Source organism: Faecalibacterium hominis (ex Afrizal et al. 2022) (assembly GCF_049545105.1).
GTDB classification, from domain to species: domain Bacteria; phylum Bacillota; class Clostridia; order Oscillospirales; family Ruminococcaceae; genus Faecalibacterium; species Faecalibacterium duncaniae.
Map to the genome: position 1 here is coordinate 1,942,254 of NZ_CP186860.1, position 56,371 is coordinate 1,998,624.

Genomic DNA, 56,371 nt, shown 5'->3' on the forward strand with positions numbered 1-56,371 from the left:
CGATATCTACGCATTCCACCGCTACACCGGGAATTCCGCCTACCTCTGCACTACTCAAGAAAAACAGTTTTGAAAGCAGTTTATGGGTTGAGCCCATAGATTTCACTTCCAACTTATCTTCCCGCCTGCGCTCCCTTTACACCCAGTAATTCCGGACAACGCTTGTGACCTACGTTTTACCGCGGCTGCTGGCACGTAGTTAGCCGTCACTTCCTTGTTGAGTACCGTCATTATCTTCCTCAACAACAGGAGTTTACAATCCGAAGACCTTCTTCCTCCACGCGGCGTCGCTGCATCAGGGTTTCCCCCATTGTGCAATATTCCCCACTGCTGCCTCCCGTAGGAGTCTGGGCCGTGTCTCAGTCCCAATGTGGCCGTTCAACCTCTCAGTCCGGCTACCGATCGTCGCCTTGGTGGGCCATTACCTCACCAACTAGCTAATCGGACGCGAGGCCATCTCAAAGCGGATTGCTCCTTTTCCCTCTGGTCGATGCCGACCTGTGGGCTTATGCGGTATTAGCAGTCGTTTCCAACTGTTGTCCCCCTCTTTGAGGCAGGTTCCTCACGCGTTACTCACCCGTTCGCCACTCGCTCGAGAAAGCAAGCTCTCTCTCGCTCGTTCGACTTGCATGTGTTAGGCGCGCCGCCAGCGTTCGTCCTGAGCCAGGATCAAACTCTTTATAAATGATATTTATCACTTAAAAAGTGTTAAATCTTCTTCGCTCAGCACGCAATCGCTTGCGTCCTGTGTGAATTACTTTGTTTGGAATTGTTTAACGTGTTTTTCCAACACGAAAATAGGTTCCGTTACAAGTTTTTCGATATTGTTCAATTTTCAAGGTCCTGTGCGCCTCAGCCTTTGCGGCTGACGACTTGATTATTTTACCACAGAAGTGATTTTTTGTCAAGCACTTTTTTCAGAAGCTTTTCGATCTTTTCGAACTTGTGGCTCGTTTTTCAACGTATCCATATTGGTTCTTTCGCTTTGCTTCTGCCGCTTTCAGAAGTCATTCTTTCCGGCGACCCTTGGCGCTCAAGTATAATACCACATCCCCAGCCTTCTGTCAACACTTTTTTGCATCTTTTTTGAGTTTTTTCTATATTTCGCAAAAGGAGTGCTTCCGGGCAGGTTTTGAACCCCTCCGAAATGGCCACGGCCATTTCGTCTCCCCTTTGCCAAGGGGAGAGCTCTTGCAGTTTCCGGGGTGGTGTTATATTATATAATTACATTATAGAGCGGAGGAGACCCCAACCATGATCCTTACGGTCAACATCGGCAACACACACATCACGATTGCCGGCTACGAACACGACACCCTGCAGTTCAGCGGGCGGCTGCATTCCAGCCCGGCCGCAACGGTGGACGAATACGCCATGAACCTGCTGAATCTGCTCTCCTTATATCGGGTTGCCCCCGAGCGGATCGAGGGCGGCATTCTGGGCAGTGTGGTGCCCGCACTGACAGGCCGGGTATTGGCTGCGCTGCGGATATTCTGCTCTGCCCGCTTCCTGACCGTTGGCCCCGGCCTGAAAAGCGGCATCAAGCTGCGGCTGGACAATCCGGCCCAGCTGGGCGCAGAACTGCTGTGCGGTGCTGTGGCCGCACTGGAAGAGGGACCCGGACCGCTGGCGGTCATCTCGGCAGATACCGCCATCTCCATCATGGCAGTCAACGGCAAACAGGAGCTGGTGGGCGGTGTCATCCTGCCCGGGCCGCAGCTCTCCCTTTCTGCGCTGGTGCAAAAAACCGCCCAGCTGCCCCAGATCGACCTCTCCGCTCCAGCTTCCTCCTCGATCTTGGGCAAGAACACCTCTGCCTGCTTACAGAACGGTTTCGTGCTGGGCACCGCCGGGCTGCTGGACGGGCTGGCCGAGCGCTTTCAGGCAGAGCTTGGCCCGGATATCCGCTTTTATGCCACCGGCAACCTGCCCCGCACCATCCGGGAGGCCTGCCGCACACCCATTCAGTACCGGGAGTATCTGATCACGGACGGACTTTACCGCATCTGGCAGCGAAACCGGAAGGGCGGCTGAGGAGCTGCGGCACTCCCATTTCCAAAGATAACAAAAAATCCGAACCTTTCCTCCCATCGAGAAAAGATTCGGATTTTCTTTGTTTGGTGCGACCGGGAGGATTCGAACCTCTGGCCTTCCGGGTCGGAGCCGAACGCTCTATCCAGCTGAGCTACGATCGCACATTACTGGCAAACCAGTGTAATGTAGTATAGCACAGCCGGAGGCAAAAATCAAGCCGTCTGGCGGCTCTGTATCCGGATTCCGTGCCCGATCCCGCGCCAGCAAGACGCTGATGCATTCTGTTCTTCCTTTTTGAAAGATTCATCTTGCAAAAGTGTGCGCATCTCTTATAATAGGTGTTGTGCCCCGGTATGCGCGGGCACGGTTTAGGACTGGAAAAGGAAAAAGAGAACATGAAATCTAGCACAAGATCCCTGACAGAAGGCCCGCTGGCAAAGCAGATCCTTCTGGTCAGCCTGCCGCTGGCACTATCCAACCTGCTGCAGGTCTTATTCAACATGTCGGACGTGGCCGTGGTGGGGCGGTTTGCGGGCTCCACAGCGCTGGGCGCGGTGGGCTCCACCAGCATCTTTGTCACGCTGTTCACCGGCTTTCTCATCGGCCTGGGCAACGGCATCAACGTGCTGGTGGCCCGCTTCTACGGAGCCAGACACCCGAACGATGTCCACGACACCGTCCACTCGGCCCTGATCGTCAGCCTGATCGCAGGCGTGATCCTGCTGGTTGTGGGCCTACTGGGCTCCCCTGCCATGCTGCGGCTGCTGAACACCAAGGAGGACCTGCTGCCGGGTGCGATCCTCTACCTGCGGGTGTATTTTCTGGGTATGCCGGCACTGGCTCTGTACAATTTCGGCAACGCCGTGTTCAGCGCCATCGGTGAGACCAAAAAGCCGCTGTACATCCTGAGCTTTGCCGGTGTGCTGAATATCCTTCTGAACCTATTCTTTGTCATCGTCTGCAACCTGGACGTGGCAGGCGTGGCGCTGGCCAGTGCCATTTCCCAGTGTGTTTCTGCCGGGCTCATCCTCCACGCCCTGACCAGGGTGCAGGACTGCTACGCCCTCCATTTCAAGGAGGCAAAGCTCGACCCCGCCATGACCAAAAGCATTCTGGCGCTGGGCCTGCCTGCCGGGTTCCAGAACGCCATTTTCGCCATCGCCAACCTGTTCATCCAGGCCGGTGTCAACTCCTTTGATTCCCTCATGGTCAAGGGCAACAGCGCCGCCGCAAACGCCGACCCGCTCATCTACGACTGCATGGCCGCCTTCTACATGGCCTGTGCCAGCTTTATGAGCCAGAACTACGGCGCAGGCAAGCCCGACCGTGTCAAGAAAAGCTACTTCATCTCGCTGGCCTACTCCTTTGGCGTGGGTCTGGCGCTAGGCGGCGGCCTGTTCCTGTTCGGGCGGCAGTTCCTCGCCCTTTTCACCACCGAAAGCGCCGTCATCGATGCCGGTATGAAGCGTGTGGGTGTCATGGCGCTGGCCTACTGCACTTCGGCCTTTATGGACTGCACCATCGCCGCTTCCCGCGGTCTGGGCAAGACCGTGGTGCCCACTGTCATCGTCATCATGGGCTCCTGTGTGTTCCGGGTGATCTGGGTATACACCATCTTCGCCCACTTCCACACCATCCCCTCGCTCTACCTGCTCTACCCCTGCTCTTGGGCTCTGACCGCCATTGCGGAGATCCTCTATTTCGTCCACTGCTACAGGCAGGCCATGAAGATCTTCCGGGAGCCGATCCCCTCTTCGCTGTAAAACAAAAAGATGGATGTCGTTGCGGCATCCATCTTTTTTGTTTTCTCTGTTATACCTTGACTTCCCCGGCCAGGACCCGCTTGTAGTCCTCATAGTTGCGGGCCAGCAGGGCGGGCGTATCCAGCCCGTAGGGGCACTTGGCCTTGCACTGGTTGCAGTGCAGGCAGCCCTCGATCTTCTTCATTTTGGCCTGACCGGCAGGACTCAGATGCTCTGCCGAAGGCGAGCGCCGGAGCAGCAGGCTCATGCGGGCGCAGTTGTTGATCTCGATGCCAGCCGGGCAGGGCATACAGTAACCGCAGCCACGGCAGAACTCACCGCACAGCTCCTCCCGGTCGTGGGCGATGACCGCAGACAACTCTGCGTCCATCCGGGGCGGGTTATCAATGTAGGAAAGGAACTCGTCCAGCTCCTTTTCCCGCTGAACGCCCCAGATGGGCAGAACGCCCTCGAACTGCGCTTCAAAGGCATAGGCGGCGGCGCTGTTGGTAATGAGACCGCCGGACAGACCCTTCATGGCGATAAAGCCCATCTCGTGCTCCTTGCACAGCTGCACCAGTTCCAACTCCTGCTCACCGGAAATATAGCTGAACGGAAACTGCAGGGTCTCGTACAGGCCGCTCTCAATGGCTTCCTTGGCCACGGACAGGCGGTGGTTGGTGATACCGATGTGTCGGATCATCCCCTTTTCTCTGGCCTCCAGCGCTGCTTCGTACAGGCCGGAGCCGTCACCGGGCCTGGGGCAGAAGGACGGGTTATGGAACTGGTAGATGTCCACATAGTCGGTGCGCAGATTGTTCAGGGAGGTGTGCAGGTCCTTCCAGAACTCCTCCGCGTTCTGGGCGGCGGTCTTGGTGGCGATGTAGACCTCGGAGCGGATGCCGTCAAAGGCTTCGCCCAGCTTCACCTCGCTGTCGGTGTAGGCGCGGGCAGTATCAAAGAAGCGGATGCCCGCCTTGTAAGCCTTGCGGGCCAGAAAGACCGCGTCCTCCTGGGAAATGCGCTGGATGGGCAGGGCACCAAAGCCGTTTTTGTTCACGGTGATGCCGGTACGCCCCAATGTGACCATATCCATAGGGAACCTCCTGCTTTTTCAAAAATACTCTCTGTGCTCATTATAAGACGAAGCGCCCCACAACGCAAGAAAAACCCTCTCCATCAAAGCGTGGCAGTGCACAGCGATGACAGAGAGGGTCAGTTTTATTGATAGTTGTGGTTCAGGAACAGCGCTTTGATGGCGACGATCTCGTCGTACTCCTCCTGCTCCACCTGCACATCCGCATTGACGGCCTGCAGGCGGGCCTTGACGGCATCCAGTGCCTCGGCGGTGGTCACGGCCCGACCTTCCTCCACGGCATCGATCATCCGCTTGAGGACGATCGGGTGGGCGTAACAGCTGGGCACCGGGAAGCTGCCGTTGGGGTAGTGCTTCACATACTCCGCCATGGCGGTATCGGCCTGATCGGCCCGCTTCATAATGGCGCTGTTGTTATTGTGCGCCGTGGGCAGCATGTTGTAGCTGGAAAAGAGGAAGATGGCTGCAAAACCGAACAGTGCAAAGTACACGCCGTAGCTGCCGGTGTGGGTGAACACCGCGTACAGGCCGTAGGCCGCGGCGGCCGTGCCGAACAGGAAGATGGCAAGGGCCACATGGCGGTAGACCGGCTTGCTCTTGAGCTGGGCGCGCTTGCGGCGCTGGGCAGCACTGAGCTCATTGGAAAGCTCGGGCTTTGCGTCCAGATACTCCTTTGCCCTGCGCAGGACCGTCACGGTGTGTTTGGCATCGTCAGACAGCTCCGGCAGCTTGCGGGCGGCCTTTTCCTCAGCCTTTTTCTGCAGCGCCTGCTCCCCGGCGGCACTCAGCAGCCGGATCTGGGGCTGCTGCTTTGCCAGCAGCTCCAGCAGGGCATCCACGTCCCGCTCGTCCTTGAAGTTGCACTGCTTCTGTTTGCCGCCGTCGTACTCCACCACAAGGTAGGCCATGGAGGCAAACATTCCCTTGCCGGTAAAGCCGCCCGCACTCATGGCCACCCGCTTGAACACGCGGGTGATGCTGGTGTAGGGCAGGTAGTAGCGGCGGTCGATGTAAAAGCTGTTCAGATACAGGGCTTTTTTGCCCACGCCGCAGGGGCCGATCTTTTTGCAGGCCTTCCGGTCGGCCTCCAGCTCGGCAGAGTCGAGCCTGGCAAGGCCCAATTGTGCAGGTTTGAAGAGCATAACGTTCATCCCTCTTTTGCGTTTTTGTTTGTACCCATTTTCCCACTCCGGCAATGAAAATGCAAGGCCCAGCCCGCACTCTTAGCCAAAAAACAGGAAACCGGCCGCTGAGCTGACAGCGGCCGGTTTGTTTTACTGAGAAATTGCCGCTATGAATGGGTTATGCGGCTTTCTTCTCGGTGTTCTTCTTGGTTGCATAGATGAACAGTGCCAGCATGGCAATTGCGAAGACGATACCGATGGGATATGCAACTGCGGTGTTGTAAGCCACCAGCTTGCCGTCTGCATAGGTGTTGATCATCTTGCCCAGGCACTCAGGAGCCAGCACGAAGTAGGTGCAGGACACAGCGCTCATAAAGGTAGCGGGCACTGCGGTGATCCAGAAGTTCTTCTTCTCCTTGAACAGGTACATGGAAGCAGCCCACAGAACGATCATAGCCAGCGTCTGGTTGGTCCAGCTGAAGTAGCGCCAGATGACGGTGTAGTTGATGAAGCCCAGTGCGTTGCCGATGCCCAGGAATGCGCCCACGCCCAGAACGGGAACGCAGAGCTTCAGGCGGTTTGCGTAGCTGTCCTGATCGATCTTGAGCCAGTCGGACAAGGTCAGACGAGCGGAACGGAACGCGGTATCACCAGAGGTGATGGGGCAGATAACGACACCGATCATAGCCAGTGCCACGCCAACCTTACCCATGGTCTTGAGGCAGACGTCGTAGATAGCGGCAGACTGACCGGCAGCCAGAGCCTCGGCCAGACCGACCATCTTGCCGTCGGTGATGGTGTACAGTGCGCAGCCGGCAGCGGCCCAGATCAGAGCGATAACGCCCTCGCTGACCATTGCACCGTAGAATACGAAGTGGCCCTGCTTCTCACTCTTCATGCAGCGAGCCATCAGAGGCGACTGGGTGGAGTGGAAGCCGGAGATAGCACCACAGGCAACGGTGATGAACATGAAGCTCCAGATGGGGGTGTTGGAGGGGTGCATATTGCTGAAGTTTGCCCAGATCTCGGGGATGGTGTAGGCGGGGTTGGTGAAGATACCAAAGATAACGCCCACTGCCATGATGATCAGGCAGATGCCGAACAGGGGGTAGATCTTACCGATGATGGCATCGATGGAAATAAAGGTTGCGATGAAGTAGTAGGCCAGAATGATGATCAGCCAGAACAGGGTGGTGGTCAGCAGACCGGACATACCGCCGTTCTTGCACAGGGTCACGATCAGGCCTGCGGGACCCACTGCGAACACGGTACCGACCATGATCAGCAGCACCACAGAGAACACACGCATGATGTTCTGCATCACGGGGCCCAGATAGCGGCCGGTGACCTCAGCGATGGAAGCGCCGTCGTTGCGCTCGCTCATCATGCCGGAGAAGTAGTCATGCACGCCGCCGGCAAAGATGGTGCCGAAGGTGATCCACAGGAACACCACGGGGCCCCACAGAGCACCCTGCAGTGCACCAAAGATGGGTCCCAGACCTGCAATGTTCAGCAGCTGAACGAGGAACAGCTTCCACTGGGGCATCACAACGTAGTCAACGCCATCGTTGATGCGCACAGCAGGAGTTTCGCGGTCGTCCGGTCCGAACGTATTGTCAACGATCTTGCCATAGACAAAGTAGCCGATGATCAGGAGCGCCAGACAGAGTAAGAAACTAATCATACCAGAAACCTCCTTTTATTGTCCGTGCCCGGAGCCCCATTCTGCCCCGTCACGGCCATTCCTTGGCCCTATGTTAACACAATCTTCATAAATCTGGTAATATCCTTCCAGAATGGCCCTTATATCAAAAACTATATAAGTCAGCCGTTCCCGGGAATCCCGGCAAAGATTTTTTAACGTATCCTCGGCAAAACTTCTTTACCGAAATCGTTTCAGCGGGTGGTTTTTCGTTTTCAGTGCACCCTGCCAAACTTTTTGGCATATTTTTGTGCACCTTGTCTGCATTCCTGTTCTTTTTGCCGCAATTCGTCGTTTCTCTGCACAAGCAAAAACCGCCTGCCGGACGGCCCGGCAGGCGGCTTTTGCGGTTGTGAATGGGTATTGAGAAGGTTGAAGAGGGGGAAATGTCAATTATGCAGTCTTTTTCACTGTCTGCTTTTTGGTTGCATAGATGAACAGCGCCAGCATAGCGATCGCAAAGAGGATGCCCACCGGGTAAGCAACTGCGGTGTTATAGACGGCAGCGCCCTCAGCAGTCTTATGGTTCAGCAGACCGCCCAGGCACTCGGGAGCCAGCACGAAGTAAGTAGCGGACACGGCGCTCATAAAGGTAGCGGGCACTGCAGTGATCCAGTAGTTCTTCTTCTCCTTGAACAGGTACATGGAAGCGGCCCACAGAACGATCATGGCCAGCGTCTGGTTGGTCCAGCTGAAGTAGCGCCAGATCACAGTATAGTTGATGAAGCCCAGTGCGTTGCCGATGCCCAGGAAAGCGCCCACGCCCAGCACAGGGATGCAGAGCTTCAGGCGGTTGCCGTAGCTGTCCTGATCGATCTTGAACCAGTCGGCCAGGGTCAGGCGGGCAGAACGGAAGGCGGTATCGCCGGAGGTGATGGGGCAGACGACCACGCCGATCATGGCCAGCGCAATGCCCACGCCGCCCATGGTCTTGGAGCAGACATCATAGATGGCCTTGGACTGACCCATTGCCAGTGCCTGTGCCAGACCGGTGTTCAGGCCATCAGTGACCTCGTACAGAGAGCAGCCTGCAGCGGCCCAGATCAGGGCAATGACACCCTCGCAGACCATAGCACCGTAGAACACAAAGTGGCCCTGCTTCTCACTCTTCATGCAGCGGGCCATCAGAGGCGACTGGGTGGAGTGGAAGCCGGAGATCGCGCCGCAGGCAACCGTGATGAACATGAAGCTCCAGATGGGTGTACCCGACGGGTGCATGCTGCCAAAGTGATCCCAGATCTCGGGGATGGTATAAGCCGGGTTGGTGAAGATGCCAAAGATGACACCGATGGCCATGATGATGAGGCAGATGCCGAACACGGGGTAGATCTTGCCGATGACCGCATCAATAGAGATAAAGGTCGCGATGAAGTAGTAGGTCAGAATGATGACCAGCCAGAACAGCAGCGAAGTCATCACGCCGGATGCGCCGCTCTGGCTGCACAGCTCAACGATCAGACCGGCGGGGCCGACGGCGAACACGGTGCCCACCATGATCAGCAGCACAACAGAGAACACACGCATCACGTTCTGCATCACGGGGCCTAAGTATTTGCCGGTGATCTCCGCGATGGAAGCGCCGTCGTTGCGCTCACTCATCATGCCGGAGAAGTAGTCATGCACACCACCGGCAAAGATGGTGCCGAAGGTGATCCACAGGAACACCACGGGGCCCCACAGAGCGCCCTGCATGGCACCAAAGATGGGGCCAAGGCCCGCAATGTTCAGCAGCTGGACGAGGAACAGCTTCCACTGGGGCATCACGACATAGTCCACGCCGTCATTGATGCGCACAGCAGGCGTTTCACGGTCGTCCGGGCCGAAGGTATTGTCCACGATCTTGCCATAGACGAAGTATCCGCCCACCAGGATCGCAAGACAGAGCAGGAAACTAATCATACCAGAAACCTCCTTTTTGCCCCTGCCGGCCGCGGCCCCATTCTGCCGCATACCCGGGGCTCTTTTCTGGCCTCATGGTAGCACACTTTTTTCCAGCGGAGAAATATCTTTCCGGCATGGGGCCATATGGTTTCCGATATAGCTGCAAAGAATTTTTGCCGCTTTTCCGTTTATTTTTTGACCATTTATCAGCAAAAATAAAACCGGGCGCTTATTTTCGCCCGGTTTTGAATCCATTTATTGGTTTTTCTGTCAATTCCGAAGGGAGCAACCTTTGCCGTGCCTTAGCCGGAAAGCCCCTTTATTTCACGGTGGAAGCCGCTTCCTTGTGGAGCAGATCCACAAAGGCCTGCTCTTCAGGGCGCAGGCGGCCCTTGTCCGGGTAGACCAGCACATCCCGCATCTGCTGGCGCTGGGCCGGGCACCTTTTCAGCACCAGATGGTACTGCTCCAGTGCCCTGCGGGGCATGGGCGATGCCCACATGTAGGCCGTGGGCAGCCGCTGCAGGATCGAGAACTGGCTGCACCGCTCATACACATGGATACGGCGCTCCGGGTTGACATGCCAGCGCACACCGTCGCCGCCCTCCTCGCCGGGCAGCTGGAAATCATCGTGGAGGATCTCCATATACTTGTCCAGCTCAGACAGGTCGCGGATCTCCTTCCGGGCCAGCGGGCCGTCCCGGTTGGTCAGCAGACTGTATTCAAAATCCATAATGGGTTCCATTTTCAGGCCCCGCCGGGCGCAGTAATGGGTATAGTGCTCGTCATCCTCCACGGCGTACCGCAGCAGAGCCAGATGATACCCCTGCCGCAGGACATGATCCAGTGCCTCCATGGAGCCGCCCTCCCGGATGTGGATGTGGAGCCGCTCAATGGAGGCCGCCTGCTCCAGATAATCCACCGCCGCATAGGAGGCATAGGTGGCGTGGGGGATCATTACCCGCAGTTCGGCGCAGCGCTCCTGCGCCTCCTGCACGCTCTGGTCCAGCCGATCCACCTCCCGCAGCACCCGTTCGGCCTGCTCGATGAAATGCCGTCCCTGCTCCGTGGGGATCATGCCGGTGGATGACCGCTCAAAAATGCGGAGATGATATTCTTCTTCCAGATTTTTCAGCGCCTTGCTCACATTGGGCTGAGCGGCATACAGCCGCTTTGCCGCCGCACTCACAGATCCGCATTCCATGATGGCGACAAGATACCGCAGTTCTGTAATGTTCAACTTTTTCTCTCCTTTTGGCGTTTTTTCCCTTGCGCCTAGTTTATCAGGCGGCACACGGGGCTGTCAAGCGTTGACGGGGCCCCGCTGCCGTTTTATAATGTAAGAAACAATCTGCCCGAAAGAGGTCGAAGAGGATGGAAGAAAAAAACTACCGCGTTCTGCGCATTGAGGAGCAGCTTTATGGCTGCGAGGAGCTGCCCGAGGGCCAGCCCGTGCTCTGTGATGTCCTGCTGGAGGCTGCCGACGGCACGCAGCGGGTTCTCCCCTACCCGGATGCCGAGCTGACCCGGCTGGACATCAACGAGGGCAGCACCGTCACCCTGCGGGATCACAGGCTGGCCAAAGCGGCGCACAAGGTCTATTTCACCCGCCACGGCGAGACCGTGTGGAACGTGGAAAACAAGATCTGCGGCATGACCGACAGCCCCCTGACCGAAAAAGGCCGTGCCCAGGCCCGGGAGCTGGGCGAAAAACTCCGGGCCAGCGGTCTCCGCATCGATGAGATCCTGTACTCTCCCCTGTCCCGCGCCACCGACACCGCCCGGGCCATTGCAGAAGCAACCGGCATTCCTGCCCGGTGTGAGCCCCGGCTCCGGGAGCAGTGCTTTGGCCGCTACGAGGGCACGCCCCGGGACGGCGAAGAGTTCCGTATCTCCAAGACCCACTTTGCCGACCGCTACTCCGGCGGCGAGAGCATGATGCAGCTGGCCCAGCGCATCTACAACCTGCTGGACGAGCTCCGGGCCGACACCGACAAGACCTACCTGCTGGTGGCCCACAACGGCATTGCCCGGGTGGTGCAGTCCTATTTTTACGATATGACCAACGAGGAGTACGCGGCGGCAGGCATCAAAAACTGCGAATTCGTGGAGTTTACATTCTGAACAAAGAAAGGACCCGCCGAGGGTCCTTTCTTTGTTTGCGGTTATTCCGCCTTGCGGTAATGGAACTGCTGGTCTCTGGTGATGAACAGGCCGATGCTGACCAGCAAAGCGGCCAGCTCGGCGGCTGTCACGGCCAGCCAGATGCCGTCAATGCCCAGCAGGAGCGGCAGCAGCAGAACCGCCGCCACCTGGAACAGCAGGGTGCGCAGGAACGAGATGAGCGCACTGGTCACACCGTCGCCCAGCGCCGTGAAGAAGGAGGACGCATAGACGTTGAACCCCATAATAAGGAAGCTCAGGCCATAGAGCCGGAAGGCCCGGGTGGTCAGAATGAGCAGGTTTTCATCATAGCCTACAAAGAAGCGGGCCACATGGGGGATGATGAACATGGAGCCGATGGTCATTCCCACTGCAACCACACCGATGAGCTTCAGGCTCTTGCGGTAGAGGTTGTTGACCTCTTTGCGGTTATTGGCACCGTAGTGGTAGCTGACGATGGGCGCACTGCCCACGGCATAGCCCACAAACACCGCCACGAACAGGAAGGACGCGTACATGATCACACCATAAGCGGCCACGCCATCCTCGCCCGCAAAGCGGAGCAGCTGGTAGTTGTACAGGATGTTCACCAGCGACATGGAAAGGTTGGTCATCAGCTCAGAGGAGCCGTTCACACAGGCTTTCAGCAGCACACCGCCCTCAAACTGCGGGCGGCAGAGGTGGAGCAGGCTGGTGTTTTTCCGGTTGAGGAAGTAGAACACCGGCAGCAGGCCGCCCACCACCTGGCTGAGCATGGTGGCAATGGCGGCACCCTCCACGCTCCAGTGCAGGATACCCACCAGCAGCACGTCCAGCACCATGTTGGTGCAGCCCGCGCCCACCGTGAAGTAAAAGCCCAGATGCGGCTTTTCGGCGGTGACAAAAAAGCTCTGGAACATATTCTGCAGGATAAAGGTGGGCAGGCTGAGCATCAGCACCCGGCCATAGCGCAGGGCGTAGTCCAGCATCTCGCCTTCGGCACCCAGCATCAGGGCCACCGGCCGGAGCAGCAGCATCCCCAGCACGGACAGCACGATGCCGGCGATCAGCGCCGTTGACATGAACAGGCTGAAGTAGCGGTCGGCACGGGCTTTATCGCCCTCGCCCAGCGTGATGCCCACAATGGCGCTGCCGCCGGTGCCCAGCATAAAGCCCACGGTACCCACCAGCATGGGCACGGGCATGATGAGGTTGACTGCCGCAAAGGCCGTTTTGCCCACAAAGTTTGAGACGCACAGGCCGTCCACGATGCCGTAAATGGAGGTAAACAGCATGGTGCCGATGCAGGGCAGCACAAAACGGATCAGCCGGGAATAATCAAAGTGATCCGAAAGTTGGATTTTCTTTTTTGACATGGATTCTCCTTTTTGCAGGGGTGGCTCACATCATTCCGCCGGGCCGCCAGCCGGTGCAGTAGCGGGCGTAATCGCGGTCGGCCTGTTTGACGTAAAGGAGGAACTGTTCCCTGCCTTCCTTGTCCGTGACCTGACGGACTTTGGTGGGCAGGCTCTGGCGCTGAAGCAGCTCCAGCTCATCGTTGAGCTCTTCCTCGGTATCAAAGGCATCCAGCTTGGTCCAGTGGGTGGCAAAGAGCCAGATGTTTGCAAGGGTGTTATTCATATTCAGTCTCCTTTTCCGGGGCATCGGCAAGGGTGCCGGCCCGGTAGAACGGCGCAATGGCGTTGGCATCGCCGTGGCGCACGATGGAATAGGTAATGTCGCAGTAGGGCTGGATGGCCGTGCTCTTTTCCACGGTGGAGATGAGCAGCACCTGCAGCTGCAGGCGGCGGAACAGCTCCATCATGGGGCGGATGCGGTCACTGGTCATCTTGCTGAAGGCCTCGTCCAGCAGGACAAGGCGGATGCTGTTCTCGCTCTTCTGGTAGATCTGCAGCAGGCTGGCGCAGATGGCCACATAGAAGGGAGCCTGATTCTCGCCGCCGGAGGAATCGCGGCTGACGCGGGAAAGATAGGCCTGCTGGCCCGAGACAGTGTTGGTCACCTTGATGTCATAGTCCAGATAGGTGCGGTAGTCCACATAATCCGAGAGGGTGGCACCGGAGGTGGTGCGGCCCTCCTGCCGGGCCCGGGTGTTCTCGTCCACATCAGCCATGATCTTTTCCATCAGCGCGTCCACCTGCCGCTCGTAGACGGGGTCGGCGGTGGCGGCAAGGTTGTCCAGCGAGTCGCCGTCGGTCATCTGCTGGTTGCCCTTGTCCACAATGACCTGATAGAAGGCGGCCAGCTGGGGGTCACGGCTGGGTTCCAGCTCAAAGCGGTAGACTTCCTCGCCGTAGGTCAGCTGCTCCATCACCTTGTTCAGCTCCCGGAACTGGCGGCGGGCGTTGAAGATATCATCCTTCATCCGGAAGAGGATATCCTTGCGGAAGCGGTCCTTGCAGTCCCGCTGTGCCTGTTCCAAACGGGCGGCGTAGCGTTCCAAGTCGATGCGCACAAGACTGTCGTGCTGGGCGCGGTACTGCTCCACCCCGGCCAGACCCAGCGGATAATCGCAGACATAGTGCTCGTTGTAATCCCTCTGGGCGGGTTCCAGCGTGGAAGTGAGATAAGATCGCAGGGTATCGTCCAGCCTGGTCTGTGCCTTTTCGGCAGTCTGTGCGGCGGCACGGGCCGTGCGCCCGCCCGTCATCAGGCCCTTTTTGCGTTCCTGTGCCAGAGGCTCCAGCAGCGGGTGCTGTGCAAAGAATGCCTCTGCCGCCTCCCTGCTCTGTGCAGCAGTCTCCACCGCCTTGCCCTGCTCCGCCTCACAGGATGCGATCTGCTTTTCGCAGACGCGGATATCGCCGCCCACCTGCTCCACGGCCTTGCGGGCGGTCTCCCACGCAGCTTCCCGGGCTTCTTCCTCGCGGTAGAGCTGCTGCAGCATGGGGTTCTCGCGGCAGTCCGCCAGCTTCTGCTCCTGCGCGGCGTAGTCGGCACGGGCAGCATCCAGCGCGGCCCGGCTGGCCCAGAGTTCAGCCAGCTGTTCCAGCGCATGGCCCCGCAGGACGTTCTGGTACTGGTCGTAAGCAGATTTCAGGGTCTTTTCGGTCTGGGCGGCTTCGCGGCAGCGGTCGGCCTGGGCGGCAAGCTGTGCTTCCAGCGCGTCAGCACGCTCCCTGCGGGCATCCAGGCCGATATAGCGCTGGGGCCTGCGCAGGCGTTCCAGCCGGAAGGGATGGTGGCGCAGCAGGTCCCGGGTGGCGCTGTCGGGGAAATGCTCCAGCGTGTCGGGGGTGTCGCAGCAGACGATGCGGCGCAGGATGGTATCCGCATACTGTGCGGCCAGCGGGTTTTCGCTGGTGACCTGGGCGGCAAGGCTGTCGGCGGGGGCTGTCTCTGCATGGCGGTCCGCCTTGCGGATGCCCGGGGTATCCAGCAGGCTGATGGGCCCCACCCGGTCGCCCAGCGCCACAAAGGCGCTCTTGGCGGCGGCATAATGGGCAGGCGGCACAAGGATATCGAACCGGCGGTCACCCAGGCAGGCTTCCACACAGTCCTGCCAGCTCTCATCGGCCACGGTCAGCAGCTCACAGAAGATCTTTGCATCCGCTGTCATGCCGCGGCTTTTCAGCTCGGCATTCACGGCATCCCGCACTTTGGTGGCGGCATCGCCGTGGGGGTAGACCCACTTGCCGCCGGACACGGCGTTCAGCTCGGCCCGCAGGCCTTCCTGCTCTTTTGCCAGATCCGCCGAAGCCTGCCGGGCAGCGAAATACTGCTCTTCCAGCGGCTTTTCGATGCGGGCCAGCGCCTCGGTCAGGGCGGGGAGATGTTCCGCCGTCAGGCGCTGGGGCCAGAGCTCCTTCTCCACCGCAAAGCCGCTGCGGTTCAGCTGAGTCAGCAGGCCGGTGATGGTATCTGCAGTCGCTTCCAGACCGTTCCTTGTCCGGGCCGCTGCATCCAGCGCGCTCTTTTTCCGGGCCAGCTCCTCGGTCAGGGCATCCAGCGCCCGGCCCGCGCCGCTGTCACCGGCCGCACCGTGGGCCGCCAGATAGGCCCGGCGGGCTTCGGCTTCGGCGTTCTTGGCGGCTTCGTATTTTGCGTTCAGGTCGGCCAGCTGGCGGCGGCCTGCATCCAGATGGCTCTGCCAGGAGGCATCCTCACCGGCATCCGCTTCGGCGCGGGCCAGCAGGGCCGCACCCCGGTTGACAAGGGCATCCGTTTCTTTGGCAGCAGCTTCCCGGCCATACGCCACGATCTGTTCCAGCGCGGCGGCACGGGTCTGGGCCTCGGCCAGAACGGCGTGGAGGTTTTCCAGCTCCACCCGGTCACCCTGCAGCGCTTCCAGATCCAGCTCAGGCTGGGGCAGGATGTACTGGTACAGGAACTCCCGGAAGTTGGGGATTTCGTCCATGCTGGTGCCCATCTGGAACACTTCGTTGAACTTTTTGCCCAGCGGGCTGGACGCGCGGCCAATGCCCAGGGCGCGGCAGATGCGGTCTCGGGCCTCGCTGGGGCTGCGGGTGTAGGACAGGCGGCCCACGGCGGGCTTGAAGTCCTCCTTGGCGCTGGGGGCACCGGTGTGCGGATCAAGGAAGGGCAGCTTTTCCAGCGTGATGCCGTCCTCGGAGATGTACCAGGTCTGGTCGCCGGGGTGAAGCTCCTGCATGGGGCCCTCGGATTCCACCCGGACAGCGATGACAAAGTTTGTCCGCTTGACGGTATCCCAGAACTCTGCACCGATGTATGCCACCGTGCGGCCCGGGCGGCGGTAGGCGTTCTCGCCGCGCTGCTTGGCGTGGACAGAGCCCTGCAGGGTGCGGCCGCTCTTTTTATTGCCCAGGGCATTGAAATTGCGGTTGGTGGTCAGGCAGTAGCGGATGGCATCCAGAATGGTGGTCTTGCCCACCGCGTTGACACCGATCATATAGGTCAGACGGGCACAATCGAAGGTGACATTTTCAAAGTTGTGCCAGTTGATAAGCTTCAGGCGCTTTAATTCGATCATTCTTCTTCCTCCCCGCTGGCATCTCCGTCAGGCCGCTCGTAGAGGGCCAGTTCCTCCCGGGTGCGGCTGCTCTCGGCGGCGGCATCGGCAAGGTCTGCGTCCGGCAGAGCCAGCAGCACAGTGGGGAACACCTCGATGCGGCTGTCCAGACCGGTCAGCCGCCCCACCGGGCGGGCCAGATTATACCTGCGCAGGGTGCGCATCAGCTCCTCCAGCGTGCGCTGGTCCAGCCGCCGGGGCAGGTTCATCTTCTGCAGCTCTGTCTGCACCTCTTCCACCGTGACCAGCACCTGATCGGCGCTGGCGGCAAGGCTCTCCCGCTTTTGCAGGTAGAGCAGGCGGAGCACCAGCAGCAGGATGCTCTCGTATTTCAGCAGCCGGGCCTGACTGCCCTCATGCTCGTTGACCAGCGCCGCCGCCTGCAGCGGAGCCGGGTAAAGCGTTACCGCATAGCCCAGCGGCGCGAACACGGCCCGCACCTCGGGCAGATGATCCTGCACATAGAGGTATTTTGCCCGCTGATCCTCCACGCCGCCCAGCACAAAGCAGTGGTTGAGCAGATAGTTTGCGGTCTCTTCCAGCATTTTATTCGGTTCGGCCATGGTCAGCGTCCTCCCTGCGGGGTGTCAGAATAAACTCTTCAAACCGGAAGCCGCCCCGTTCGACCCAGTTTCCGGTAAGGGTGATATCGTAAGCCCGGCGCGGCGACTGCGAGTAGGTGTGCAGGCCGATGATGCGGGCAAAATCGCGGGGGTATTCCTCCGCCAGCGTGGAGGCGGCCACCGCACTGCGGGCGGCAAGGGCCTGTTTTGCCAGCAGGCCCACGTTCTCCTCAGTCACGGCCATCCGGGCGTAATCCAGCAGCAGCTGCTGTTCTTTGCGCAGCTGCTCCGCATCCAGCCCGGCCTGCCGCACCGGGGCCAGCGGCGTTTCGCTGCGGGGCGCGGCGGGCGGGTAGAGGGGCTTTGCCCCGAACACCGCCGCCGGGTAGAGGTGCAGGTGCTTTGCCACCGGGCCGTCATCCGGCGCGAACAGCTGGTCGGGCGTTTTGATCTCCTCGGCATAGCGGCGGAGCAGGGCGGTGACACTGCCCTGCGAGGAGCGGTCGCTCAGCAGCAGGAATTGAGCCCGCTGCACAGCCCGCTTGCGGTAGCGGATGTGGCTCTGGTCGATCTGGCGCATCAGGGTGCTCATCTCTTCCAGCGAATCCCGCAGTTTCTGGATGAGGGCACGCACGGCAGGGGCGGCTTCGCCGGGGGCACAGCGCTCCACCCGGGCGTAATCCAGCGCCAGCCGGGGCAGGTATTCTGCCTCGCAGTCGTCCAGCTCCTCTTCCAGATAAGCGCGGTAGTTGAACAGGTTATCGCTGGTCTTGAAGCGGTGGTAAGCGGCGGCCACCACCTTTTCCTCGTACTGGTCGAAGAGCTCCAGCACCTCCTGCGGGGTGCGGTTGCGGGTAAGCCGGTCGATATAATGCCCGATGGATGCGTTCAGCGCCCGCAGGGACTTGTTCAGTGCTTCCAGATCGGAGGCCACCTCCCGCAGAACATTCTCATAGGGGCTCTTTTCCTCCCCGATGTTCTGCAGCAGCTGCCAGGCCTTGTACAGCTTGCCAGTGTAGGTGACAACGCGCGGGTTCAGGATCTCTTCCAGCGCTTCCAGCAGAGGGGCCACCTCGGGCACAAAGGCAAGGGCAGGCTCTTCCTCATAGCTGCCGGGCTGCTCTTCCAGCCAGCCGGTGCGGCGCAGGCGGAGCAGAAAGCCCAGCGCAAGGGTATGGGGATCCCGGGTGGGCTGTTCGGCTTCATCGCCCGCGTCATCGGCATCCAGTGCCAGCGGCTTTGCCAGTGCCGCAAAGTAATCCTCGGCCCGGCTCACCGCTTCTGCCCGGGAGATGGAGTAATCCGCCGTGTGGCGGCACTCCTCCCACAGCAGGAGCAGCAGCTCCGCATAAAACGCCCGGTTGGGCCCCGCCAGCGGGCGGAACAGCCGCGGGCTGACCAGTTCAAACAGCTGCATCCAAAGGTTCCTTTCTTTCGATAAAATCTATCTTTTATTGTACCACAATCAGAAGGATTTTGCCACAAATACAAAAAGCCCCGGAGGGCGGCTTTTCAGCCACGCTCCGGGGGTAAGACAGATTTAATTTACTTCTTGTATTTGGGGTTTCTGATCTGGAATGCCACTGCCATGTAGCTATGGCTATTGTCGCTCTTGACCACGACACCCAGCTTAGTCCAGCTGCCATTGCCATCCACTTTGACGTTGGTGCCGACCTCTCTATTGATCTCGCTCTCAACTGCCTTCAGGATTTTCGTCAAGAAAGACCCGTAATCGTATTTTGTCGTCACGGTAATGGTCAGATACTCTTCCTCTTTGCCTTCCACGTGAACTTTGCCAAAGAACTTTGCACCAAAGAAATCGATCTGTGCCTGCAGATCTTCGTTCAGGTGCTTCTCAGCCACAGCCTGCAGCTGCGGATCATTGACCTTTGCAGTAGCGGCCACACGATTATCACCAACGATGGCATCGAATGCAACTTTTTCTTTTTCCGGCTCTCTGGTGCCGGTGCTGCCGCCATCACCGCCGCAGGCGGTGAACAGAACAAGTACCATGGTCGCCGCCAGAATCAAAGCGGCCAGTTTTTTCAGCATTTTCATGTCGGGACCTCCAGTCGTTTTGTTGTGTTTTTCATCATATGCAGGGTGCCTTTCCATTTTGAAACAGGGCCCCTTCTGGCTTTATTTTATCCAACGAATGTTGCTTTTGTCAATTGCCAGCTTCACCAAACATTTTCTCCTGCTTTTGTTGTTTTTTCCAGAACGAATCTTCGCAAAGATCCTTTGCCATGCCCGGGGCAAAAACCGGAAAATATTTCCGGCGTTTACACAATTCTACCACGATTTGGTGCTAAACTTAAAGCAATGGGAACCGCCGGGTGCCGTTCCTGAACAAGGAAAAGGAGTTTGCCCCATGCAGCATGGTTCCCTGCGCGCTCCGGTGCGCGTTTTCATGGCAGCAGTTCTGCTGTGCCTGAGCTTTCTGGCCGCGCCAAAGGCTGCGGCGGCACAATTGCAGGATGTGAACGGCATCACGCTGCTGTCCTTCGACAGCCAGCAGATCGTCTCCATCGGCAACCAGACCTCGGGCCGGTGCAGCTGGTACGCCCTGCGCTACGCCCGCACCATTCTGGATGGCAAGCCCTGCTCAGGCAGCGGAATGTGGTCGAACGGCGCGGTATGGTCTGCCGCCGGTTACTACGCTTACAGCGGCTCCCTTTCCGGCTGCCTTTCCCGCCTGTATGAAGAGCTTCAGGCCGGGCGGCCCGTCATCGTACATCTGAAAAACACCGCTGTCAGCGGCGTGTCCAAGCACACCAACCGCGTGACGAGCTATGAATACCACCTCTCCGGCTCCGGCTGGAAAGAGGTCAACTACCCCCACATCGCCACCAGCAGCACCTACGGACACTGGGTGTGCGTGGTGGGCATCTCCCCCACGGCAGACCCCGAAAACCTGCGGGAGAGCGATTTCTATGCGCTGGACCCCGCGCGGGTCAGCGTGAACGGCACACTGGCCGTAACAAAGCTTTTGGATGGCACCATCTGGACTGATAACTCTCCCTTAAAAGTCGCAGCCTGACGCTCCCTTACAAAACACAACAGCCCCCGGAACATGCAGGGTTCCGGGGGCTTCGTGTTTTGTATCGGGGAGTTACAGCTCCTGATAGGCGCTCATCATGGCGGGGATGAACTGCTTTTTGCGGCTGACCACGCCGGGCAGCGTCCAGCTGCCGTCGGCGGCGGGCCGGCTCTCAAAGCCGTTGCTCAACACCTCGGCGGCGTAGCGGCCGGTGCAGATGACCACGCTCTCCTCCTTGGGCACATCGGTCAGCAGCATGTAGAGGTCCTCCACGTTCTGCTTGTTGCGGGCTTCCTCCAGATAGGGCTGGAGCAGCGCCTGGGCGGCCTGCAGGTTTTTGCGGGTCATGTAGCTGCCCTGCGCCACGCCAAAGCGGATATCGCCGCACATGAACACCTTGAAGTCCTGCAAAAAGACCTCTTCGGGGGTCTTGCCGTCCAGTTTTTCACCGGCCTCGAACATTTCGGTGGAAAACTCTTCGATGTCCACACCTGCGATCTTGGCCAGACGTTTGGCGTTGTTTTCATCCACGGGGGTGCAGGTGGGGCTGCGGAAGGCCAGCGTATCCGAAAGGATGGCCGCCAGCAGCAGGCCCGCGATCTGGGGCGGGATGTCCACACCGTTTTCATCGTACATCTGGGTGATGATGGTGGCGGTGCAGCCCACGGGCTGGTTGCGGAAGTAGACCGGCCCGCTGGTCTCCAGACTGCCGATGCGGTGGTGGTCAATGATCTCCAGGATCTCGGCCTGATCAAAGCCCTCCACGGCCTGGGTGGCCTCGTTGTGGTCCACCAGAATGATGCGCCGCTTGCGCAGGGCAATGACGTTGCGGCGGCTGACCATGCCGCAGTATTTGCCGTCCTCATCGAGGATGGGGAAATAGCGGTGGCGCACCTTTGCCATCACCCGCAGCACATCGGCCACAGGGGTGACGAGGGTGAATTTGAGGATGTTGTCCCGGGTCATATAATAGGAGATGGGGGCGCACTGGCTGATGAGCTTGCCCGCCGCGTAGGTATCCACGGGGGTGGTCATAATGGCAACGCCGGTCTCATCGGCAATGCGCTGGATGGTGCGGCCCACCTTGGCCCCATTGCAGATGATGAGCAGGGAGGCTTCCTTTTCAATGGCGCAGAGCTGGCTTTCGTACCGGTTGCTCAGAATGACGATATCCCCCTTTTCCACGCTGCTTTCCAGCATCTCTGGGGTGGCGGTGCCGATCTTGATGTGGCCGGTGGTGCAGACCGCGTCGGCATTGCCCACCACCATGGTGCCGTTCAGCGTTTCAAGGATGTTCTTATAAGAGGTACGGCTCTTGGCCAGCACCGCGGTATCGAACACGTCCATGTTGGCGGTGGCAAGATCCTTCACGGTGATGATGCCCTCCAGCTCGTTGTCCGCGCTGGTGATGGACAGGGTGTCGATCTGCTGGTCGCGCATGATCTTCCATGCGCGGCGCAGGCTGGTGGAGCCCGGGATGCCCGGCATCTCGCGGTAATCCACGTCCCGGATCTTGGGGTTCACGTCGGTGCACATCCGGGGCGGCGTGACACCGAATTTTTTCAGGACGAACTCGGTCTCCTGATTCATTTTACCAGCACGGCGCGGCTCGCAGACCAGCGTGCTGGTGCGGTTTTTGAGCTCCGCATAGGCAATGGCGGAGCAGATGGAATCGGTATCGGGGTTGCGGTGCCCGATGACCACGACCTTGTGTGCTTCTTTTGGCATAGGTTGTTCCCCTCTCTGGGTCAGATTCATTTACCTTCCGATCGGCCCCATGCCCCAAACCACCGGGCACGGCTGCCAGCTACATTTTAACACAACCGGCCCCGGGGGTAAAGGCGGCAGACATCTTTTTCTTGACAGCGCCCCAAAAATCGTCTATCCTTGACCTGAATTTTTTTCTCTTTGGAGGTCACCCCATGAAAAAGCTGTTCCGCGCCCTTTCCCTCTGCCTGACGCTGGCCCTGTGCGTGTTCTGCAGCACCGCCGCGCTGGCCGAGGCTCCCGCCGCCACGCCCGCCCCCCAGGACGAACGTGTCATCACCGATGTAAGCCCCCTTGAGGATCAGATCCGCAACATCGTCGGCTTTACCACCAGCACCGGCGGCCCCTACGATTTTGAACAGGCCGACCATAAATCTGCCGTGCAGGCCTACGGTGCAGAACCCGCCGAGGGTGCCGTGGCCCTGCTGCGCATCTACGCCCGGGCCGAGGACCGGGGCGATGCCTCCATCAATTCCAGCGGCCACTCCTTCCTCTCGGTGCGGAACGTTTCGGACCATGACATCGAGGTGGGCGGCCTGCGGATCGCGCCCGACACCGAGATGACCTTCAGCCCCCGCGGCAACCGCTGGGAACACACCGGCATCTGGTACAATCTGGAGGGCTACTACAAGCGCTATCTGGCCGATTCCTACTACCAGAACATCTATGCTGTCCAGACCTCACTGGATCAGGGCCAGCTGGACGTGGTCAACCGCAACCTTGCCAAATCTGACCACTGGTCGGCCTACTTCAACTGCGCCGCCTTTACCGAGAGCATGTGGAACGCTGTCTGCGCCGACACCCTTTCCGCCGGGCAGCCCTACACCCCGGAGAACCTGCGGAACGACATTCTGGCCAAGTACGGCGATCTGGCCGCGTACAATCCCCAGGTCCCCTACGACTACATTGTTTATTACGGCACCAGCCTGACCCCCAGCAAAGAGTTTGCCTGATTTTCAGGTTTGTTGGATACAACGCCTTGATTTTCACGTCATTCCGCGCTATCATGGGTGTGTTTGAATCCACGCGCCAAGGGAGGACACCATGACAGACGCATCGACCACATCAAGACCGCTGTTCAACCGCCAACAGCTCATTTCACTTTTCCTGCCGCTGGTGGCAGAGCAGGCCCTCAGCATCTCCATCGGTCTGGCGGACACCCTGATGGTCTCCTCGGTGGGCGAAGCCGCCGTTTCGGGCGTGAGCCTGGTGGACTCCTTCAACGTGCTGATGATCCAGCTGCTCAGCGCACTGGCCACCGGCGGCGCGGTGGTCGCCAGCCAGTACATCGGCCACCGGGAGCCCAAACGGGCCAAGGCCAGCGCCGCACAGATCATGTTCATTATGATCTCGCTCAGCGTGGTCACCGCCGTCATCGTGGCGGTGGGGCGGCACGCCATCCTGCGGGGCATCTTCGGCTCCATTGACGCGGATGTGATGCGCTACGCTGAGACCTATTTTCTGCTCTCGGCCCTGAGCTATCCTTTTATTGGCGTGTACAACGCCGGTGCGGCCCTGTTCCGCGCCCAGGGCAACAGCAAGATCAGTATGCTTTCCAGCCTGGTGATGAACGTGGTGAACATTGGCGGCAACGCCATCCTGATCTACAGGTTCGGCATGGGCGTGATGGGTGCGGCCACCGCCAGCCTCGTGAGCCGGATGATTGCCTGCTTCACCGTGATGTTCCTGCTGCAGAAGCCGGACTGTGCACTGCGCATCGACCACCTCACCGACCTGAAGCCTGACCTCGACCTCATCAAGCGCATCCTGAAAGTCGGCATTCCCGCCGGCATCGAGAACGGCATGTTCCAGATCGGCAAGCTGTCGGTCTCCAGCCTGACCAGCACGCTGGGCACCGCCGCCATTGCCGCAAACGCCGTGGCAGGCAACATCTCCAGCTTCCTGAACGTGCCTGCCTCCGCCGTGGGCATCGGCGCGCTGACCGTTGTGGGCCAGTGTCTGGGTGCCGGAGAAAAGGCACAGGCCAAGCGCTATTCCCGCCTGCTGCTCCTGACCGCCTACGCCGGGGACTGGGCGATGAATCTTTCCGGCCTGTTCTTCCTGAACAAGCTGGCGCTCTCCTGGTTCAACCTCTCGCCGGAGGCCTACGGCATGGCACTGGAGCTGATGGTCTGGTTCAACGCTGTATCGCTGATCCTGTGGCCCTCCAGCTTCACCCTGCCCAACATCCTGCGCGCCGCCGGAGATGCCGCCTTTACCATGACGGTCAGCGTCATCTCCATGTGGGTATTCCGGGTGGCCTTCTGCTACCTGATGGTGCTCAAGTTCCACTGCGGCCTGCTGTTCATCTGGATGGGCATGTTCCTGGATTGGGCCATGCGCTCGCTGTTCTTCTGCGTCCGCTTTGTCCGCGGCAGGTGGATGGAACAAAAGGTGATCTGAGTTTCCGTATATCCGGCCCTCTCCGCCATTGCAGTTTTGGCGGGGAGGTCCTTTTTTGTGCAGGAAACCCGCATCCTGTCTCGTATCAATAGGCAGAAGCTTCTCTCCCCTGCATCCGCTTCCCCAAAGCATACCAAATTCCGCGCGGATGTGTTCACGATTTTGTCAGCTTTTTGTCTTGTTTTCTTCGTCTTTGCGCGGTATAATCATACGCTGCAAAGAACTTTAGGCGGGGCTGCAGCCCCCATTCCAGAAAAGGAAGTGTGTTCCATGCGCAACTGGTTTTCCCGCCATCCCGTTTCGTTCATGGCGTTTTATCTCCTGTTTTACCTTTCGGCGTTCCATTGGCTCGAAGTCCATATTGCCGTGCCCGATGTTCTGGTGCACTGCCATCTGGACGACCTGATCCCCTTTTGCAAATATGCCATCGTGCCCTACTTTGCGTGGTTTTTGTGGATCCCGTTCACCCTGTTCTACCTGCTGTGGAAAGCGCCTCGGGCCGACTTCTGGCGGCTCTGCCTGCCTCTGTTTGCGGGCATGACCATTGCGCTGGCCTGCTATGTCATCCTGCCCACCGGGCTGGACCTGCGGCCCTACCGGGTGTACGGCAGCGACCTCTTTGCTCAGGCCGTGCGGATGCTCTATGCCACCGACACGCCCCTCAATGTCTGCCCCTCCATCCATGTGTTCAACTCCGTCACCCTGATGATGGCCTACTACCGCAGCCGCATCTTTGAAACGCCGGGCCGCCGCTGGATGCGGCCTGCTTCGGCGGTACTGTGTATGTCCATCATTGCGTCCACCGTCCTGCTCAAGCAACACAGCTGCATTGATGTATTGCTGGGCATCCTGCTGGCCATGGCGCTGGATACGGCCATGACCGCACTGGAACGCAGCGAGAGCCGGATCCCCCAGCGGCTCTGAATCTGCATTGAAAAACACCCATGCCGGCGCTGGCATGGGTGTTTTGCATTTTGGGGCATTACGGAGCCGGGGCAGTGAACTCTTTCAGGTGCGCTGTATCCAGCTCTTCGGCATCTTTGGCCGCTGATGTATAGGAAATTTTCAGATATTTCAGGGCCGTATCGTTTGCCAGCAGTTTTTTGCAGGTTTCCGTATCAAACGTGATGTTGTTGGTCAGATCCAGCCAGATCAGCTGCGGCATCTGGGTCAGGGGAGTATAATCCATGTCCTTGTAGGCTTCCTGTGCACCCTGAGAGAGAGACATACTCAGATACTGCACACTGCTTCCCGCCAGCGGGGCAAAGCTGTCGATCTCCGGCCCTTGGCACAGCTGCAGAAAGCTCAGATTTTCCATCTGCTTCAGCGGTTCCAGCGAACCGATCCGGGTCACGTCCAGTCTCAGGACCCGCAAGTCAGCTCCGGCCAGCTGGGTCAGATCGACCTCACTGCCGGTGATCCACAGCATCTTCAGCGACTTCATCTGCGCCAGCGCCGAAAGGTCGGAGACATTGGAATCCGCCCGGATCCCGTCACTGCCATACTTCAGCTCTACCACAGAATCCAGCTTTGCAAAGGTCGGGAATGCGCTGCTCTCCACACTGGGCACACTCAAAAGCATCAGATTTTTGCATTCCTCCAGACCTGTCAGATCTGTAATGGGTGGGGCTCCCCTTCTATTATTGACCGACAATACCTGCAAGCTGTCAAAATGCCGCAGGTCTGCCAGAGAGGTCACCGGATCATACGTTCCCTCTACGCTGACTGCGCAGGCTGCCAGCTGCTCATTGCTGCTGACGTTTCCCCCAATGTCCACCCCGTCCGGTGCATCTTTGACGAGGAGATCTTTCACGCCGGTTCCGGAATTTATCGAGACTCGCTGATAATCCCAGACATCACTGTGATAGATATCTCCCTTCGGGCGGTCAAGCCATTTCCGGACGTGCTTTTCCATCACAGGGTCCTGCCACTCAATGACATAATCCTCCCCATGCTCGGCGTGACTGGCCGGAACCGTAAGTGTCGTCTGCTGAACGAAAACATCCTGCATTTCCGAACGGAAAGGTCCCGGTCCCAGATTCAAAGAGCTTGCACATGCGCTGAACAAAAGCATTGCACAAATCAACAAACTCGACGCTTTTAACATTTTACGCATAACAGGCTCCTTTCTGTTTCAGCAAAATCTCTAGTTATATTCTACCATAGATTGTTTTTTTTTGTAAAGAAAAAACCCACGATCTTTGCACAGGCATGGCAAAAATCGTGGGTTTGCTTAAAACAGATTTTCCGGCAGGTAGATATCCTGCTTGGGCACCTTGTCCCAGGAAAAGTCTGGGATCAGGCTTTCCGGGGTGCGGGGAGCCGGTTCAGGTTGGAGACCATAGGCAAAGGCAAGCCTGCCCACGATCTCCTGTGCCGTATACTTTGCCCGGAGGTTTTCCAGGCTCTGGTCCCCGTCCCGTTTGGACAGGCGGCGGCCATCGGGAGCCAGCAGGAGCGGGCAATGGGCAAACTTTGGGGCGGGCAGGCCCAGCAGACGGTAAAGATAGAGCTGCCGCGCGGTGGAAGAGAGCAGGTCCGCGCCCCGCACCACCTCCGTCACGCCCATGCGGGCATCGTCCACCACCACAGCCAGCTGGTAGGCAAACACGCCATCAGCGCGGCGGAGGTAGAAATCCCCGCAGTCGCGGAGCAGGTTCTCGGTGTGGGGACCCATACAGCCATCGGTGAAGGTGATGTCCTCATCGGGCACCATGAGACGATAGGCCGGGGCTTTCTTTTTGCTCTTTTCGGCAATCTGCTCCGTCGTCAGCCCCCGGCAGGTGCCGGGATAGATCACATTGCCGTCGGAGGTGTGGGGTGCGCTGGCGGCATGGAGCTGGGCACGGGAGCAGAAACAGGGGTAAACAAGGCCCTGTGCTTCCAGTTTGTTATAGCTCTCGGTGTAGATAGCGGCGCACTCGCTCTGGTAATAGGGGCCGTTGGGGCCGCCGCTGCTGCCGCCCTCGTCCCAGACAAGGCCCAGCCAGCGCAGGTCCTCTTCCAGTGCGTCGGCATATTTGCGGGGGCAGCGCTCGGCATCCAGATCCTCAATGCGCAGAACGATGCGCCCGCCCTGACTTCTGGCGCTGAGCCAGGCCAGCAGGCTGCAGGCCAGATTGCCCAGATGCAGCCGCCCGCTGGGGCTGGGGGCAAAGCGCCCAGTCACAGCGCTCACAGGCCCAGCTTCCACTCGCCGTCCACAGGCTGGGAGATGGGCGTGTTATAGAACTCGGCCACGGCCTTTGCCATGTACTCGGCATCCTTGCAGCTGGCGGTCTCCATTGCGGAATGCATGGCCAGCTGTGCCAGACCGATATCCACCATGGGGATCAGGATCTGGTGGCCCAGCAGGTTGCCCAGCGTGGAGCCGCCGGGAACATCCGCGCGGTTTGCGGCCACCTGCACCGGCACACCGGCCTTTTTGCAGATCTCAGCAAAGGCAGCGCCGGTAAAGCCGCTGGTGGTGTAGGTCTGGCGGGCATTGTACTTCAGCAGCACACCGCCGCCCATGACCGCCACATTGGCGGGATCGCTCTTTTCGGGGTGGTTGGGGTGGGTGGCGTGGCCATTGTCGGCGCTCAACAGCAGGCTGTTGGTGCAGGCACGGATGCTCTGCTCCCGGGTCACGCCCAGCTTTTCCTCAATGCGAGCCAGCACATTGGCCATCAGGGTACCCTGTGCGCCCTGCCGGCTGGAGGAGCCCACCTCCTCGTTGTCGAACATGACCCACATATCGCCCCGGCCTTCCTCCTCGCCGCGGCCCTGCAGGAAGCCCCACAGGGTGGTGTAGGCGCATTCCAGGTCATCGATGCGGCCGGACATGAAGTATTCGCCCTTCAGGCCCACGCGCTCGGCCTTTTCACGGGTGCAGAGCACCAGGTCAGCGTCCACGATGTCCTCAGCTTTGACCCCGGCCTCCTCAGCCAGAGCGTCCCGCAGGGTGGAGCCTGCCTCACCAAAGATGGGCTGCAGATCCACCTGAGGGTTGTACTTCATGCCGTTGTTCAGGTCATGGCTGAAGTGGATGCAGAGGTTGGGGATAACAGCCAGCGCCCGGTCGGGGTGGACCAGCAGGCTCCGGATGCCGTTCTCCGTGCGGACCAGAATGCGGCCCGCCACGCTCAGGGGACGGTCCAGCCAGGTGGGCATGATCATGCCGCCGTAGCCCTCGGTCTCCGCCTTGGCAAAGACCGTGTCCTTGCCGCCGTCCAGCTGCTTGATGCGCCAGGTGGGAGAATCGCTGTGGCTGGCGGTGACATGCCAGCCGGTCAGCTCGCCCTTGGGCATCCGCCATGCCAGCACGGCAGAGCCGTTGCGGGTGGTGTAATATCTGCCGCCGGGCACCAGCTCCCAGGCTGCGCTCTCGGGGCAGTTCTGGTAGCCGTTCTCTTCCAGGATCTTCACAGCCGCAGCCGTGGAGTGGAAGGCGCTGACACCGGCGTTCAGGAAATCGAAGAGACCTTCGACAGAAAAGGTGTTATTCTGCATTTTATGTTCTCCTTTATTTTTAGGTTATCCATTGCTAAACCTCTCCGTCATTGCTTCGCAATGCCACTTGTCCGGGTTGCGGCTCCCAACATTCACTTCGTGCAAAGTATTGCACTTGTGCCTTGTTGGCCGCTGCCCCAACAACAACTCCCTTCATCCGCCACTGGCGGCGGTTGTTGTTGCCTAATAGGAGAGGCAGGGGATTTTTTGGCTCCCCTGTTAGAGGAGCTGTCGCCGCAGACAACTGAGAGGTTTCGCCACAATTATACCGTTTCTCTTATCAAAATGCAATCACACCGGGGCCATCTCGGCAAGCTGCTGTTCAAGCGCATGGCGGAACTGGGCGGCGTGCAGGCCGCAGACCAGCTGGACCCGGGTGCCCTGCACCACAAGACCTTTATGGGGCAGGGAGAGCAGAGCCCCCATATCCAGCAGCGAGGCATCCCGCACCGTGAGCCGGAGGCGGGTGAAGCAGTTTCCCAGCTGGGCGATGTTCTCCGGCCCACCCAGCGCGGCGATGAACCGGCACACCTCCTGCGGGTCGGCGTACGGGGACTGGTCTGCGGAAAGGGCTGCTTCCCGGCCCGGGGTGGGCAGATTCTTTACTTTGATGAGGATGCTGAACACGGCAAAGTAGGTCAGGATCTCCGCAAAGCCCAGCAGATAGAGCAGCGGCATGTTCTGCAGCTGCTCCCCGGCGCTCAGGTTGAACACCAGCGACCCCAGCAGGTTGGAGGTGAAGGCCCGGACATGCAGGACATGGAGCAACACCATAAAGCCGCCCGTAATGACCGCATGGGCCACCCAGAGCAGGGGCGAAACGAAGCAGAACAGAAAATCAATGGGTTCGGTGATGGAGGCCACCGAGGCCGTGACCGCCAGCGGGATCATAGCGGCGGCGGTACGGGCACGGTTCTCTTTGCGGGCCGTGAAGATGAAGGCCGCTGCAATGCCCAGATAGCCAAAGGTCTTGGTGAAGCCGGTGTACATCCAGACGATACCGTCTGAGAGGGGCAGACCCATGGTGTACTCGGTCATGCAGACGGCGTAAGCACCTGTGTAGGTCACAGAGCCTACGGTCAGGCTGCCGCCCAGCGAAGAGAACTGGAAGGGCATATAGATGAGGTGGTGCAGGCCGGTGGGGATGAGCAGCCGTTCCAGAAAGCCGTAAAGGAACACACCCGCGTTCCCTGAAGCCGCGATCCAGCCCGTGAGGGCGCTGACCGCCCGCTGCAGCGGCGGGCAGACGAAGCAGAACCCCAGCCCCAGTGCCACCGCCAGCGCCGACAGCCACAAAAACGACCACCGCAGGCCCGAATAGAGCTGGGTGATCATGCCATAAAACTGCTTTTCGCAGGTGCGGTTGAAGAGCCACGCCGCCGCAAAGCCCAGCACGATGCCGCTTGCCACGCCGGTGTCCACCACCTGAATGCCCAGAATGGTGGTCTGGCCCGTGCCCGCAAGGCCGGTCATCCCGTTCGGCTGGGCAAGCAGTCCCAGCGCTTCCAGCGCGGTGTGGTTGGCTGTGAGGAACACCAGGTAAGCCATCAGCGCCAGCAGGGCGGCATCCTGCTTTTCGGTTTTGGCGCGCACGGCAGCCACCCCAACGCAGAGAATGACGCTGAGGTTGTTGATGAGCACCATCATCCCGTTGTAAAGCAGCTGCCCCATCAGCTGCAGCGGAGCCCACTGCAGCACCGGCAGCGCCTGACACAAGGGCTTGCTGGTGAGCAGCGCCCCCAGCACCAGCAGCAGGCCCGCCGCCGAAAGATAAGACAGCGGCGACAGCAGCGACTGTGAAAAGCGTTCCAGCCGCCGCAGAAATTTCTGCATCCGTTTCTCCTCCTTTTCCCGGTTCTTCACCCGTTTCTCCCAGTTTGACTATGGCCGGATTATACGCGCCAGCGCAAAAAATGTCAATCCCGCCCGACTGAGAAAAAAACGACAAAAGTTTGTATAGTTTGCACAGCCGGGGTGAAAAATCGTCCTGTGCACGCCGATTGACAACAGCCCGGCAGAACAGTATACTAGAAATGTACCAGAGCAGTTTCTCCGGCAGATGGGCCGGAACACGATAAAAGGAGGCTTTCCTATGATTCGCAAGCGTATTCTTTCCCTGCTGGTCTGCGCCGCCCTGCTGTGCGGCGTGCTGGCGGGCTGCAGCACCTCTTCCGGCAGCACTGCCGCTTCCAGCTCTTCCGCTTCTGCAAGCGAGAGCATCCCCTCTTCCACCGTGACCGCCGACACCGGCAAGGTGGGCCCGCTGGACGCAGGCGAGAATTCCCTGTTCTCCCTCTCTGACCCGGACGATGCCTTTGCCCCCTGCCTCGGTTGGGGCCCCGGTGTGTCCGGCTGCTCGCTGAAATCCGTCATCGCGGCGGCTTCCCTGCTGAAATGGGCCGATGGCTGCAACATGAGCATCCAGCCGGTCAGCGACATCAAAGATGCCTATACCCAGTGGTTCGACAGCCTGAGCGCCGATGACCAGCAGAGCTTTGCCGACGCCTGGCCGCTCATCAAGGCCGATGCCGAGACCCTGCTGACCGACAAGGACAGCATGACCGGCCGCATTGAGGATGCCGGTCTGGATGCCAAAGAGCTGCCCGGCTGTTCCGAGGAAAACTGGAAAGCCCTGGCCGATGTCATTGACGTACTGGTCCCGGCTTCCAGCGAGTATTGAGCGTCCTGTCTGCCCCTGAATGCAAGAGACATAAAAATAAGCCCGACGTTGTCGGGCTTATTTTTATGTTCAGATCTTCTTCAGGGTGTACTGGCGGGTGCCCATGCCGATCTTTTCGGCCTGCTCCAGCGTTGCCTTCCACTCGACATTGGGGTTGGAATCCTTGAAGTTGTCGTGGTGGCAGTTCCAGCCGGGCTTTGCAAGGTTCTGGCCCAGCTGACTGTTGGGCAGGGGCTGTGCGTTCAGGCAGGCATCGGCACAGGCCTGATCCAGCGCCACGGGGTCAAAGGAGGCGAACATGCCGATATCCGGCAGGATGGGAGCATCGTTCTCGCCGTGGCAGTCACAGTTGGGGCTGATATCCTGCACCAGGCTGATGTGGAAGCAGGGGCGGTCTGCACAGACGGCGGCGGCGTACTCTGCCATCTTGCGGTCCAGCTCCTCGTTGGCGCTGCTGTCGATGGAATAGATGGCATCGAAGTTGCAGGCACCGATGCAGCGGCCGCAGCCCTTGCACTTTTCGTAATCAATGACCGCCTTGTTGTTCTCGTTGTAGCGGATGGCATCGGAGCCGCACTCCTTGGCGCAGCGGTGGCAACCGCGGCAGAGTTCCTCCTGCACGGCAGGCTTACCGGAGGAGTGCTGCTCCATCTTGCCCGCACGGGAACCGCAGCCCATGCCGATGTTCTTGATGGCTTCGCCGAAGCCGGTCGCTTCGTGGCCCTTGAAGTGGGTCAGGCTGATGAAGATGTCGGCATCCATAATGGCGCGGCCGATCTTGGCGGTCTTGCAGTATTCGCCGTTGGGCACGGGCACCTCAAGCTCATCGGTACCGCGCAGGCCATCGCCAATGATAATCTGGCAGCCGGTGGTCATGGGCCAGAAGCCGTTTTCCTGCGCGCAGCTCAAGTGCTCCAGCGCATTCTTACGGCTGCCCGGGTACAGCGTGTTGCAGTCGGTCAGGAAGGGCTGGCCCCCCTGCTCCTTGCACAGGTCTGCCACCACCTTAGCGTAGTTCGGGCGCAGGAAAGCCAGGTTGCCCAGCTCACCAAAGTGCATCTTGATGGCCACGAACTTGCCGTCCATATCAATGCTCTTGATGCCCGCCGCAATGCACAGGCGGCGCAGCTTTTCGGTCAGGCTGGTGCCCACAGGACACCGGAAGTCGGTGTAATATACAGTCGATGCTTCCATAGGATTCTCCTCCGTTTTTGACAATTTCAGGCGCGGCACTCTCCCGCCGCCGGGTTCTCTCTTTATGGCTCCAGTATAGCACAAGGCCAGGGCCGGTGCAATTGCCCCAGGGCGCAAAAAAGCCGCCCGTGCGGGCGGCTGGGGTGTTTGGGGAGCGATTTACGCAATGGCGGTGATGGCGGCCACGGCCAGGACGATCAGGCCCAGCACGATGCGGTAAAGACCGAAGAACTTGAAGTTATGGCGCTTGACGTAATCCATCAGGAAGCGGATGGCAGCAAGGCTGACCACAAAGGCGACCACGCAGCCCACCACGAGGACAGCGATCTCGGTGCCGGTCATCGCAGCGCCGGAGAGGACGAACTTGACCACCTTGAGCAGGGACGCGCCCGCCATAACCGGGATGGCGAGGAAGAAGGTGAACTCGGCCACACAGGCACGGGACAGACCCAGCAGCAGGCCGCCCACGATGGTGGCACCGGAGCGGGAGGTGCCGGGGATGATGGCCAGCATCTGCCACACGCCGATGATGAAGGCTTCGCGGTAGGTGATCTGTTCCAGCCGGGTGACATGCGGGGCGGTGCGGCGGTTCTCCACAAGGATGAAGAGGACACCGTACAGGATCAGCATGGCGGCGACTGTAATGTAATTGTAGAAGCGGGCCTCAAACCAGTCGTCCAGCGGGCTGATGATGAGCACCGGGATGGTGGCGGCCACCACCTTGAACCAGAGCTGCCAGACGGCAGGTTTGGAGCAGACGCGGCCATGACGCAGACCAAAGGGCCAGAGCTTATTCCAGAACAGCACCACCACGGCCAGAATGGCACCCAACTGGATGACCACGCGGAACATGGACATGAATTCCTCGCTGGCGTTGAACTTGACCACCTGCTCCACCAGGATCATGTGACCGGTGGACGAGATGGGCAGCCACTCGGTGATGCCCTCCACAATGCCCATCAGGATGGCTTTCAGTATTTCAAGAAACATGGGTTCTCCTCCCTGCAAAGCGGCACAGGCGCTCTGCACACATTCAGATTGGGTTCGCTTTCCAGTATATCATATTCTGAGAGCCTGCGCACGAAAAATCACAAATTTTATACAGGAGCACTGTCTGCTTTTTCTGTATTTATCTGCCGCCGGAAATATGCTATACTGGACACAACGCTTTTCCCTGTGTTTCCTTCTGACACGGACTGCCGGGCCAGATAAAAACAGATTTTGAACAATGAGGTGACATCCATGAATATTCTGGTGATCGGCTGCGACCAGGTGGGCGCGGCACTGGTGCGGGATCTGGAACGCATCGGCCATGATATTTCCCTGGTCGAAAAGGACCCTGAGCAGCTCAAGCGGCTGGACAGCTTTGACGATTACTCCTTTGGCGGCACGGCCCTTGTGGGCGACCCCACCGACCCCGACATCCTCAAGCAGGGCGGCGTGGAGAACTGCGACGCGGTGGCCGCTGTGTGCGAGGATGACTCCGTGAACCTGATGGCCGCACAGATCGCAAAGAACATCTTCCGGCGCGAAAAGGTCATCTGCCGCGTCTCTGACCCGCATTTGCAGGTGCTCTACCACAAGACCTACGAGCTGGACACGATCTGCCCCACCATCCTGACAGAACAGGCCGTGTTCCGTGCGCTGGCGAAGTGAGGAGTAAAACCTCTCAGTCTCGCACCCGCTCGACAGCTCCCCTAGTAGGGGAGCCCTTGGCAAATGCGTAAAGCTTTACCTGACTGCCAAGGCCTCTCCTACTAGGAGAGGTGGCAATGCGAAGCATTGACGGAGAGGTTTTATCCCAAAATAGTTTTACGTAAAGTAATACGAGGTGTCAATATGAAAGTTTGTATTGCAGGCGGCGGGCGTGTTGGGCGGTATCTGGCCCAGAGCCTGCTGACGAACCACCATTCGGTGGTCATCATTGAACCCATCGAGGCCCAGTGCCGGATGCTGGCAGATTCGCTGGACATCCCCGTGATCTGCGGCGATTCCATCAGCGTGGACACCCTGCGCACCGCCGATGTTGGCAGCTGCAACGCCTTTGTGGCCGTGACCGGCTCGGACGAGGACAACCTCGTGGCCTGCCAGATCGCCAAGCGGGAGTTCGGCGTGGACCGCACCGTGGCCCGGGCCTCCAACCCCAAGAACCGGGAGCTGCTGCACACCTTAGGCGTGGACACCGTGGTCTGCGGCACCGACAACCTGAGCCACATTCTGGAGCGGGAGATCGAGACGGATACCATCCGCCAGCTGCTCAGCCTGGGCGGCGGCACGGCCAGTCTGAACGAGATCCTGCTGCCCGAGAACTTCAAGTTTGCGGGCAAGGCCATCATGGATGTGCCCATTCCCGGCGATGCCATTCTGGTCAGCATCACCCGCGACACCGAGTTCATCATCCCCCACGGCAACACCGTTCTGCTGCCCTGGGACCGCATCCTGGTGCTGACGCAGGACGATACCCTGCACCTGCTGACCGATGCCTGGGAGCTGAACAGCAAGTGACGGAGCGGGAGCTGCGCCGCACGGCGCTCATCATCCCGCCCCGGGGCCGGGCTGTGCTCTGCTGCTGGGCCGCCATCCCGGGCCTGTTGGCGGCTCCCTTTGTGTTCTGGCAGAGCCTGCCCGCCGGGATGGTGTTCTGCCTGCTCTGGGCCGCACTGGTGGCGGTGGTGTACCAGCGCGCCTGCAGCTATGCCGCCGCGCTGGGCGCGGAGACCCTGACGGTGTACTCCGGCATTGTCTTCCCGCTGCGGCGGGCGGTCCGCCGCAGGGCCGTAACAGGGCTGTTCCGGCTGCGCACGCCGCTGCTCCGGCTGGCAGGGGGATCGGTGGTCGTCATCACGGCACCGGGCACGCGGCTTATTTTACCGGCGGTCCCGGCAGAGCAGGCCGCTGCCCTCACCCATGTCCTTGCGGAGGAGATCCGATGAATGAACGCCGCCTGCACCCCTTTACCGTCCTGCGGTTTCTGCGCAAGACGCTGGTGGTCTATCTGCTGCCGCTGGTTCAGGTGCCGTTTGAGCGGAACTGGACAGCCCTGCACACGGCTCTGCGGCAGGATGCGCTGCTGTTCCTTTTACTCTGCGCCGTGAGCTGGGGCATCCTGCGTGTGAGCAGCTGGAGCATGGATGACACCGGAGTCTTTCATCTGCACTGGCGGCTGGGCATCCGGCTGGATCGTGCCCTGCGGGGCGAGATGCTGGCTGCATTGACCATCGACCGGCCCCTGCTCTACCGGATGGCCGGGGCAAGCCGCCTGACCCTTTACCCGGTGGGCGCGGCGCAAAAGCACACCCTTTCGGTCTGCCTGCCCAAAGCCGATGCCGAGGCGGTGGCAGACCAGCTGATGCCTCTGGTAAAGCCTGCCCTGCACCGGCCCGCCGGAGGAGAACGGGCGGCGCTGGGCTTTCTGGGAGCAAACGGCCTCTCCACGCTGGCCCTGTTCGTGCTGGCCGTGCGCCAGACCCGGGATGTTCCGGACTGGAACCCTGCCGTTTTTGCCCAGATCCAGGTGAGCTTTCTGGCCCGATTCGCGGCGCGGTGGCTCCCTGCAGGCGCGGCATGGCTGCTGGCGGCCGCAGGCTTTCTGCTGGGGGCCAGCCTGATGCGCAGCTTTGCCCAGACCGTGCACTACACTGTCTGGCACACGGCCGACCAGATCGGCAACAGGGGCGGCTGGCTGGGGCACTTCGAGTGCCGGGTGCGGACAAGCGAGATCAGCTTTGCAGATGTCCGCATCTCCCCCGCCGCCCGGCTGATGAAACGCTGGCCGGTCTTTGTAACGGCGGGCGGCTGCTCCCCCGAACTGCCGCTGTTCGTCTACCGCAGCGGCGAGGAGGCATTGTTCCGGGAGCTGCTGCCGGAGTTCCGGATGCCGCCCGACCTGCTGGCCCGCACCGAGCAGCGCAGTCTCATCTTTTTTGCACCGGCAGGCATTCCCTTTGCCCTCTGCCTGCTGCTGACGCTGGTTTCGGCCACAGTGCTGCCCCAGCTGACCGTGACCCTGCTCATCCCCACGCTCTTCTTTGGGGCACTGCTGGCCGGGGCTGCGGCAGGCTACCGGCGGGAGGGTCTCTGGCTGCGGGAGGGCCGCATGACCCTGCGGCGGCAGCAGGGGCTCTACCTGCATTGCATCTGTGTGTTTCACCCGGATGTCTGCCTGACCGCAGCACAAAGCCCCTGGGCTGCCAGCGTTGGCCGCACCAACCTGACCCTGACCTTTCCCGGCTGGGTAAAGCTCAAGGTGAGGAGCGTGCCGCTGCGGGATGCGGAGAAATTTTTCAGATTTATGGAAACGAATTAAACCTCTCAGCCGCCGATCGACGACAGCTCCCCCAATAAGGGGAGCCCTTGGCATAAAGATAAAGCTATTGTTTTTAGGGGAAGTAAAATTGTTATGATTCATACGGTATTATTTGATTTGGACGGCACTTTGCTGAACACCATCGATGACCTGGCCGATGCAGGCAACTGGGTGTGCGCACAGCACGGGTGGCCGGAGTTTACGGTGGAGCAGTTCAAGCACATGGTGGGCAACGGCATCCCGAAGCTCGTGGAGCGGTTTTCGCCCGCCGATGCCCGCACACCGGAGCAGCTGGCCGCTACGCTGGCGGAGTTTACCGCCCGGTACGATGCCCACAAGGAGGACAAAACCGCGCCTTACCCGGGCATTGCTGCCCTCATTGACGCGCTGAACTCCGCGGGCGTGCAGTGCGCGGTGTTCTCCAACAAGGCTGACCCGCTGTGCGGCAAGATCATCGAGCATTATTTCGGGGCAGGTCGGTTTGTTCTGGTGCGGGGCAGCCGCCCGGGCGTGCCCACCAAGCCCGACCCCACCGGTGTTTACAGCCTGATGCAGGACCTGCATGCAGACCCTGCCAGCACCCTGTTTGTGGGCGACAGCGATGTAGATATCCTGACCGGGCACAATGCCGGTCTGCCTGCCATGGGGGCGCTGTGGGGCTTCCGGGGCCGCGCAGAGCTGACTGCTGCCGGAGCCGATGCACTGGCCGGCGTGCCTGAGGATATTTTAGAATACGTTAGAACACATTAAAGGAACGACCCTCTCCGGTGCTGTGAAGCACGGACGGAGAGGGTCGATTTTTATTTGCAGACTGTTCACAGGATGTTTCTTGCATAAACTCCCCTGTTTTCCTATAATATAGTTCCTATTTGAAACAATTGAGAAACGGAGGACTTGCCCATGGCAGCTGAAAAGAAAACTTCCCCCAACGTAGAAAGCCGCCTGCGCCACAACATCCTGAAAATGCCCCAGGAGGTGTATGCCGCCAGCGGCATCGTCATCAACGGACGGCGGCTGAAAAGCTTTGTATTCACCACCGACCTTGCCATCATCCGCAACTGCGATGCGGACGCGGTGTTCGCGGTCTATCCTTTCACGCCCCAGCAGGCCATCAGCGATGCCATCATCAAGGCATCCTACATCCCGGTGTTCTGCGGTGTGGGCGGCGGCACCACCCACGGCGTGCGCACCCTGAACCTTGCCCGCGACGTGGAGAGCCAGGGTGCCATGGGCGTGGTGCTCAATTCCCCCATCTCTGACCTGAACTTGCTGGCGGTCTCGCGGGTGGTGGACATCCCGGTCATCATCACAGTGACAAAAGAGGACACCAACATCCAGAGCCGCATTGATTCCGGGGCATCCATCCTGAATGTGGCCTGCAGCACCAACACGCCCCGGGTGGTGGCAAAGATCCGGGAGCAGTTCCCGGATGTGCCCATCATCGCCAGCGGCGGCAAGACCGGCGAGAGCATTTCCGCCACCATTGCGGCGGGTGCCAACGCCATTACCTATACGCCGCCCTCTCCGGCTGTGCTGTTCAAGGAAATGATGGAGAGATACCGGGAATGATTTACGCAAGACGCTGTAACTTTTTTCTGTTACAGCGTCTTTTTTACGCCATGAAAGGAGATATTTCAGAAATTTTTGAATTTTTGCGAAATAATTGTTGACAAATCGCGGTCGATTGGCTATAATAATAAAGCACTGTTCAAGTGCACAAAATAAATATGGCGGTATAGCTCAGTTGGCTAGAGCATTCGGTTCATACCCGAAGTGTCACCGGTTCAAATCCAGTTACCGCTACCACGTTACAGAGTTTCGCTAAGATAAGGGGGACGGTCGTCCGCAGTAGTGGATGATGGATGTCGGAGGTTTTAGCGAAGCTCTGTGTTTTTGAGGCCCGTTGGTCAAGCGGTTAAGACACGGCCCTTTCACGGCTGTAACATGGGTTCGATTCCCGTACGGGTCACCAAAAAGCTTCTGATTGAAAAATCAGGAGCTTTTTTCTTTTTGTTTTTTCTACACAACAAAACCCCGCCGTCTGCATCACGCGGACGGCGGGGTTTTCAACATTTTATGAGCGCTTTGTGGAAAAACTCAGGCTCAGCCCTTCTTGTGGGTGGGAACCATAACTTCCAGGCCGCCCATGTAGGGCTGCAGCACCTTGGGGATGGTCACGGAGCCATCGGCCTGCAGATGATTCTCCAGGAAAGCGATCAGCATACGCGGAGGAGCCACGCAGGTGTTGTTCAGGGTGTGGGCCAGATAGGTCTTGCCGTCCTTGCCCTTGACGCGGATGTGCAGGCGGCGTGCCTGTGCATCGCCCAGGTTGGAGCAGGAGCAGACCTCGAAGTACTTCTGCTGGCGGGGGCTCCAGGCCTCGATATCGCAGCTCTTGACCTTCAGGTCAGCCAGATCGCCGGAGCAGCAGTTCAGCTGGCGCACGGGGATCTCCATGCTGCGGAACAGCTCCACGGAGTTCTTCCAGAGCTTCTCGTACCAGTCGGCGCTCTCCTCGGGGCGGCAGACCACGATCATCTCCTGCTTCTCGAACTGGTGGATGCGGTAGATGCCGCGCTCCTCGATGCCGTGTGCGCCCTTCTCCTTGCGGAAGCAGGGGCTGTAGGAGGTCAGGGTCAGGGGCAGAGTAGCCTCGTCCAGGGTCTGGTCGATGAAACGGCCGATCATGGTGTGCTCACTGGTACCGATCAGGTACAGATCCTCGCCCTCGATCTTGTACATCATGGCATCCATCTCGGGGAAGGACATCACGCCCTGCACCACGTTGCCGTGCATCATAAAGGGAGGAATGACATAGGTGAAGCCCTTGTCGATCATAAAGTCGCGGGCGTAGGCCAGCACAGCCTCATGCAGGCGGGCAATGTTGCCCAGCAGGTAGTAGAAGCCATTGCCGGCAACGCGGCCAGCAGCATCCATATCGATGCCGTCAAAGCTCTCCATGATCTCGGTGTGGTACGGGATGGGGAAATCGGGCACCACAGGCTCGCCAAAGCGCTGAGCCTCCACGTTGTAGGTGTCATCGGGGCCGATGGGCACACTGGGGTCGATCATCTGGGGGATGGTGTACATGATCTCCTGGATGCGGTCAGCCAGCTTGGCTTCCTCGGCTTCCAGCTCTGCCATCTTGTCCGCATCGGCCTTGACGGCGGCGTTGTTGGCATCGATCTGTGCCTGCAGCTGGGCCTTCTGGGCCTCGTCGGTGCACTTCTTCAGCTGACCGAACAGGGGGCCGTTGGCCTTGCTCAGCTTGTTGCGGGCAGCCTTCAGGCTCTCAACTTCCTTCAGGCACTCGCGGTACTTTGCGTCCTTCTCGATGACTTCATCCACCAGAGGGAGCTTGGCATCCTGGAACTTCTTCTTGATGTTTTCCTTGACAGCATCCGGGTTGTCACGGACAAATTTGATATCAAGCATGATTTACTCTCCTTACTCTATTTCAGTTCGCATGGGGCGGGTAAGCCCTTTCCCATGCCGTTCAAAGGCGGCGTGCGCCTTAGATCGCTATGTTTTTCTTCTCGGGCAGGCTTGCCTTTGTACAACCCCTCTCAGTCGGGCTTGCGCCCGCCAGCTCCCCTGGTAGGGGAGCCTCTGGCGTATACGAAAAGCTTCCATCGGCTGCCAAGGCCTCTCCTACTGGGCAACAACAATGACGGAGAGGTTTAATCCTCAACCTGATATTGCCCTAATAAGTTTGCAAAAGCCTTCAGCTGCTCATCCGAGTAGAAATGGACGGTCAGCTTGCCCTTGCCGTCGTGGTAGGCCACATTGACCTCACTGCCCAGCGCCTGCTTCAGGCTCTCCTCCACCTCCACAGGCAGGGTGCCGCGCGGGGCGGGCTCCACAGGCTCTTTGGGGGGCTTGGCCAGCTTCTTGCACAGGGCCTCTGCCTGCCGGACATTCAGCTCATGGTCGGCAATGATCTGTGCCGCCTGCTCCTGCAGCTCCGGGGTGGGCAGGCCCAGCACCACCTTTGCGTGGCCCGTGGTGAGGAAACCGCTCTTCAGCAGCTCCAGCACCGTTTCGGGCAGGTTGAGCAGACGCAGGCTGTTGGCCAGCGCACTGCGGCTCTTGCCCAGTTTGCGGGCGGCCTGCTCCTGGGTCAGGTCACAGCGGGTCATCAGCTCCCGGATGCCCAGTGCTTCTTCCACCGGGTCCAGATCCTCACGCTGAAGGTTTTCCACCAGCGCCAGCTCCATGGCCTGCTCATCTGTGACATCCTTCACGACGACGGGTGCCTCGGTCAGGCCCGCCATCCGGCAGGCACGCCAACGGCGCTCACCGGCCACGATGAGATAGCGGTCTACCCCGTGGGGCCGCACCGCGATGGGCTGCAGCAAACCGTGCTCTGAGATGCTGGCCGCCAGCTCTGCCAGCGTTTCCTCATCAAAGGTCTTGCGGGGCTGGGCCGGGTCCGGCTCGATCTCCCGCAGGGGCAGTGTCTCGATCCGGTTATCGGACTCAAAGCTAGGGGCTGTGTCCTCAAACAGACTTTCCAGGCCCCGGCCCAGTCCTCCTCTTTTTTTTGCCATAGGTTACGCTTCCCCCTGCTTCACTTGTTCCAGTGCGCTTTTCTGCTCGGCGGGGGCACTGTTCCCTTTTGTGCGGCGGCGTGCCGGTTCATGCGGGCGGTTGTTCTTTACGAACTCAATGGCAAGATCCATATAAGCCTCGCTGCCCTTGCCCTTGGGCTCATAGAAATTGATGGGCTGGCCGTAGCTGGGCGCTTCCGAGATGCGGATGGTGCGCGGGATGGTGGTCTTGTAGACCTTGGAGCCAAAATACTTTTTGACCTGATCCACCACCTGCAGCGTCAGGTTGAACCGCCCGGAGAACATGGTGAACACCACACCCTCGATGTCCAGATAGGGGTTGTACTTCTTGCGGATGGTCTTGAGGGTGCTGATGAGCTCCGACAGGCCCTCCAGTGCGTAATACTCACACTGGATGGGGATAAGCACGCTGTCGCAGGCGCACAGACCGTTCAGGGTGAGCAGATCCAGGCTGGGCGGGCAGTCCACAAAGATGAAGTCGTAGTCCTTCTGCACCGAGGCCAGCGCCTTGCGCAGGCGGCTTTCGCGGCCCGGCAGATCGATCATCTCCAGACCCGCACCCGCAAGCCGGGTGTTGGAACCGATGACATCGGTGCGGAACTCGGTCTTGCGGATGGCATCCTTTGCCTCCGCCTCACCGATCAGCAGCTCATAAGTACCCACATCGACACTCCGCTTGGGAATGCCGTAACCGGTGGTGGTATTGCCCTGCGGGTCCAGATCGACGATGAGCGTCTTTTTGCCCAGAGCCGCAACGCAGGACGAAAGGTTCACGGCCGTGGTGGTCTTGCCCACGCCGCCTTTTTGGTTTGCAATTGCAACGATTTTAGCCACGCTCTTTGTTTCCTCCCGGGAAAATTATTTGTTCCACGTGGAACATTCGAGGCCGGGCCCCGCTGTTTTCCCGCCAGCAAAGCCCCTTTAAAGACTAGTATAGCACATCAGCGCGGCTTTTTGAACCGGTTTCCCGATTATTTTGCGTAAAAACCCTGTGGAATTGCATTTTTTGTGAAAATTGCGATGCGTTTTATCTTTGCGCGGCTGCAGTTGGGATGCGCACCGTGTATTCGATATAGCCGTCCCGCTCTTCCCTGTGGGCCGTAGCTGGCACACCGTTGTCCGTCATCAGCCGGATGGCATGGTCGATGGTGTTGACAAAGATGCGCACATCCTTGACCATGGAGATGCGGTGTCTGCCCGGGGCGGCGGCATTGAGCACCTGCTCAATGTACAGGTCGGTCTGCCGGGCATTCATCCGCCGCTTGGCAATGGTGATAAGGGCTTCGCTCCGCCGGTTCTCGGGCAGGCGCAGGACAGCCCGGGCGTGGCGCTCGGTCAGGCCATTGTCCAGCACGAACTGCCTTTGGTCGGTGGTCAGCTGCAGCAGCCGCAGCTTGTTGGCAAGGGTGGGCTGTGCCATGCCCAGCCGCTTGGCCGCCTCGGCCTGGGTGCAGTCCCAAAGGGCGATCACATCCCGCAGCCCCTGTGCCTGCTCAAAGGGGTTCAGGTCTTCCCGCTGGATGTTTTCCAGCAGCCCCAAAGCCGCAGTCCGCTGGTCGCCGCAGTCGCAGAGGATGGCCGGGATGGTCTCCATCTTGGCCAGCTTGCAGGCGCGGAGCCGCCGCTCCCCTGCCACCAGCTCGTAACCACCCTCGACCTTCCGCACCGAGATGGGCTGAAGCAGGCCGTTTTCCCGGATGCTCTGAGCCAGCCCCGCCAGCTCCTTTTCATCAAAAACAGTCCGAGCCTGAAACGGCGAGGGACGGATGCTTTCCACAGGCAGGGTGTAGATCTTTCCGGCAGATTTCTTCCATTCGAACATGATTCTTTCCCCTTTCGCTGAAATGTGACGCAGTTTTCCACTGTTTCCCGGGAAACGGTGGAAAACTCACTCATTGCAGTTCCAGTGTACCAGAAATCAAAAAGCCCTGCCAGAAGAATCGTTCGGCAGGGCTTGGCATTTATCTTGCGGTTTTGCGTTATTTCAGCGGAGATTTTGCGATCTTTCCACCGTTTCTGGGGTAGGCTGTCGGAGTTTGCGAAATCTTTTTGCAGAGGATGAGGGTGCGGGTATCGCCGCCCGGCAGATGCAGGGTGCGGGTCTCCTTATACTCACCGCCCAGCTTCCGGATGGCACCGCGGGCTGCAGCCAGCTCCTCCTCGCCGGAAGCGCCTTTCATGGCAAGGAAGCTGCCACCCACCTTGACCAGCGGTAAGCAGTATTCGGCCAGCATGGGCAGAGCCGCCACCGCACGGGCAGAGGCCAGATCAAACTGCTCCCGCCATGCTTTGCGGGCGGCTTCCTCGGCGCGCTCCTTGGCAAACTCCACCCCGGTCAGGCCCAGCTGAGCGCAGGCATACTTCAAGAACTCCACCCGCTTGCCGGTGGGCTCCATCAGGGTCAGCTCCAGCTCGGGCTTGTAGATCTTTGTCACGATACCCGGGAATCCGGCACCGGCACCCACGTCCACCATCTTCCCTGCTACCTCGGGCTGGCTGGCAAACAGCAGGCTGTCGAGGAAGTGCTTGTCCTCAATGCCCTCCGGGTCGGTGATGGCGGTCAGATTGACCTTCTGGTTGTAGTCCACCAGGATCTGCGCAAAGGCATCCAGCTGGTCCAGCTGGTCCCCGGTCAGCGCAATGTTCCACATGGAACATTTTTGCTCTAATCTGTTCTTGTCGATCATTTATCTGTCCCTTTTCGTTTTAGGCGATTCTTTTATCTTTCTACCAATGGCTCCCCTATCAGGGGAGCTGTCGCCGCAGGCGACTGAGAGGTTGTACAGAGGTTCTGCCCTCCTTCGTCCAACCTCTCCGTCAGTGCATCAGGTTTTCTCTCTCACTGTTAAAGCAATACTCAGCTGCGCCACATCGGAGGGCGACACACCGGGGATGCGGCCCGCCTGCCCCAGATTCTTCGGGCGGATGCGGGTCAGCTTCTCACGGGCCTCCAGCGTCAGGCCGGTCAGGTCAGCATACTCGAAATCTGCGGGGATCAGGGTCTTTTCGTGGCGGGCCACATCACGGATCATCCGATCCTGCCGGGCAATGTAGCCTGCGTACTTGATCTCGGTCTCCAGCCGCTCGGCCAGCATAGGGGTGATCCCCTCGCCCCAGCCGATCACCCCCGCCAACAGCGGGTAGCTGATCTCGGGGCGGCGGAGCAGCTCCTCGGCAATGCCGCCCTCTGCGGCAGGGGTCAGCCCTGCTGCTTCCATGGCAGCGCGCAGGTCAGCAGTGCGCAGATGGGTCTCGTGCAGGCGGCGGCGCTCCGCTTCCAGAATGCTCTGGGTGTGCTGGTATTTTGCCCAGCGGTCATCCTGCACCAGACCATACTCCCGGCCAATGGGGGTCAGCCGCTGATCGGCGTTGTCCTGCCGCAGGGTCAGGCGGTACTCGCTCCGGCTGGTCATCATGCGGTAAGGGTCCATGACCCCCTTGGTGACAAGGTCATCCACCAGCGTGCCCAGATAGCTGGTCTGGCGCTCCAGGATCAGCTGACTCTCCCCTTTTGCACTGCGGGCAGCGTTCAGACCGGCCAGCAGACCCTGCGCGGCGGCTTCCTCGTAGCCGGAGGTGCCGTTGAACTGGCCCGCGCCATACAGGCCCCGCACCACCTTGCTCTCCAGTGTGGCTTCCAGGCTGGTCGGATCTACGCAGTCATACTCGATGGCGTAGGCCGGGCGCATGATCTCAATGTGTTCAAAGCCCTGAATGCTCCGGTAAAAGGCGTTCTGCACATCCTCGGGCAGGCTGCTGGACGCACCCTGCAGATACATCTCCTCTGTGTTCTCGCCGCAGGGCTCCACAAAGATGGGATGCCGGTCCTTGCCCGCAAAGCGCACCACCTTGTCCTCAATGGAGGGGCAGTACCGGGGGCCAACCCCCTCGATCATGCCGCCATAGAGCGGGCTGCGCTGGATGTTGTCCAGAATGATCCGGTGGGTCTCGGGGTTGGTATAGGCGATCCAGCATTCGACCTTGTTGTGCATGGGTGCATCCGTCAGAAAGCTGAAGGGCTGCAGTTCACTGTCCGGGTCGCCAGGCTGGCATTCCAGCTTGGCGAAGTCGATGCTTCTCCGGTGGACGCGGGCAGGGGTACCGGTCTTGAACCGCCGCAGGGGCAGACCGGCGGCTTTCAGGCTTTCGGTCAGGGCATTGGCGGCGTGCATCCCGTCAGGGCCGGAAGCATACCACGCATCACCGACAAAAATTTTGCCGCCCAGGTTGGTGCCCGTGGCAATGACCACACACTTTGCGCTGTACTCTCCGTTCAGCTGGGTCACAACACCCTTGACATGGCCGTTCTCCACCTCAATGCCCACCACCTCGGCCTGATGGATGGCAAGGCCGGGTGTGAGCTCAAGGGCGTGCTTCATATATTCGTGGTAGCGCTTGCGGTCGGTCTGAACGCGCAGGGCATGAACGGCAGGGCCTTTGCCCTTGTTCAGCATCCGGCTCTGCAGGTAGGTGGCATCCGCCGCAAGGCCCATCACACCGCCCAGCGCATCCAATTCGCGTACCAGCGTTCCTTTTGCAGTCCCGCCGATGCTGGGATTGCAGGGCATGTTGCCAATGGCATCCAGGCTCATGGTAAACACCGCCGTTTTGGCACCCAGCGTGGCAGCAGCGTGGGCCGCTTCAATGCCAGCGTGGCCCGCGCCTATTACGATCACATCATAATCTCCTAAATGGTTCATAACTTTTTCGGATTCCCTCTATTGTCAATGGAACAATCGAAACTGTACCTGCACAGCCCGTCGCGCAGCGACTTCAAATCGGTGGAAAGCAAAAATGCGGTTAAGAGATCTTCGCGCGGGAGCGCGAATCTCCAGCATTTTTGTTTGGAGCTCACTTCTTTGGGGTTACTAGGGGCGAGCAGCCCCTAGTTCGTGCCTCCCGCGCTTCGAAAGTAGCGGGTGCTTTTCTGGTTCTCTTTTGGCACGCAAAAGAGAACATTCCTCATTACTTCCCCACACAGAACCGCTCAAACACTTCATTGATGACATTCTCCGACGCATTTTCGCCGGTGAGGTCACAGAGGGCAGCCAGCGCATCGTCCACACAGACCGATACGGCATCCAGCCCGAACCCGCCGCTGACTGCATCCAGCGCACCGGCCACTGCATCCCGCGCGCGGGTGGCGGCGGCAAGCTGGCGCTGGCCCGAAAGGCTGGCAGCGTGGGGGTCGATGTTGTTGGTGCCCAGCAGGCGGGCAACGGCAGCGGCGATCACCCTGCGGCTCCCCTCTTCCTGGCAGCAGACCGGGATCACCATGGCAAAATCGCCTACAATGATCTCTGCGTCAAACTGAGTGGGCTTGTCCTCTTTGTTGACCAGTGCAATAGCCGGGCGACCAGCGCACCGCTGCGCCAACGCAAGATCCTCCCGGGTCAGGGGCTCAGAGCCATCGAACACCGCCAGGATCAGCCCCGCCTCTTCCAGCTTTTTCCAGCTGCGGCGGATGCCCTCGGCCTCGATCGCATCCTCGGTCTCCCGCAGACCGGCCGTGTCGAACAGGTTCAGCCGGATGTCCCCCAGCCGGACGGCCTGCTCCACCACATCCCGGGTGGTGCCCGCCACGGGGGTGACGATGGCCCGGTCGAACCCGGCCAGCAGATTGAGCAGGGTGGACTTGCCCGCATTGGGCCGCCCCACGATGGCACAGTCCACACCCTCCCGCAGGACAGCACCGGCATCATAATTCCGGATGAGGGTGTCCAGCTCTCCCTTCACGGCAGTCAGGGTGGATACCAGCTGGGCATCCTCCAGCGCGGGAACGTCCTCCTCGGGGAAATCCACCCAAGCAGTCAGATGAGCCTGCAGGGCGGTCAGGGCATCCTTTTCAGCCCCGATCTTTTTCGCCAGCGCGCCGTTCAGGGAGGCATTGGCCAGCGCCGCACCCTGTCTGCCATCGGCAGAGATCAGGTCCATCACAGCCTCGGCCTGGGTCAGTCCCAGCTTGCCGTTCAGGAAGGCGCGGCGGGTGTACTCACCGGGGGCGGCGGGGGCGGCACCGGCTGCGATGCAGCTTTCCACCAGCCGCCGGGCCACCGCACTGCCGCCGTGGCAGGAAAGCTCCACCACATCCTCGCCGGTGTAGCTGTGAGGTGCCCGGAAGAAGAGGGCCACGCCCTCGTCAAAGGCTTCCTCCCCTTCCATGAAATGCCCAAACAGGGCGGTGTAGCCCTTGGCCTCCTCTACCCGCTTTGCCGGGTTGGCCGGGTGGAACACCTTTGCCGCCACGGCATAGCTCTCCGGGCCGGAAAGACGCACCACGGCAATGCCGCCTGCGCCGGGCGCGGTTGCAATGGCCGCGATCGTTGAATGTTCCATGTTGGTGCTCTCCCTCCGCTCTCAAATCAGAATTATTGTATCACGAAGCGACGAAAAAGGAAAGAGACAAAAAGCCCCCTTCCAGTTTTCCACCGGAAGGGGGCAGCATTGTGCAAAACTCAGCGGAGTTTACAGCTCGATCTTGCCAAAGCTGAAATCGGCAAAATCATCCACGCGCTCGGTGCGCTTGGGTGCCACGGGTGCGGCAGTTTCTGCGTCACGGGGAGCATAGGTGCGCTCGGGCACGCTGGAAGGACGAGGACCGCGGCTGCCTGCGGGACGGCCATTGCGGGGACCGCCATTCCGGGAGCTGCTGCCGCGTCCGCCGCGGAAGCCGCCATTGCGGTTGCCGCCGGGGCGGCGGCCATTGCCCCGCGGGCGGCGCTCGCCATAGGTGTTGTCGGTCTGGGCATCGGGAGCAGTGGAGTAGATGACCACACGGCGGTCACGGCCTTCCCCCTTGCTCTCGCTGCGCACACCCTCCATCTTGCCGATGGCAGAGTGGATGATGCGGCGCTCGTAGGGGTTCATGGGTTCCATGGCAAAGCTGCGGCCGGTCTTGCGCACCTTGTTGCCAATGCGCTGTGCCAGCACAGTCAGGTCATTCTCACGCTTGTCACGGTAGCCGGCCACATCCAGGCCCAGCTTGATGTAATCGCCTTCCAGACGGTTGGCCACCAGACTTGCCAGATAGGACAGGCTCTCCATGGTCTCGCCGCGGCGGCCGATCAGGGCACCCAGCTTCTCGCCATCCAGACGGATGATGGTGGCCTCGCCCTTCTGTACGGCGCTGAAGGTAACATTCTCCACGCCCATCAGGGCAATGACTTCCTTCAGGTAGTCCACAGCGGCCTTGACCTTGGCGTTCTCTTCGATGTTGATGGGAACTTCCGGCTCCTCACCCTCTGCGGCGGGGTCAGCAGTCTCCTCAACGGGAGCGGCCTCCTCTGCCACAGGGGCAGCGACAGGCTCTTCGGCCTTGGGTTCCTCAGCGGGAGTTTCCTCCACAACAGGCTTCACCTCAGGCTCCACCTTCTCCTCCACCACGGGAGCGGCCGGGGCATCGGGCTCTTCCACGCTCACACGCACCTTGGCGGGGGTGGTCTTCAGGCCCAGAAAACCGGTTTTCTGGGGCATTTCGAGCACTTCATAGCTCACATTCAGGTCGTCGGCCTGCACGCCCAGCAGGGCGCAGGCTTTTGCGCGGGCTTCATCGACCGTCTTGCCGGTCGCTTCCTGAGTACGGATCATAACCGTCAATCCTCCTTCTTGTTTTCCAGCTCGCTCAGCGGAACGGTGCGCTCGTCCTTATAGCGCTCCTCATCCAGCTTGCGGGCATACTCCAGGCGGCGCTTGTTCATTTCGCTGGCGGAGATATTTTTCTCCACGACCTCGCCGGTCTTTTCATCCGTGACCTTGATGGTGGTGCTCTTTACACCGCGCTTCTGCTCCTTCTTGCGGGCAGCCATCTCGGCGGCGACCTCTGCCTTCATCTTCTCAGGGTCGTAGATCTTCTTCATCAACAGGCTCTGCACGGTCATCAGGATGTTGGAAACAACATAGTACAGAGAGAAAGCGCTGGGCACGGTGAAGCAGAAGAAGACGTACATCAGCGGCATCATATACATGGTCAGCTTCATGCTGCCCTGCATCTCCTGGCCGCTGGCCTTCATGCTGATGTGGGTGGACAGGAACATGGTCACGATCGCCAGGACCGGGAGGATCAGCAGGGGCAGATTCTCTGCAGCCAGGCTGTACTGGGGCACACGGGTCAGGTCGATGCCAAAGAAATCCATGTGCTGGCCGAACTCGGTGATGGTAGCCACCTGATCCGGGGTGAAGCAGGAGGAAACGGTGCTCTCGCCTGCAATGACCTGTGCAATGATGTTGGTGTCGCGGGTCACGGTGGTAAAGCTGATGCCCATGGCAGTCAGGGCCTCACCTGCGGCGGTCAGGGCATCGGCACCAATGTGGAAGATGCGCTGCAGCGGGCGGTACACCACCTCGATAACACCGAACATGACCAGGAAGTTGACCAGCATGGGCATACAGCCTGCGGTGGGCTTGTAGCCCTGCTCCTGCAGCTTCATCAGCTCTTCCTGCTGCTTTTCGGGCTTGTCGCGGTACTTTTTCTGGATCTCGGCCACCATGGGCTGGAAAGCGCTCATGCGGGCCATACTCTTCTGCTGGTTGAGCTGGAGGGGGATCTTGATCACGGTGATGAGCAGGGTGAACAGGATGATGTCCCAGCCGTAGTTGGGGATCAGCTTGTAGATCCACTCCATTACATAGCCCAAGGGCCAGCCCAGGATGTACAAAGGATTCATAGTTTCGTCCATTCTGCCCCGCCTGTGGTGCGGGACGTTTAGATTTTTATGAGAAGGACACCCCGCCCACAGTGCGGAGCGTCACAAGAAGCATAAGAACGGATTAAACCTCTCAGTCAACGCCTGCGGCGTTGCCAGCTCCCCTAATAGGGGAGCCCTTGGCAAAACCGTCAACTGGATCGGGCTGCCAAAGCCTCCCCTACCAGGGGAGGTGGCATTGCGAAGCAATGACGGAGAGGTTGTACAAAGGAGCCGTGTATCATAAGCACGCTGCTTAACCGTGCCGCCCCCGGAACAGCTTTGCCGGGGACAGTCTCCGCTCCGGGTTCACCCAGCGGCCTTTGGGCGGCACCGGGTCAAAGCCCCACCGGCCAAGCGGATTGCACCGGGCGATGCGCCAGGCGGTGAGCAGCAAGCCCTTGATGCAGCCATGGGTCTGGATGGCTTCTATGCCATACTGGCTGCAGGTGGGGGTAAAGCGGCAGTTGCGGCCCAGCCCCGGGCTGATAAAGCGCTGGTAGAACCGGATGGGCACACAGAGCGCGTTCCGGCAGACGCGGGAGACGGGATTCACTGTTTTGCGGCCCGGTCTGCGGGCGGGACCGTGGCAGGGGGCTTTGCGCCCGGCTGCTTTGCCTTGTCGGGCAGGCCAGCCTGGGCAAAGAGCCTGGCCACCACTTCGCTGAGCTGCCAGCTCTTCAGGCGGGGGGTCATGCCCCGGGCCACGAACACCAGATCATAGCCGCCGATGTTCTGATCCAGATGCTCATCAATGGCAGCCTTCATCACGCGGCGGGCGCGGTTGCGTTGGACGGCATGGCCGATTTTTTTGGTGGCTGTCAGGCCCACGCGGGTCTTTTTGCCGCGGGTCTTGAGCACATACAGCACCAGCGCCGGGTTCACATAGGACTTGCCGCGGGCATACACGCGGCCAAACTCGCTGTTGCGGCGGATGGGACGATAGCGCACTGCTCCGTCGCCTCCTTTTCGGTTAAAAAATCGCAGAACTTCCCTAAAGGCAAAGTTCAAAATTCAGTATAGCAAAAAAACGCCGACATGAAAAGGCTGTCCGGGCGTTTTTTGTGCCAAATCTTTTGCCAAATTTTTAGTCATTCCGCGCGCAGAACGTCCAAAATAAGAAAAAGACCGCCAATTCAGGATCAGCAGTCTTTTGTGCGCATGTTCAATTCTGCGCCGGATCCCTGGCAAAGCGGGATCAGACGGTCAGGCTCTTGCGGCCCTTAGCACGGCGAGCATTGATGACCTTGCGGCCGTTCTTGGTGCTCATGCGGGTCAGAAAGCCATGAACTTCCTTGCGATGACGCTTCTTGGGCTGAAAAGTTCTCTTCATGGTTGTATCCTCCGTAAAAACTCGTCCCCGGTAATGGGGTATTTCTGGTCCCAAATTGGGGACAGGCTTGCAATTCAACAGTATATCGCACACTATCCCCTTCTGTCAAGCGTTTTTTTCACTTTCCAGCAAACTTTTTTCAAATTTCTTTGTGAAAAAGCTTTCAACTTTTTCACCGGTTCTCCGTGGAAAACTTTTCTTCCACCATATCTTGTGGCCAAAAACCGCCTTGGACACAAGAGCCGTGAGGGCACGATGGAGCGTCTTTTCTTATGTATTATAAATTACATTATAGAATATAGACGCAGGGAGATTTTTGTGGTATACTAACGGGGTATCAGCAGCATTGTTGAAAACTTCGACCAATTCAATGGAGTGGATGTTTTATGGATTCTTTCAAGGACGTTTTAGAGGCCGCCCAGGCATACTGCAAAACGCAGATGGCCGAGCCGACCTATAATCTCTACATCGACGGACTTGAGCCCATCAGCTTTGAGGACTCGAGCCATATCACCCTGTCGGTGCGCAATGATTTCATCTGCAAGATCGTCACCGACCGCTACCTCGGCCTGCTGAAAGAGGCCTTTAAGACCGTGCTGGGCTTTGACGTGGACATCACGCTGGTGGTGCCCAGCACCCCGCCCCATGAGGTGGTGCTGGCCCAGCAGTACGAGGCAAACCCCGCCTCACCCCAGGGCAATTACGAGTTCACCTTCGAGAACTTCATCAAGGGTCCCTCCAACCAGTTTGCGTTTGCTGCGGCGCAGGCGGTTGCGGCCAACCCCTCCGGAGCCTATAACCCGCTGTTCATCTACGGCGGCTCCGGTCTGGGCAAGACCCATCTGCTCACGGCCATCCAGACCGAGATCAAGCGCACCCACCCCGATTTTGTTATCATGTACGTTACCTGCGAGCAGTTCACCAACGAGCTGATCGCCGCCATCCGCGCCGGCAGCACCGAGGACTTCCGGATGAAGTACCGCGTGGCCGACCTGCTGCTGGTGGACGATATCCAGTTCATCGCCGGCAAGGAATCCACCCAGGAGGAGTTTTTCCACACCTTCAACTCCCTGCACGATGCCCACAAGCAGATTGTGATCGCCTCTGATCGCCCGGCCAAGGAGATCAAGAGCCTGGAAGAGCGCCTGCGCACCCGCTTTGAGTGGGGCCTGACCGCCGATGTCCAGCCGCCTGATTTCGAGACCCGCGTGGCCATCGTCAAGCGCAAGGCCGAGCTGCTCCACCTGGATCTGCCCGAGGATGTGGCGGAATTCATCGCCAACCACCTGAAAAACAACATCCGCCAGCTGGAGGGCGCAGTGAAAAAGCTGAACGCCTACTACATGCTGGAGGGCATCCAGCCTGTCATCAGCGTGGCACAGAATGCCATCAAGGACATTCTCAACGAGACCCAGCCCGTGCCCGTGACCATCGAGAAGATCGTGGGCGAGGTCTCCCGCACCTTCAACGTCTCCCCTGCCGACATCCGGGGCACCAAGCGGAACGCCAACGTTGCATCCGCCCGCCGCGTGGCGATCTATATCCTGCGCGAAGTCACCGGCATGAGCATGGAGGAGATCGGCCGGGAGTTCTCTGGCCGTGACCACTCCACCATCGTCTACTCCCTCAAGACCATGGAGCGGGACATGAAGAATGACCAGCACCTGCGTGAAACCGTCAGCGACATCATCAAGAACGTCAAGGCCTGACGGGAAAACAGGGGAAAAAGTCATACTCTCACAGGGGGTAAAACCCCAAATATGGGGAGAAATGCAGGGAAATCCGGGAAAACAGAACAAGATATTGTGTTCAGACGACAAAGTTCTCCACTCTTTCCACCGAGTTTTCAACATTCAACTTCTGTTTTGCACACCCGCCGTGGAAAGAAAAGCAGCTCCAGCCCTTTCCACAAGCCTTTCACACTGCATTCACAATCCGGTGGAAAACCACGGAGCCGCACCATTCCACACATTTTCCGACTTTTCCACATCTTCCCCAGCCCCTACTACGAATACTACAACAAGTTCAATATAGATTTGAAGGTTTTGTCCCTGTTTTATGGGAGAAAGAACCTCAAAACTTGAATCCAAAATAAGGAGAGACGCGCAATTGAACATCATCTGCGATAAGACCCTGCTGAGTGCAGCCATTGACGGCGTTTCCAAAGCTGTTACCCTGCGCTCCACCATCCCGGTACTGGAGGGTATCCTGCTGAAAGCCGAAGGCTTCCAGCTCACCCTGACCGGCTACGACCTGGAAATGGGCATCGTGACCACCATTGATGCCAATGTCAAAGAGCCCGGCGAAGTGGTGCTGAACGCCAAGCTGCTCAGCAGCATGGTCAGTCGGATGCCTTCCGGCCAGATCAACATCCAATCTGCCGAAAACGGAAAAACCACCATCCAGAGCGGTGTAGCACAGTTCGAAATCCAGTCCATGAACCCCACCGATTTCCCCGAGCTGCCCAACACCGGTGCCGAGGAGACCCTGAACATCAAGACCGGCGTGCTCCGTGATATGATCGAGCGCACTCTGTACGCCGTCAGTCAGGATGAGAAAAAACCTGCACATACCGGTGAATTATTTGAAATCTCGCCGGATAAGTTGACCGTTGTTGCGCTGGACGGCTACCGCCTGGCCATTGTGGAGCGTCCGGTGGAAGCCATAAAGGAGATCCGCATCATCGTGCCCAGCAAGACCATGAACGAGGTCTCCCACCTGCTGGCCAACGACGACGAGGAGACCGTGCACATCTCCGCCAACCGCCGCTATGTGGTGTTCACCACTGCCGGTTACACCATTATGAGCCGCCTGATCGAGGGCGAATTCCTCAACTACCACAACGTGATCCCCAATGGCAGCCGCACCAGCGTGGTTCTGGACACCAAGGAGTTCATCGAGACCATCGAACGCGCCTCCCTGATCATTACAGAGCGTTTAAAAAATCCCCTCCGCATCAGTTTTACAGAGGGTAAAGTGGTGGTCCGCTGCCAGACCAATCTGGGCCGCGTGGTGGATGAATTCAACGCGCAGTGCGAGGGCGATGAGGTGGAGATCGGTTTCAACAACCGCTATCTGCTGGATGCCCTGCGCAACGCCCGCACCGAGCAGGTCAAGCTGGAGATCAGCGGCCCGCTGAGCCCGGTCAAGGTCCTGCCTACCGAGGGCAGCGACTTTTTGTATCTGGTCCTGCCTGTCCGCTTCAAGAATGATTGAGAGGCATAAAAATGCAAAAAATTCTCATCCATACGGAATTTATCAAGCTGGATGCCCTGCTGAAATATGCAGGCCTGTGTGAGACCGGCGGCGAAGCCAAGGAGCTGGTGCAGGGCGGTGCTGTCAAGGTGAACGGTGAGGTCTGCACCATGCGGGGCAAAAAGTGCCGTGCCGGGGATGTCGTCGAGTTGGACGGCCAGACCGTGGAAGTGGGACAGGGCCAGTAAACCATGCGCCTGCTTTCCTTAGAAGTAACGAATTACCGCAATATCGCATCGGCAAGCCTGACCCCGGGCCGGGAGCTGACCGTGATCTGCGGCAACAACGGCCAGGGCAAGACCAACCTGCTGGAGGCCATCTGGCTGCTGACCGGCGGCAAGAGCTTCCGGGGCGGCAAGGATGCAGAGCTGGTGCGGCGGGGTGAGCCTTTTGCCGTGCTGGAAGCCTCCACACTCCGGGCGCAGCAGGAAGAACAGGAGCCTGACGAGCCGAACCGTGTCCGGCTGACGGTGGGCACTCCGGATTCCCAGCGGCCCGGGCGGTACGCCTCGGTGAACGGGGCAGCCCCCAGGCGGGCGGCAGGGCTTGCCGGCAGTTTTCCGGCTGTCGTGTTCGACCCCGGCCACCTGAGCCTGGTCAAGGGAGCACCCGAGGGGCGGCGCAAATTTCTGGATGCCGCCCTCTGTCAGCTCTACCCCGGCTACCTGACCGTGTACCGCCGCTATCTGCGGGCCCTGCAGCAGAAAAACGCGCTGCTGCGCCGCTCCCCTGCCGGGCAGGAACGTCCCTACGCCGAAAAAATGGCCCTGCTCGAGGTGCTGAACACCGAGCTTGCCGCGCAGGGGGAAGCCATCCAGCAGCGGCGGCGGGCCTACCTGGAACGGCTGGCCCCGCTGGCCTGTGCCAATTACGAGGAGCTTTCCCATGGGGCGGAGCGGATGGAGCTGCGGTATGCCGCCCAGTTTGAGCCGGGGGGGCTGGCAGCCCTGCTCAAAGCCCGCCAGAATGAGGAAGTCCGGGCCGGGCAGAGCCTGTGCGGCCCCCACCGGGAAGATCTGGAACTGCTGCTGGACGGCCAGCCCGCCAGAGTGTTTGCCAGCCAGGGGCAGCAGCGCAGCGTGGTGCTCAGCCTGAAAATGGCCGAAGCCGCCGCCGCTGCCGCCATCACCGGCGAGCACCCCGTCCTCTTGCTGGACGACGTGCTCAGTGAGCTGGATGATGGCCGCAAGCAGTATCTGCTGACCCGGATGCGGGAAAAGCAGACCTTCGTTACCAGCTGTGACGATACGGCCTTCCTGAAAACGGATGGCGAGGTCTACCGCATGAACGGCGGTGTCCTGAGCAGAATCTGAAATGGAGAAATGTTGCATCACTACATTGCATAGAATGCGGGA

At 59.6% G+C, this 56,371-nt stretch carries 50 protein-coding genes, 3 tRNA genes and 1 rRNA gene (1 of these 54 running past the window's edge); 20 read left to right on the forward strand and 34 right to left on the reverse strand.

Annotation, left to right across the window (positions count from 1 at the left end):
- Positions 1-685 (reverse strand): 16S ribosomal RNA (locus ACKXGA_RS09460); it reaches 826 nt to the left of the window's first position.
- Between the two features lie 272 nt (positions 686-957).
- Positions 958-1,161, reverse strand: coding sequence for a hypothetical protein (locus tag ACKXGA_RS09465; protein WP_423729366.1), 204 nt, complete (start codon positions 1,159-1,161; stop codon positions 958-960).
- A gap of 93 nt (positions 1,162-1,254) precedes the next feature.
- Between ACKXGA_RS09465 and ACKXGA_RS09470 the strand changes: the two genes are divergently transcribed.
- Positions 1,255-2,034, forward strand: a complete 780-nt coding sequence (locus ACKXGA_RS09470; RefSeq protein ID WP_423729367.1) for a type III pantothenate kinase — start codon at positions 1,255-1,257, stop codon at positions 2,032-2,034.
- 84 nt (positions 2,035-2,118) lie between these two features.
- Here the strand turns inward: ACKXGA_RS09470 and ACKXGA_RS09475 are convergent.
- A tRNA-Arg gene (locus ACKXGA_RS09475) sits at positions 2,119-2,195 on the reverse strand.
- 234 nt (positions 2,196-2,429) lie between these two features.
- Here ACKXGA_RS09475 and ACKXGA_RS09480 point away from each other — a divergent pair.
- Positions 2,430-3,797 (forward strand): MATE family efflux transporter, encoded by a 1,368-nt coding sequence (locus ACKXGA_RS09480; RefSeq protein ID WP_423729368.1) that lies wholly within the window; start codon positions 2,430-2,432, stop codon positions 3,795-3,797.
- 49 nt (positions 3,798-3,846) lie between these two features.
- On the opposite strand, the gene ACKXGA_RS09485 is transcribed toward ACKXGA_RS09480, so the two are convergent.
- From ACKXGA_RS09485 to ACKXGA_RS09510, 6 genes are all read right to left on the reverse strand, one after another.
- Positions 3,847-4,872, reverse strand: coding sequence for an aldo/keto reductase (locus ACKXGA_RS09485; protein ID WP_423729369.1), 1,026 nt, complete (start codon positions 4,870-4,872; stop codon positions 3,847-3,849).
- 125 nt (positions 4,873-4,997) lie between these two features.
- A complete protein-coding gene (locus ACKXGA_RS09490) occupies positions 4,998-6,014 on the reverse strand; it encodes an ATPase P (protein WP_423729370.1) in 1,017 nt (338 codons plus the stop codon).
- A gap of 160 nt (positions 6,015-6,174) precedes the next feature.
- On the reverse strand, positions 6,175-7,680 hold the full coding sequence (locus ACKXGA_RS09495; RefSeq protein WP_156068931.1) for a carbon starvation CstA family protein: 1,506 nt from the start codon (positions 7,678-7,680) through the stop codon (positions 6,175-6,177).
- Positions 7,681-8,091: 411 nt separating this feature from the next.
- The gene (locus ACKXGA_RS09500) at positions 8,092-9,597 is read right to left on the reverse strand and encodes a carbon starvation CstA family protein (RefSeq protein WP_097769932.1); all 1,506 of its coding nucleotides are present in this window, start codon (positions 9,595-9,597) and stop codon (positions 8,092-8,094) included.
- 72 nt (positions 9,598-9,669) lie between these two features.
- Positions 9,670-9,834, reverse strand: coding sequence for a hypothetical protein (locus ACKXGA_RS09505; protein WP_423729371.1), 165 nt, complete (start codon positions 9,832-9,834; stop codon positions 9,670-9,672).
- A gap of 64 nt (positions 9,835-9,898) precedes the next feature.
- A complete protein-coding gene (locus ACKXGA_RS09510) occupies positions 9,899-10,819 on the reverse strand; it encodes a LysR family transcriptional regulator (protein WP_423729372.1) in 921 nt (306 codons plus the stop codon).
- Between the two features lie 335 nt (positions 10,820-11,154).
- Here ACKXGA_RS09510 and ACKXGA_RS09515 point away from each other — a divergent pair, with 335 nt between their 5' ends.
- Entirely contained in the window at positions 11,155-11,703 is a 549-nt protein-coding gene (locus tag ACKXGA_RS09515; protein ID WP_423730399.1) for a histidine phosphatase family protein, read from the forward strand.
- A gap of 41 nt (positions 11,704-11,744) precedes the next feature.
- Here the strand turns inward: ACKXGA_RS09515 and ACKXGA_RS09520 are convergent, their stop codons facing one another.
- The 6 genes from ACKXGA_RS09520 to ACKXGA_RS09545 form a co-directional block, all read right to left on the reverse strand.
- The gene (locus ACKXGA_RS09520; protein ID WP_423729373.1) at positions 11,745-13,097 is read right to left on the reverse strand and encodes an MATE family efflux transporter; all 1,353 of its coding nucleotides are present in this window, start codon (positions 13,095-13,097) and stop codon (positions 11,745-11,747) included.
- 25 nt (positions 13,098-13,122) lie between these two features.
- The gene (locus ACKXGA_RS09525) at positions 13,123-13,362 is read right to left on the reverse strand and encodes a hypothetical protein (RefSeq protein WP_005929223.1); all 240 of its coding nucleotides are present in this window, start codon (positions 13,360-13,362) and stop codon (positions 13,123-13,125) included.
- Positions 13,355-16,693: an ATP-binding protein gene (locus tag ACKXGA_RS09530; protein ID WP_423729374.1), complete on the reverse strand. Its 3,339-nt coding sequence runs from the start codon at positions 16,691-16,693 to the stop codon at positions 13,355-13,357. Before ACKXGA_RS09530 ends, ACKXGA_RS09525 begins: the two co-directional genes overlap by 8 nt.
- Positions 16,690-17,295, reverse strand: a complete 606-nt coding sequence (locus tag ACKXGA_RS09535) for a DUF4194 domain-containing protein (RefSeq protein WP_005929221.1) — start codon at positions 17,293-17,295, stop codon at positions 16,690-16,692. The genes ACKXGA_RS09530 and ACKXGA_RS09535 overlap by 4 nt, the downstream gene beginning before the upstream one ends.
- Positions 17,279-18,712, reverse strand: a complete 1,434-nt coding sequence (locus ACKXGA_RS09540; RefSeq protein ID WP_423729375.1) for a Wadjet anti-phage system protein JetA family protein — start codon at positions 18,710-18,712, stop codon at positions 17,279-17,281. Before ACKXGA_RS09540 ends, ACKXGA_RS09535 begins: the two co-directional genes overlap by 17 nt.
- A 128-nt stretch (positions 18,713-18,840) precedes the next feature.
- Positions 18,841-19,353 (reverse strand): hypothetical protein, encoded by a 513-nt coding sequence (locus tag ACKXGA_RS09545; RefSeq protein ID WP_423729376.1) that lies wholly within the window; start codon positions 19,351-19,353, stop codon positions 18,841-18,843.
- A gap of 313 nt (positions 19,354-19,666) precedes the next feature.
- Here ACKXGA_RS09545 and ACKXGA_RS09550 point away from each other — a divergent pair, with 313 nt between their 5' ends.
- Complete coding sequence (locus tag ACKXGA_RS09550; protein WP_097769923.1) at positions 19,667-20,335, forward strand: hypothetical protein; 669 nt, start codon at positions 19,667-19,669, stop codon at positions 20,333-20,335.
- A 72-nt stretch (positions 20,336-20,407) separates the two neighbouring features.
- Here the strand turns inward: ACKXGA_RS09550 and ACKXGA_RS09555 are convergent, their stop codons facing one another.
- Entirely contained in the window at positions 20,408-22,063 is a 1,656-nt protein-coding gene (locus tag ACKXGA_RS09555) for a putative manganese-dependent inorganic diphosphatase (RefSeq protein WP_249259590.1), read from the reverse strand.
- A gap of 194 nt (positions 22,064-22,257) precedes the next feature.
- Between ACKXGA_RS09555 and ACKXGA_RS09560 the strand changes: the two genes are divergently transcribed.
- The 3 genes from ACKXGA_RS09560 (at position 22,258) to ACKXGA_RS09570 (ending at position 25,429) form a co-directional block, all read left to right on the forward strand.
- A complete protein-coding gene (locus tag ACKXGA_RS09560) occupies positions 22,258-23,055 on the forward strand; it encodes a hypothetical protein (protein WP_423729377.1) in 798 nt (265 codons plus the stop codon).
- A gap of 91 nt (positions 23,056-23,146) precedes the next feature.
- Positions 23,147-24,505 carry an MATE family efflux transporter gene (locus ACKXGA_RS09565; RefSeq protein WP_317332050.1) on the forward strand — a complete coding sequence of 453 codons (1,359 nt, stop codon included), beginning with the start codon at positions 23,147-23,149 and terminating at the stop codon, positions 24,503-24,505.
- 270 nt (positions 24,506-24,775) lie between these two features.
- Positions 24,776-25,429, forward strand: a complete 654-nt coding sequence (locus ACKXGA_RS09570) for a hypothetical protein (protein WP_423729378.1) — start codon at positions 24,776-24,778, stop codon at positions 25,427-25,429.
- Between the two features lie 58 nt (positions 25,430-25,487).
- Here the strand turns inward: ACKXGA_RS09570 and ACKXGA_RS09575 are convergent, their stop codons facing one another.
- The 4 genes from ACKXGA_RS09575 to ACKXGA_RS09590 form a co-directional block, all read right to left on the reverse strand.
- On the reverse strand, positions 25,488-26,516 hold the full coding sequence (locus tag ACKXGA_RS09575) for a leucine-rich repeat domain-containing protein (protein ID WP_215697496.1): 1,029 nt from the start codon (positions 26,514-26,516) through the stop codon (positions 25,488-25,490).
- Between the two features lie 222 nt (positions 26,517-26,738).
- Positions 26,739-27,683, reverse strand: coding sequence for a tRNA glutamyl-Q(34) synthetase GluQRS (gene gluQRS / locus ACKXGA_RS09580; protein WP_423729379.1), 945 nt, complete (start codon positions 27,681-27,683; stop codon positions 26,739-26,741).
- Positions 27,680-28,996, reverse strand: coding sequence for a M18 family aminopeptidase (locus ACKXGA_RS09585; protein WP_253494272.1), 1,317 nt, complete (start codon positions 28,994-28,996; stop codon positions 27,680-27,682). Before ACKXGA_RS09585 ends, gluQRS begins: the two co-directional genes overlap by 4 nt.
- A gap of 291 nt (positions 28,997-29,287) precedes the next feature.
- Positions 29,288-30,829 carry a PTS transporter subunit EIIC gene (locus tag ACKXGA_RS09590; protein ID WP_423729380.1) on the reverse strand — a complete coding sequence of 514 codons (1,542 nt, stop codon included), beginning with the start codon at positions 30,827-30,829 and terminating at the stop codon, positions 29,288-29,290.
- A 259-nt stretch (positions 30,830-31,088) separates the two neighbouring features.
- Here ACKXGA_RS09590 and ACKXGA_RS09595 point away from each other — a divergent pair, with 259 nt between their 5' ends.
- On the forward strand, positions 31,089-31,676 hold the full coding sequence (locus ACKXGA_RS09595) for a hypothetical protein (protein WP_227611717.1): 588 nt from the start codon (positions 31,089-31,091) through the stop codon (positions 31,674-31,676).
- A 69-nt stretch (positions 31,677-31,745) separates the two neighbouring features.
- Here ACKXGA_RS09595 and ACKXGA_RS09600 read toward each other — a convergent pair whose 3' ends face one another.
- Together ACKXGA_RS09600 and ACKXGA_RS09605 are read right to left on the reverse strand one after the other, a co-directional pair.
- On the reverse strand, positions 31,746-32,870 hold the full coding sequence (locus tag ACKXGA_RS09600) for a DUF362 domain-containing protein (protein ID WP_423729381.1): 1,125 nt from the start codon (positions 32,868-32,870) through the stop codon (positions 31,746-31,748).
- A 159-nt stretch (positions 32,871-33,029) separates the two neighbouring features.
- Positions 33,030-33,860, reverse strand: a complete 831-nt coding sequence (locus ACKXGA_RS09605; protein ID WP_156074256.1) for an undecaprenyl-diphosphate phosphatase — start codon at positions 33,858-33,860, stop codon at positions 33,030-33,032.
- A gap of 252 nt (positions 33,861-34,112) precedes the next feature.
- Between ACKXGA_RS09605 and ACKXGA_RS09610 the strand changes: the two genes are divergently transcribed.
- The 8 genes from ACKXGA_RS09610 to ACKXGA_RS09645 all read left to right on the forward strand — a co-directional run bounded on the left by ACKXGA_RS09610 (position 34,113) and on the right by ACKXGA_RS09645 (position 39,148).
- Positions 34,113-34,526 (forward strand): NAD-binding protein, encoded by a 414-nt coding sequence (locus ACKXGA_RS09610; RefSeq protein ID WP_423729382.1) that lies wholly within the window; start codon positions 34,113-34,115, stop codon positions 34,524-34,526.
- Positions 34,527-34,709: 183 nt separating this feature from the next.
- Complete coding sequence (locus tag ACKXGA_RS09615; protein ID WP_005929193.1) at positions 34,710-35,375, forward strand: potassium channel family protein; 666 nt, start codon at positions 34,710-34,712, stop codon at positions 35,373-35,375.
- Positions 35,372-35,803: a hypothetical protein gene (locus ACKXGA_RS09620; RefSeq protein WP_423729383.1), complete on the forward strand. Its 432-nt coding sequence runs from the start codon at positions 35,372-35,374 to the stop codon at positions 35,801-35,803. Before ACKXGA_RS09615 ends, ACKXGA_RS09620 begins: the two co-directional genes overlap by 4 nt.
- On the forward strand, positions 35,800-37,176 hold the full coding sequence (locus ACKXGA_RS09625; protein WP_423729384.1) for a PH domain-containing protein: 1,377 nt from the start codon (positions 35,800-35,802) through the stop codon (positions 37,174-37,176). The genes ACKXGA_RS09620 and ACKXGA_RS09625 overlap by 4 nt, the downstream gene beginning before the upstream one ends.
- Before the next feature lie 93 nt (positions 37,177-37,269).
- Positions 37,270-37,926: an HAD family hydrolase gene (locus ACKXGA_RS09630; protein WP_423729385.1), complete on the forward strand. Its 657-nt coding sequence runs from the start codon at positions 37,270-37,272 to the stop codon at positions 37,924-37,926.
- 150 nt (positions 37,927-38,076) lie between these two features.
- Positions 38,077-38,745, forward strand: coding sequence for a hydrolase (locus ACKXGA_RS09635; protein ID WP_423729386.1), 669 nt, complete (start codon positions 38,077-38,079; stop codon positions 38,743-38,745).
- A gap of 160 nt (positions 38,746-38,905) precedes the next feature.
- Positions 38,906-38,982, forward strand: a tRNA-Met gene (locus ACKXGA_RS09640).
- A 91-nt stretch (positions 38,983-39,073) separates the two neighbouring features.
- Positions 39,074-39,148, forward strand: a tRNA-Glu gene (locus ACKXGA_RS09645).
- Positions 39,149-39,279: 131 nt separating this feature from the next.
- On the opposite strand, the gene serS is transcribed toward ACKXGA_RS09645, so the two are convergent.
- From serS to rpmH, 12 genes are all read right to left on the reverse strand, one after another.
- On the reverse strand, positions 39,280-40,611 hold the full coding sequence (gene serS / locus ACKXGA_RS09650) for a serine--tRNA ligase (protein ID WP_005929185.1): 1,332 nt from the start codon (positions 40,609-40,611) through the stop codon (positions 39,280-39,282).
- A 245-nt stretch (positions 40,612-40,856) separates the two neighbouring features.
- Entirely contained in the window at positions 40,857-41,726 is an 870-nt protein-coding gene (locus ACKXGA_RS09655) for a ParB/RepB/Spo0J family partition protein (protein WP_117476658.1), read from the reverse strand.
- Between the two features lie 3 nt (positions 41,727-41,729).
- A complete protein-coding gene (locus ACKXGA_RS09660; RefSeq protein ID WP_156068944.1) occupies positions 41,730-42,581 on the reverse strand; it encodes a ParA family protein in 852 nt (283 codons plus the stop codon).
- A 193-nt stretch (positions 42,582-42,774) separates the two neighbouring features.
- Positions 42,775-43,569 (reverse strand): ParB/RepB/Spo0J family partition protein, encoded by a 795-nt coding sequence (locus ACKXGA_RS09665; RefSeq protein ID WP_156074246.1) that lies wholly within the window; start codon positions 43,567-43,569, stop codon positions 42,775-42,777.
- A gap of 157 nt (positions 43,570-43,726) precedes the next feature.
- Complete coding sequence (rsmG, locus tag ACKXGA_RS09670; RefSeq protein WP_207684357.1) at positions 43,727-44,434, reverse strand: 16S rRNA (guanine(527)-N(7))-methyltransferase RsmG; 708 nt, start codon at positions 44,432-44,434, stop codon at positions 43,727-43,729.
- Between the two features lie 138 nt (positions 44,435-44,572).
- Positions 44,573-46,447, reverse strand: coding sequence for a tRNA uridine-5-carboxymethylaminomethyl(34) synthesis enzyme MnmG (mnmG, locus tag ACKXGA_RS09675; protein WP_423729387.1), 1,875 nt, complete (start codon positions 46,445-46,447; stop codon positions 44,573-44,575).
- A gap of 265 nt (positions 46,448-46,712) precedes the next feature.
- Complete coding sequence (mnmE, locus tag ACKXGA_RS09680) at positions 46,713-48,083, reverse strand: tRNA uridine-5-carboxymethylaminomethyl(34) synthesis GTPase MnmE (protein ID WP_423729388.1); 1,371 nt, start codon at positions 48,081-48,083, stop codon at positions 46,713-46,715.
- Between the two features lie 129 nt (positions 48,084-48,212).
- Positions 48,213-49,334, reverse strand: a complete 1,122-nt coding sequence (gene jag, locus ACKXGA_RS09685; protein WP_423729389.1) for an RNA-binding cell elongation regulator Jag/EloR — start codon at positions 49,332-49,334, stop codon at positions 48,213-48,215.
- A gap of 5 nt (positions 49,335-49,339) precedes the next feature.
- Positions 49,340-50,422, reverse strand: coding sequence for a YidC/Oxa1 family membrane protein insertase (locus ACKXGA_RS09690; protein ID WP_117505974.1), 1,083 nt, complete (start codon positions 50,420-50,422; stop codon positions 49,340-49,342).
- Positions 50,423-50,684: 262 nt separating this feature from the next.
- Positions 50,685-50,984 (reverse strand): membrane protein insertion efficiency factor YidD, encoded by a 300-nt coding sequence (yidD, locus tag ACKXGA_RS09695; RefSeq protein ID WP_423729390.1) that lies wholly within the window; start codon positions 50,982-50,984, stop codon positions 50,685-50,687.
- The gene (gene rnpA, locus ACKXGA_RS09700; protein ID WP_035393239.1) at positions 50,981-51,379 is read right to left on the reverse strand and encodes a ribonuclease P protein component; all 399 of its coding nucleotides are present in this window, start codon (positions 51,377-51,379) and stop codon (positions 50,981-50,983) included. The genes yidD and rnpA overlap by 4 nt, the downstream gene beginning before the upstream one ends.
- A gap of 247 nt (positions 51,380-51,626) precedes the next feature.
- Complete coding sequence (rpmH, locus tag ACKXGA_RS09705; protein ID WP_005929142.1) at positions 51,627-51,761, reverse strand: 50S ribosomal protein L34; 135 nt, start codon at positions 51,759-51,761, stop codon at positions 51,627-51,629.
- Between the two features lie 386 nt (positions 51,762-52,147).
- Here rpmH and dnaA point away from each other — a divergent pair, with 386 nt between their 5' ends.
- From dnaA to recF, 4 genes are all read left to right on the forward strand, one after another.
- Positions 52,148-53,470 (forward strand): chromosomal replication initiator protein DnaA, encoded by a 1,323-nt coding sequence (gene dnaA, locus ACKXGA_RS09710; protein WP_005929139.1) that lies wholly within the window; start codon positions 52,148-52,150, stop codon positions 53,468-53,470.
- 400 nt (positions 53,471-53,870) lie between these two features.
- Positions 53,871-54,977, forward strand: a complete 1,107-nt coding sequence (gene dnaN / locus ACKXGA_RS09715; RefSeq protein WP_097773091.1) for a DNA polymerase III subunit beta — start codon at positions 53,871-53,873, stop codon at positions 54,975-54,977.
- Between the two features lie 11 nt (positions 54,978-54,988).
- Positions 54,989-55,204, forward strand: a complete 216-nt coding sequence (locus ACKXGA_RS09720; protein WP_005929126.1) for an RNA-binding S4 domain-containing protein — start codon at positions 54,989-54,991, stop codon at positions 55,202-55,204.
- 3 nt (positions 55,205-55,207) lie between these two features.
- Complete coding sequence (gene recF, locus ACKXGA_RS09725; RefSeq protein ID WP_097773090.1) at positions 55,208-56,329, forward strand: DNA replication/repair protein RecF; 1,122 nt, start codon at positions 55,208-55,210, stop codon at positions 56,327-56,329.
- Positions 56,330-56,371 lie beyond the last annotated feature (42 nt).

What these genes read in the sequence shown, in the direction of transcription:
- ACKXGA_RS09465 (WP_423729366.1), bottom strand. Translation starts at nt 1,161, where the DNA reads ATGGCCGTGGCCATTTCGGAGGGGTTCAAAACCTGCCCGGAAGCACTC.
- ACKXGA_RS09470 (WP_423729367.1), top strand. Translation starts at nt 1,255, where the DNA reads ATGATCCTTACGGTCAACATCGGCAACACACACATCACGATTGCCGGC.
- ACKXGA_RS09480 (WP_423729368.1), top strand. Translation starts at nt 2,430, where the DNA reads ATGAAATCTAGCACAAGATCCCTGACAGAAGGCCCGCTGGCAAAGCAG.
- ACKXGA_RS09485 (WP_423729369.1), bottom strand. Translation starts at nt 4,872, where the DNA reads ATGGATATGGTCACATTGGGGCGTACCGGCATCACCGTGAACAAAAAC.
- ACKXGA_RS09490 (WP_423729370.1), bottom strand. Translation starts at nt 6,014, where the DNA reads ATGCTCTTCAAACCTGCACAATTGGGCCTTGCCAGGCTCGACTCTGCC.
- ACKXGA_RS09495 (WP_156068931.1), bottom strand. Translation starts at nt 7,680, where the DNA reads ATGATTAGTTTCTTACTCTGTCTGGCGCTCCTGATCATCGGCTACTTT.
- ACKXGA_RS09500 (WP_097769932.1), bottom strand. Translation starts at nt 9,597, where the DNA reads ATGATTAGTTTCCTGCTCTGTCTTGCGATCCTGGTGGGCGGATACTTC.
- ACKXGA_RS09505 (WP_423729371.1), bottom strand. Translation starts at nt 9,834, where the DNA reads ATGGATTCAAAACCGGGCGAAAATAAGCGCCCGGTTTTATTTTTGCTG.
- ACKXGA_RS09520 (WP_423729373.1), bottom strand. Translation starts at nt 13,097, where the DNA reads ATGTCAAAAAAGAAAATCCAACTTTCGGATCACTTTGATTATTCCCGG.
- ACKXGA_RS09525 (WP_005929223.1), bottom strand. Translation starts at nt 13,362, where the DNA reads ATGAATAACACCCTTGCAAACATCTGGCTCTTTGCCACCCACTGGACC.
- ACKXGA_RS09530 (WP_423729374.1), bottom strand. Translation starts at nt 16,693, where the DNA reads ATGATCGAATTAAAGCGCCTGAAGCTTATCAACTGGCACAACTTTGAA.
- ACKXGA_RS09535 (WP_005929221.1), bottom strand. Translation starts at nt 17,295, where the DNA reads ATGGCCGAACCGAATAAAATGCTGGAAGAGACCGCAAACTATCTGCTC.
- ACKXGA_RS09540 (WP_423729375.1), bottom strand. Translation starts at nt 18,712, where the DNA reads ATGCAGCTGTTTGAACTGGTCAGCCCGCGGCTGTTCCGCCCGCTGGCG.
- ACKXGA_RS09545 (WP_423729376.1), bottom strand. Translation starts at nt 19,353, where the DNA reads ATGAAAATGCTGAAAAAACTGGCCGCTTTGATTCTGGCGGCGACCATG.
- ACKXGA_RS09550 (WP_097769923.1), top strand. Translation starts at nt 19,667, where the DNA reads ATGCAGCATGGTTCCCTGCGCGCTCCGGTGCGCGTTTTCATGGCAGCA.
- ACKXGA_RS09555 (WP_249259590.1), bottom strand. Translation starts at nt 22,063, where the DNA reads ATGCCAAAAGAAGCACACAAGGTCGTGGTCATCGGGCACCGCAACCCC.
- ACKXGA_RS09560 (WP_423729377.1), top strand. Translation starts at nt 22,258, where the DNA reads ATGAAAAAGCTGTTCCGCGCCCTTTCCCTCTGCCTGACGCTGGCCCTG.
- ACKXGA_RS09565 (WP_317332050.1), top strand. Translation starts at nt 23,147, where the DNA reads ATGACAGACGCATCGACCACATCAAGACCGCTGTTCAACCGCCAACAG.
- ACKXGA_RS09570 (WP_423729378.1), top strand. Translation starts at nt 24,776, where the DNA reads ATGCGCAACTGGTTTTCCCGCCATCCCGTTTCGTTCATGGCGTTTTAT.
- ACKXGA_RS09575 (WP_215697496.1), bottom strand. Translation starts at nt 26,516, where the DNA reads ATGCAGGATGTTTTCGTTCAGCAGACGACACTTACGGTTCCGGCCAGT.
- ACKXGA_RS09585 (WP_253494272.1), bottom strand. Translation starts at nt 28,996, where the DNA reads ATGCAGAATAACACCTTTTCTGTCGAAGGTCTCTTCGATTTCCTGAAC.
- ACKXGA_RS09590 (WP_423729380.1), bottom strand. Translation starts at nt 30,829, where the DNA reads ATGCAGAAATTTCTGCGGCGGCTGGAACGCTTTTCACAGTCGCTGCTG.
- ACKXGA_RS09595 (WP_227611717.1), top strand. Translation starts at nt 31,089, where the DNA reads ATGATTCGCAAGCGTATTCTTTCCCTGCTGGTCTGCGCCGCCCTGCTG.
- ACKXGA_RS09600 (WP_423729381.1), bottom strand. Translation starts at nt 32,870, where the DNA reads ATGGAAGCATCGACTGTATATTACACCGACTTCCGGTGTCCTGTGGGC.
- ACKXGA_RS09605 (WP_156074256.1), bottom strand. Translation starts at nt 33,860, where the DNA reads ATGTTTCTTGAAATACTGAAAGCCATCCTGATGGGCATTGTGGAGGGC.
- ACKXGA_RS09610 (WP_423729382.1), top strand. Translation starts at nt 34,113, where the DNA reads ATGAATATTCTGGTGATCGGCTGCGACCAGGTGGGCGCGGCACTGGTG.
- ACKXGA_RS09615 (WP_005929193.1), top strand. Translation starts at nt 34,710, where the DNA reads ATGAAAGTTTGTATTGCAGGCGGCGGGCGTGTTGGGCGGTATCTGGCC.
- ACKXGA_RS09625 (WP_423729384.1), top strand. Translation starts at nt 35,800, where the DNA reads ATGAATGAACGCCGCCTGCACCCCTTTACCGTCCTGCGGTTTCTGCGC.
- ACKXGA_RS09630 (WP_423729385.1), top strand. Translation starts at nt 37,270, where the DNA reads ATGATTCATACGGTATTATTTGATTTGGACGGCACTTTGCTGAACACC.
- ACKXGA_RS09635 (WP_423729386.1), top strand. Translation starts at nt 38,077, where the DNA reads ATGGCAGCTGAAAAGAAAACTTCCCCCAACGTAGAAAGCCGCCTGCGC.
- serS (WP_005929185.1), bottom strand. Translation starts at nt 40,611, where the DNA reads ATGCTTGATATCAAATTTGTCCGTGACAACCCGGATGCTGTCAAGGAA.
- ACKXGA_RS09655 (WP_117476658.1), bottom strand. Translation starts at nt 41,726, where the DNA reads ATGGCAAAAAAAAGAGGAGGACTGGGCCGGGGCCTGGAAAGTCTGTTT.
- ACKXGA_RS09665 (WP_156074246.1), bottom strand. Translation starts at nt 43,569, where the DNA reads ATGTTCGAATGGAAGAAATCTGCCGGAAAGATCTACACCCTGCCTGTG.
- rsmG (WP_207684357.1), bottom strand. Translation starts at nt 44,434, where the DNA reads ATGATCGACAAGAACAGATTAGAGCAAAAATGTTCCATGTGGAACATT.
- mnmG (WP_423729387.1), bottom strand. Translation starts at nt 46,447, where the DNA reads ATGAACCATTTAGGAGATTATGATGTGATCGTAATAGGCGCGGGCCAC.
- mnmE (WP_423729388.1), bottom strand. Translation starts at nt 48,083, where the DNA reads ATGGAACATTCAACGATCGCGGCCATTGCAACCGCGCCCGGCGCAGGC.
- jag (WP_423729389.1), bottom strand. Translation starts at nt 49,334, where the DNA reads ATGATCCGTACTCAGGAAGCGACCGGCAAGACGGTCGATGAAGCCCGC.
- ACKXGA_RS09690 (WP_117505974.1), bottom strand. Translation starts at nt 50,422, where the DNA reads ATGGACGAAACTATGAATCCTTTGTACATCCTGGGCTGGCCCTTGGGC.
- rpmH (WP_005929142.1), bottom strand. Translation starts at nt 51,761, where the DNA reads ATGAAGAGAACTTTTCAGCCCAAGAAGCGTCATCGCAAGGAAGTTCAT.
- dnaA (WP_005929139.1), top strand. Translation starts at nt 52,148, where the DNA reads ATGGATTCTTTCAAGGACGTTTTAGAGGCCGCCCAGGCATACTGCAAA.
- ACKXGA_RS09720 (WP_005929126.1), top strand. Translation starts at nt 54,989, where the DNA reads ATGCAAAAAATTCTCATCCATACGGAATTTATCAAGCTGGATGCCCTG.
- recF (WP_097773090.1), top strand. Translation starts at nt 55,208, where the DNA reads ATGCGCCTGCTTTCCTTAGAAGTAACGAATTACCGCAATATCGCATCG.